Source organism: Mesorhizobium sp. M1342 (assembly GCF_040317955.1).
GTDB lineage: Bacteria > Pseudomonadota > Alphaproteobacteria > Rhizobiales > Rhizobiaceae > Mesorhizobium.
In genome coordinates, this window is the sequence record NZ_JAMYLI010000003.1 from 54,254 (window position 1) to 110,390 (window position 56,137).

Consider the following 56,137-nt stretch of genomic DNA (forward strand, 5'->3'; position numbering starts at 1 on the left):
TTATCGCGGTCCAATACCTGCTGATCCATCAAGTCACCGTTCATGCTCTGCTGATCTCAATCGATCAGGGCGCGGTGCCCAATGTCTCGCCGGGACTTCTGATCATGGGCAAGTTGATGAGCTGGGCGCGCGGGCGCGATTTCAATTATTTCGACCTGTCGGTAGGCAACCAGAGTTATAAGGAACATATGGGTGCCGCGGGTTCGGGCCTGCGCGAGCTTTGCCACGGGATTACGGTGCGAGGCAGCGCCGTGAGCGCAGCCATCGAGATCCGCAACCGGGCCGAGGTGTTCGTGCGCTCCAAACCTCGGCTGCTGAAGAGGCTCCAGGGACTGATGCGGGGTTTGCGGCGCCTGCGTGGGGGATCAGAATGACGGGAGAAGCATGTGGCAAGCTACGCGGCGGGAACGACTCCGATAAGGGATTTGCCCGGTGGGCCGTTTTCCCCGACTGTCGCCAACGTTGATGCAACCGCGCACTTCACGGCTCGGCTGCACACCAGCTTCGACACCGTAAGGCTGCTATGGCTGCTCCTTGAAGCTCACGGCGTCTGCACTGCCCACCAGCATTATGCCTGGGTCGAAGGAATCGCCGCACGGCTGATGCCCAAAGACGCGGATCTGGTCCTCGTCGAGGTCAGTGACGCCGTGACCGGCGCGCCGGCCATGCTGCTGCCGCTGATGCGGCGCCGGGCTCTCGGCCACCACGTGATCGAATGGCTGAGCTGCCGTGTGTGCGACTACGCGGTGCCGCTGCTGGCGGATGGGATAGAGTGGACCAGGCAGAGTGCCGACGCTATGTGGGCAGCGGTCCGTGCCGTGCTGCCACCGGCGGATCGCATCCATATCGCGGGAATTCCGCAGCAGGTCCACGGCGTGGCCAATCCGCTGGCATTGCTTTCGGTGGCGCGCGACTCAATCCAGGTCAGCTCCGGCCTCGTCCTGCATGGCGATCCGGAGACGCTCATCAAGCGAATCTGCAAGCCGTCCTTTGCCAAGGCCTTCCGCAAGCATTGCCGCGGCTTCGAACAGCTTGGTGGCCTCGCTTTGGTCGAGGCCGATACGCCTGACCTGACCGATGAGCTCCTGGATGCGCTGTTGGAATTGCGGCTCAAGCGTTTTCGTGAGCTCGGGCGTTTCGACCTCCTGACGCAGGCGCCGGTCGTCGATTTTTACCGCGCCGCGGCGCTGCAAGGCCTGTCCAATGGATCGGTGCGACTCTTCGGGCTACGCGTCGGTGAAGCCTGGCTCGCCTCCATCTATGTGCTGGTCAGAAAAGGCACACTTCACGCCCTCCTGCTCGGCATCGACCAAAATGCGGTCGCCAATGTCTCACCCGGCCTGACGACGATGGGTAAGCTGATGATGTGGGGATGCGAGCGGGGCTTCGACTATTTCGACCTGTCGGTCGGCGGCCAGGGCTACAAGCAACATATCGGCGCCTCGAGCTCGGTTCTGGCCGAGATCTGCGAACCGGTGACGGTGCGGGGCAGGGCTGCGAACGCAGCCATTCTGCTGCGCAGCCGGGTCGAAGGCATGACGCGGTCGCGTCCCCGGCTGCTCAAGGCCGTCCAGGGCCTGACGCGCCGCTTGCGGCGACTGAAGGACTGAGGACGAGCGTTTGCCGACGACCGATGTAAAGAGGCACCAAGGCCGGCAAGCTTGTTGACTGGGTTGGTTGGCTCTATATCTGAAAGCGCCGCTTGCCGTTCAGAAATGAGTGTCCTCGGCAGATTTTTTAAGTTGGCGTTTTCGGCAGATCATATCGATGGATGCAAGTTTAGGAGATGGGATTCGTTCCATCCTCATTATTCAAACGAAGTACATTGGAGATGTCGTTCTGACATCTGCTTTGGTTCGCAATCTGCGTCTTGCTTATCCACAAGCATCGGTAACCATGCTTTGTGCGCCGGGTCTCAAGGAGTTCATTGTCGCGCAAGGGATCGCCGATTCTGCTGTTGGCTTTGAATCCCGTGGCAGAGGAAGGACTCTGCTCAAGCGTTTGAGCGACTATCGTGGCGTCATCTCTGATCTTCGGCGTCGAAAATTCGATCTTAGCATCGACCTTACCGATTCGAAAACCTCGCGGATCATGCATCGCTTGATCGGCGCTCCACTTCGCGTCGGCTTCGATCCTTCCGAGCATCCGATGAAGTTCTGGGAAATCCAGCTTGCAAACGTTTTCGCCGCGACCTTCGGACATGGCGGACCGCATTATCTCTACAGGAACCTGTCTCCACTCAGCGCCCTCGGGTTGGATTATCAGGACCCAACGCCTCGGCTGCAACCGACCAGGACTGCCCAGGAAGAGTGTGCCAGGCTTCTTGCGGAAAACGCTTTGGCGAAGAAGTCCTATGTGGCCGTGCATGCCGGCGCGAGGTTTGAAGGCCGTTGCTGGCCGCCGCAACATTTTGCTGCGGTCATCGATGAGGTATACGCCAAAACCGGGCTGCGATCCCTCCTCGTTGGTGGGCCGGATGAAGGGCTTGCCGCGCAAAGGATCCTTGAAGTGGCAGCATCGCCGGTCGCAAGTGTCGTCGGAAAAGCCTCGCTTGAGGTCTTGACAGCATTGTTGGCCGAAGCGTCGATCTTTCTTGGCAATGAGAGCGGCCCGATGCACATCGCGGCCTCTGTCGGAACTCCAGCGGTGGGGCTGTACGGTCTGACGTCGCCTGAGCAATGGGGCCCATTCGGTGTCTCCAACCGGACGCTCCAGCCGCCCATGCCTTGCCCATGCATCGCTCCAGGTTTGTGTAAAGAAAACAACGCCGGTGGGGTCTATTGCGTCCAGCGGCTCCAGGTTGCCGATGTTGCGGCGGCGACACTCGATCTCATCGGCATGGAAGTTCAAAAATCTGCTCATTCGGGCACGCCGGCCGCGTAGCAGAGCGGCAGCGACGGACGCTAGTTTTGGCGGCGTGGTGGTGCACAGTTCATCTTCGTGTGCTTCACGTCTTGATTCAGGCCAAGGCCCAAGCATATTCAAAAGATTGGTAAATTTAACCGGGCCGCATCCTGCGCTGTCCGCGAAATTGACAGGACGGCGCGTCTCCGCCATCCTTGACCCCAGTCGTCAGGCTGCCGGTAGCGGCCGCGTTTTGTGTCTGGGGCGACCGAGGGCAGTGTCATGTTCAGTCCCGTCACAGGTCAGAATTCCAAGCGCGCCGCGGTGCGCAAGGCGCTCGATCGTCACAAGGTCTACATCACCGCGCAGCGTTTTTCGGCAGGCACCTACCAGGCCCGGGTTCTGGTCGATGGCGAGGCCTATTGGGTCGACGAATTTCGGCTGAGCCAGCTGCAGCAAGGACTGTCGCCGGCAGAGCTCGAGTTGACGCCGGCCGCTGACGATTGAGAGCGTGACTGGCTTGTTCCTGGCCGCCGTGCTTCGATCCTGGCGATGACGACTCCACCAAAGCTCAAAGCCTATCGCGCCAAACGCGAATTCGCCAAGACGCCGGAACCGGTTGGCGGGCTCGTCAGCAGCAACGGCAACCGCTTCGTCGTCCACAAGCACCACGCCACCGCTGACCATTATGATCTGCGCCTGCAGGTCGGCGATGTTTTGAAGAGCTGGGCGGTGCCGCGCGGGCCTTCGCTCAATCCGGCCGACAAGAGGCTGGCGGTCGAGACCGAGGATCATCCGCTCGAATATATCGACTTTGAGGGTGTCATTCCCGAGGGCGAGTATGGCGGCGGGCCGATGATCGTCTGGGATACCGGCACATGGGCGCCGATGGACGACGTCGAAAAGAGCTTGCGAACCGGCGCCTTCAAGTTCCGGCTGGCCGGCGACAAGCTCAATGGCGGCTGGATGCTGACCCGGCTGAAGCCGAAACCCGGCGAAGACGAAAACAAGAAGAACTGGCTGCTGTTCAAGGAGCGCGACCTCGCCGCCGACACCGCGCTTGACATCCTCACGGCCCGGCCGGAAAGCGTCAAATCCGGATTGCGCATCGAGGAGCTGGCGGCGCCGGCGAAGCCCGCCACCAAACCCGCGCCCAGACAGGGATCGCTGAAGCCCGGCACGCTGCCGGGCGTGTTCAAGGCTCCCATGCTTGCCCGTATCGAGCCGCAACTGGCGACGCAGGTGCCAAAACCACCCGATGGCGACGACACCCAACAAGTCTGGCTGCACGAGATCAAATTCGACGGCTACCGCACCATGGCGCATCTCACTGGCGGCGTCGTCAAGCTGATCACCCGTGGCGGCATCGACTGGACGAAGCGCTATGGCGACCTGCCGCATGCGTTCGCGAAGCTGCCCTGCCGCGATGCCATCATCGACGGCGAGATCGTGGTGCTCGACGCCCGGGGCATCAGCCGCTTCGCGCTGCTGCAGGATGCGCTGGCCGAGGGCGCCGGCAGCAAGCTCCATTTTTACGCCTTCGATCTTCTCCACCTCGACGGCTGGGACCTGACCAAGGCGCCGCTGGTCCGGCGCAAGGCGCTGCTGGCGCAGATGCTGTCGGGCCTCGGCGCCAATTCCGCCATCCAGTTCTCCGACCATGTCGAAGGTTCAGGGCAGGGGCTCTACGACCAGGTGTCGGAACTTGGGCTGGAGGGTGTCGTCTCAAAGCGCGCCACGGCCATCTATCAGAGCGGCCGAACCAAAAGCTGGACCAAGACCAAGGCACTGCTGTCGGACGACTTCGTCATCGCCGGCTTCACCATCTCCGATGCGGCCGAAGGGCTGGCGGCGCTCGGCATGGCAGAGTTCGAGGGTGGTGAATTGCATTATCGCGGCAAGGTCGGCACCGGTTTCGATGCCGCCACCGCCGGTGAGTTGCTCGCCAGGCTGGAGCCGCTGCGGGAAGGCGCCACCCCGCCCGAGGGTGTCCCGCGCGAAATCATGCGCGAGATGAACTGGGTGCGGCCGCTGCTGTCGGCGCGCATTCATTACGCCAACCGCACCTCAGACAATGCGCTGCGCCACGGCGTCTTCCGTGGTTTGAGGGATGTCGGCCTGTCGACGCCGGTCTCGTCCAAACGCAAGCGGCTGATCGCCGAGGCCGACCTTGCCACAATCTGGGTGACCAACCCGACGCGCCGGCTGTTCGGCAAGACCGGCCCGACCAAGCTCGACATCGCGGTCTATTACGCGCTGGTCGGCGACTTCATGCTGCCGCACATCCTCGGCCGGCCGGTGTCGCTGGTGCGCTGCCCGACCGGCCTGCCGAAGGATTGCTTCTTCCAGCGCCACGCCTTCACCGGCATGCCGCCCTCAGTGGTGACATTCGAGGCGACGAATTCCGAGGGCGAGACCAAATCCTATCTCTCGGTCGAAGGCGCGAAAGGGTATCTGGCGCTGGCGCAGTTCGGCGTCGTCGAGTTCCACACCTGGGGCACCCACCGCACCAGCCTCGACAGGCCCGACCAGATCGTCCTCGACCTCGATCCGGGAGAAGGGATTTCATGGCGCGAGGTGGTCGAGGCCGCCGTGCACATCAAGGGCGAATTGGAGCGCCTGGGGCTGGTACCGTTCGCCAAGACCTCCGGCGGCAGCGGCATCCACATCACCGTGCCGGTGACGGGCGCGCAGAACTGGAAGAAGCTGCACCAGGCGACCAGCGCGATCGCCACGCATCTGGCGGCAACGGCGCCTGACACCTTCACCACCACCATGGGCAAGGACAACCGCAAGAAGCGCATCTTCATCGATTATCACCGCAATGCGCGCGGCCACACCTCGGCAGCACCTTACTCGCTGCGCGCCCGCACCAATCTGCCGGCCTCGACGCCGGTCAGTTGGAGCGACCTCGAATCCATCGATGCGCCGCAGGATCTGAACTATTCCTCCCTGCCGGGGCTGCTGGCGACGTCGGGCGATCCGTGGGCCGAGATCGACGAGTTCGCGCGGGATTTGCCGACCTTGAAGAACTAGGTTCCTCGGCCCCCAGGAAATGGGGGAGAGCGTTGCGGGGCGAGGAACCCAACGCCATCGACGCTTCCGACAATTTGAATTATTCTCTCCGCCACGACCTCAAAGACGTGGCGGAAGATTTCGTCAGGGATTTGCCTGTATTGTGCGGGGTCGGTGTAGGATTTACGCAGCCTCGTTCGTCCTTCGGACGAAAGCGCTGCAGTCAATGTCAGTGCGTGGCCGCGTAGGAGTGTTTCATGGCGCCCAGGGCAAGTTGGAAAGGTTACCTCAAACTCAGCCTCGTCAGCTGTCCGGTGCGGTTGTATCCCGCCACCAGCGCCAGCGAGCGCATCAGCTTCAACCAGCTGCACAAGAAGACCCATAACCGCATCAACATGAAACCGGTCGACCCCGAATTGGGGCTCGTCGAGCGTGCTGATCTGGTCAAGGGCTACGAATACGAGGACAAGCAGTACATCATCATAGATGATGCCGACCTCGATGCGGTGCGCATCGAATCCAATCACACGATGAACATCGAGGCCTTCGTCGACGAGGACGAGGTCGACGTCATCTATCAAGACGCGCCCTACTACATGGCGCCTGACGGCGCGATGGCGGAAGAGACCTTCGCCGTGCTGCGCGAAGCCATGCGCAAATCCGGCAAGCTGGCGATCGCACGCCTGGTGCTGTCGAGCCGCGAGCGGGTGGTGACGATCGGCGCGCGCGAGAACGGCATGTTCGTGTGCACCTTGAGGAATCCGAACGAAGTGCGTGGCACGGCTGAATATTTCGGCAACATCCCAGCCGGCAAGCCCGATCCCGAAATGCTGCAGCTCGCCGAAGCACTGATCAAGCAGAAGGAAACCACCTTCGATCCGAAGAACTATGAGGACCGCTACGAGGCGGCACTCATGACGATGATCCGCGAGAAGCTGAAAGGCCACAAGCCGATCATCGCGGCGGCACCCGAGCGCGGTAATGTCATCAATCTGATGGATGCGCTCAAGGCGAGCCTGTCGCAATCGAAGCCGCCGGCCAAGTCGAAAAGCAAGGCCGACGAGGTTGCCAAGCCCGCCGCGAAGAAGGCGGCAGCGGGTGGTGCTGCTGAAAATCCGTTGAAGGCCAATCTGCTGAAGGCGGTCGGCAAGAGCAAGAGATGACGGCACCGACCGGCGCTGTTTTTGGCACGAGAGGCGCGCTGGCGGCTTTTCCGCTCAGGCTGGCTGCGCGGGAAGTGGAACGCCGACACGGCCAGCTGCGGCGCGGTATCACCAGGCGCACCACGCATGTCGTCTTCGGCCGGACACTGTTGGCCAAAGCCGGGCTCTCCAGGAACGGCGATGCCGAGATCGAACGCGGTGTCGCCGCCGAGCGCGAGGCCGGTCGAACGCTGATCAGCGAAAACGGATTCCTGCGCCTTCTCGGACTGATGAAGACACCGGAAGCGTCTTCGCTGTCGCGGCAATCGCTGATCGATCAGTCGCGGCTATCAGGCTCCGACCTCGACCTGCTCGGCCTGTTCGATGCGTTCGAGCATGACGTTGAACCCTATTCCTTCCGCGACCTGATCCTGGCGCGCAAATATGCCGGGCTCATCGCCGGCGGCGCGACATGGGGGGCGATCGCGCGCTCCGTCCACCGCTCCGGCCCGGTGGCGTCGCTGACCGCCAAGTCGCTCAATGTCGGCTCGCAGCATGGACGCGCCGATGCCATCTATCTCGAAGGCGGCCAGAGCGAACTCGATGGGCAGTTGCTGTTCGATCTCGGAACAGCCGGGGCAGAAGGTGACGACACGCTGGAAGAGCTGTTCATCGAGGCGGAAGCGGCGGAGGAGCAGGGCGACCATGATGGGGCCGCCGCGCTCTACCAGCGCTGCCTGGCCATCGATCCGAGCGATGCGATTGCCGCCTTCAACCGCGCCAACTGCCTGCGCGCCGGCGGCCACGCGGCGGACGCCGCGCACGACTATATCAATGCGATAAAACTCGACCCGGCCTTCGTCGAGGCGTGGTTCAACCTGGCCGGACTGATGAGCGAGCAAGGTCGCGAAGCCTCGGCGCGAAGGCACCTGCAGAAAGCGATCGCGCTCGACAAGACCTATGCCGATCCGGTGTTCAACCTCGCCCGACTGGAATTCGACGCCGGCAATCTGCCGGAGGCGCGGGGCCTGTGGGTGCGTTATCTCGAACTCGACGCGGAGTCCGAATGGGCACGGGTTGCAGCCAAGGGCGTGCAGTTCGTGGATTTGCAGTTGGCGCGGACGGCGGGGTGAGGGATGCTGGCGCTTGAACACCCCCCTCTGGCCTACCGGCCATCTCCCCCGCAAGGGGGGAGATCGGAAGCTTGGGCGTCCCGCTCCTTCTTGCAAAGTGGGAGATTGGCGAAAGCGGTTGAGCGCGCAATCTCCCCCCTTGCGGGGGAGATGTCCGGCAGGACAGAGGGGGGTGTGACGGAACTCGACCTCTCCAGCGAGACCGCCCCATGACCACCTTCCTCTTCGACGGCGACGATAATGCTCCCGTCACCATCCTGCTCGCGCATGGCGCGGGCGCGTCGATGGACTCGCCCTCGATGACCGCCACAGCCAAGGCGCTGGCCGCGGCCGGCTTACAGGTTGCGCGCTTTGAATTCCGCTATATGGCCGCGCGCCGCTACGGCCACCGCAAGCCACCGCCGCGGGCCGAGACAGTGAACCCGGAATACATCAAGGCGATAGCCGACCTCAGGGCTAGGGGCGTGACCGGCCCGCTTATCATCGGCGGCAAGTCGATGGGCGGGCGCGTCGCCTCCATGGTCGCCGACGAGATGTTTGCCAAGGGCGAGATTTCAGGCCTGCTGTGCCTCGGCTATCCCTTCCATCCGCCGGCCAAGCCCGAGCAATTGCGGACAAAACACCTCGCCGACCTTAAGACGCCAACGCTGATCTTCCAGGGTACGCGCGACGAGTTCGGCACCAGGGACGAGGTTGCGACTTATGGCCTTTCCGACCGCATCGAGGTGATCTGGCTGGAGGACGGCGACCACGATCTCAAGCCTCGCAAGAGTGTTTCGGGGTTTTCGACCGCCGACCATCTGAAGACGCTGGCCGAGACGGTGAAGGCGTGGTCGGGTCGGGTCGCTTCCTGAAGCGATGAAGATCGCCTCCTTCAACATCAACAACATCAACAGCCGGCTTGAAAACCTGCTGGGATGGCTGGCTGCGGCAAAACCCGATGTCGTCTGCCTGCAGGAGCTGAAGGCGCGCGACATGCAGTTTCCGCGCTCGGCATTGGCGGCGGCGGGCTATGGCGCGGTGTGGAAGGGCGAGCCGACGTGGAACGGTGTTGCCATCCTGGCGCGGGGTGCCGAGCCAGTGCTGACCCGCGATGCGTTGCCCAGCGACGATGCCGACAGGCAGAGCCGCTATATCGAGGCGGCGGTGAACGGCATCATCGTCGCTTGTCTTTATGCGCCGAACGGCAATCCTCAGCCCGGCCCGAAATTCGCCTACAAGCTCGCCTGGCACGCGCGGCTGGAGGTGCATGCCGAACAGTTGCTCGACACCGGCCTGCCGGTGGTGCTGGCCGGTGACTACAACATCGTGCCCGAGCCGCGCGATATCTACGCCACCCGCTCCTATGACGACAACGCGCTGGTGCAGCCGGAAAGCCGGGCGTCGTTCCAGCGCCTGCTCGACCAGGGTTGGCTTGATGCCCTGCGCAAGAAGCATCCGAAGGAAACGCTTTACACATTCTGGGACTATCGCCGCAACCGCTGGCCGCGCGATGCCGGCCTCCGGCTCGATCACATCCTGCTGTCGAAGAAACTGGCACGCCGCCTGACCGCTGCCGGCATCGACCGCGACGTGCGCGGCGAGGACGGCGCCAGCGACCATGCGCCGGTGTGGGTGGAATTGAAGTAAGGCGACTGCTTTCATGCGTCGCGCTTGAACGGATTCCTGCAACGCGCTTTAAGTCTTTTGTCTTGATGCATGTCGCTGTCCCAAATCCGGGTTCGCTTTTGGCCGACATGCAATAACCTGTCGGCAAAGTACTCCAACGCAGTCGGATCGCCCGTGAACGCAACCCCCCACGAGATTTATGTATCGAGGCTCCATGCCTGACTTGGGCGCTGTCCAGATACTGGCCGCCGCCATTGTGGTGCTTGCGGCTGCTGTCGCGTCCTGGCTGCTGTGGCGGAAGCGCAGCCGTCGCAAGGGACGGCGGCTAACCAATCCGGCTGCCGACTATGCCGTCCGTACCGATTGGAACGCCCGCGGGGGTATGCTCAATTACTCGTCCTTCGTCTATTTCGACGTCGATCGCGACGGCAAATACGGCGCCGGAGACCGGCCGATGGCCGGGATCATGGTGCGGCTGTATGACGAAGCCGGCAAGCTCGCCGCGTCCGCGCGCACCAACAATGCCGGTTTTGCCAATTTTCCAATGTCGGTGAAAAGCAGAAAGGCCGTGATCCGCAAGCCGGGCAACTGGCGCTTTGTGGTTTCGGTGCCGCCCGGCTGGCAGGCGAAAAGCGAAAATGACATTCAGTCCCGACACTTCGTGCCGCTGCCGGGTTCGCCGGCCGGGATGGTATCGCAGGAGATGCTGCTGCCGGTCGGTCTGGCACCGCCGCGCCGCGTCAGCGGGTGCGTCGCCGGCGATGGACCAGCGACCCTCTCCGTGTCGGGGAATGGGAACGTCCTGGAGACGCGGGCACTGGCGCCGGGTGCCGTCTTCAGCTTCGACCTGGCTGAAGAAGCCGACACGGTCAGCGTCAGCGGCGGTGGCTTGGAGCGGCGGCTGACGCTATCGCCCTACTCGGCGGATCTCGGCCTGCTGTCGCCGCAACGCGCCGGCATCGACACTGATGCCGCCCTCGAAACGATCGATTTCGACGATGTGACGTCGCGCAGCCTCAGGAAAATTCCGGCTGGCCATGCCGGATTGGCGTGGCGCAACCTGAATGCGATGGCCCGCGACTTCACCAAGGACAGCCAGGGCTATGTCAATGGCAATGTTTCCGGCGACCATGTGCTCTACACCAGCAGCGGGCTGCCGGCCGAATTCAGCTGCGAACGGCCGTTCGGCTTTCACTCGGTCATGCTGAGCGCCGCCTGGCTGGCGTCGGAAGGGGAGGTGGCGCTGATCGAAAGCTGGCTTGGCGAGCAGCTGATTGCAAGCGACGAGGTCACGCTGTCGGCGCTAACGCCGCTGCACTACGCTCCAATGCTCAAAGCTGTAACGCGTGTTCGCCTGTCGACGAAGCACTATTGGCAAATGGTGTTGGACGACCTGATCCTGGTGCGTTGAGGTTTGGACGCGCCAGGAGCAGGTGGCGCTGAAATTATTGCGGTGTCGGCAACGAGGAGCCGTTGGCCGCAGTGACCGCCGACAACCGGCCTTTTTTCAAGAACGATGGCTTCACATAGATTTTTTTCATATCAGACTCTCCTAAGATCCCGATCCGATGATGCCAGACTGCGGCCATCTGTCAACCATGCGGGCTGAAATCGGCAAACTGCAATAAATCCAAGGAGGCGCGGCAAGGCGCCCGCCCTCCAATAGCGGCAACCGGATCGCAATGTTGGACAGCCAGACCGGCCCGATTTATGCGGTGGCCTTCGCCGCCGACGGCGCGGTGCTGACCGGCGGCAACGACCGCACCATCCGCGACTGCCGGCCACCGGCGGCGACGGCGTGGTGCTGTTTGCCGGCGCGCCGGAATGAGCGAAATCTTGATCACCCTGTCCGCCGTCCTATGTAAAACCCATGCCAGCACCCAGCCTCCCAGACAATGCGCCGCTCATCGTCATCGATCTCCAGACCGGCATGTTCGACGGTGTGCACGAGCAGCCGATCCATGATGCGCCTGATATTGTCGAGCGCACCAAGGCGGTGATCGATTGGGCGCGGCGCGGCGGGCGCAAGGTCGCTTTTATCAGGCATGACGGACCCGATGGCGACCCGTTGGCACCGGATGAGCCGGGCTGGCCGGTTTGGCCCGCGCTCGGCCAAGCGGCGGACGAGCCGACCTTCGCCAAATCCGTGCGCAATGCTTTCAGCAATCCTGCCTTCGGCGACTGGCTTGCCGGTCAGGGTGCGAGTGCTGTCGTGCTCTTGGGCGCACAGACCGATTTTTGCGTGGCCGCGACGGTCAAGGGCGCCATCGCCAGAGGGCTCGGCGTGACCGTGGTCTCCGATGCGCACAGCACGCTGGACAATGCCAGCGAGAGTGCCGAGCAGGTCATCCTCAGGCACAATGGCGATTCGCCGAGGCCGGCGTCAATCTGGTGACCACAAAGGCGCTTGTCGGCGGCTGAAGCCCGACCGTCGCCGCAGCGCGCATTATCAGGCGGGCCGGCTTGAGGACTTCGCGAGAGAAGACAGGGGGCTGCCGTGGTCGACGCGGACGGGGGGGCGCATTGTTGGGATGGCTCGGGCGCCCGCGTCAACCAGGGCGGCTCGTACCGCCGCATTAGCAACATTGCACATTGCGCGCCGCTCGAAACTTCCGCGAAAGCGGAATAGGGTGGGGCAAAAGTGCGGATTCGGCTGACTTTCGGCGCGCTTTCCCGGTACGGGAGTCAAAAAGTCTACCTGGCTATTGGGGGATGCCCCTCAAGGCGTCTGCTGGTCCTGGACGGCATCGGCCAGGAACGACGCCGCAATCAGGTCGTCGCCATCGATCCGCCCATGACGATCTTCCATGATGGCCGCGACCTTTTGAAAGGTTTTCATTTCGGCATCCGTCACCCGCGCATCACGCATCCTGGCTTGGAGATCGGCCAGGCGAACACCCAAAGCAGGGGATGTCACAGCTTTGCTTATCATCTTCACTCGTCCTGATTGGAAGCTGGGCAACCCGCCGCCATGGCTGGCGGCGGGTTGGACAGTTCGAAATTCAGTCGTAGACCTTGATGATCTTGCGGGTGCCCGGATCCACCAGAACGGTGCGGTTGTCGACCACCACGTAGCGGTATTTGACATCGGGGATTTCATGAAGCTCGACCGTGTCAGGCAACGCGCTACCAATATTCAGTTCCACACCGGGAACCTTGACCGAAGCGAGAGGCTGCTTCTTCACATACTCGCGGATGACCGTGTCCTGTTCAGGCTGAATGACAACGTCCTGAGCGGCAACGGCGCCGACACCGGCCAACAGCAATAGCGCCGCTGCGGCGCCCGTTAGGTGCATTTTCATACCGTTTCTCCTTGCGAGTCAGCATGACAACGGCAACTGAACTTGAGCCAAATGAAAATGTTCCTCCGCTGGGGCTTCGGTCGGGTGAGACGTGCGACTTAAGTCTGGTCTGCGAGCGCATTGGTCTTACCGACGGGAACGGCTCTCTGTTCATGGCTGTTTGTCTCCCGGAATTCGGAGAGACAGATGGACAAAAGTGTTGGCCAAGCGCGCTGGTTGCTCGCACCGATTTTCGCGACAGCTGTCACCTTTCTGGTGATGGGGATAGTCCTTGGCTGACATGTCGTCGATCGGCGCAGCAACGTCCCTTCCTGCGCTGATAGGATTCGCAAGCCGCTTCGGCGGCTGGCGAATCCTCTATTTTCACCATGCGCCGGCCTGCTCATTCGGCAGCCGAGCGCCTCGTTCAGCTTATGCAACGTTGGGAGGTTACTATGGATCGGCGATCCTTCTTGACGGCGATGTTTGGCATTGCCGGGGCAGCGGCCCTTGCAGGGGCAATTCGCCCGATCGAGGCAGCGGCCGGTGTTCCAGGCGCCGGAAACGGCATTCTCGATGAAATTGAGGCAGAGGTCCTCGACGACGAAGGTGCACATGCGGAGGTGCAGCCGGTCGACCATCGACGCTGGGATCGAGGCTGGGATCGGGACTGGGATCGGGATCGGGGCTGGCGCCGGCGCCGGCACGGGCGGCGTTGGAGACGGGTCTGCCGCAGTTACTGGCGGCACGGTCGCCGTCGCGTCCGGTGCTATCGCAGACGTGGTCCTTCGGTCGTCCTTCGATTTTAGCAGCTAGCCTGCACGTCCTAGCGATTTGATCAGTGCGATGGGCTCGGCGTCCGCATCTTTCCTGCGGCTGCCGAGCCGGAGGCTGTTTGTCGAGGCTGAAGCTATACGTGGCGAAGCGGCGCGAAGATGAATCCGCGCCACACAAAGGCGACGACGGCAAGGCGAGGACAAGAAATGGCCCGGCAGCTAGGTGCAAAGGGAGGCCGCCGGGCCAGCCGACTTCTGGCGGTCGCCGGCCACCATTATATTAGGTAAATCTAATGTTAATGCAAGCAACCCAAAACTTCTCCGGTGGACAAAACACCGTCCGAAGCTGTCCGCTTCGCTGCCATGATCACCAGCACGGCCGCCGCACAGCAGGCAGCGGCAATGGCGGATCTTCCTGGCCTAAGTCTGGAGGACCTGCGCGGCGGCAATCTCGCTATCGCTCAGCAGTTGCTCGTTCAGTTTGCCGCTTTGCTATCGGCCGCGTGTATCGATCGAGCGGGCGGCGAAGACAGGGCACGTTGATCCGCAGGCTGCTCATTGAAATAGAGCGAACTGCCGAGTAGGAGGAACACGATGCCCACCGCCGTTAATCCAACCATGAGCACGGCGATCGCCGTTCCTGGGCCATGGCCCGTCTTGATGATGGTGGATCGGTGGGGCATCGCGCTGTTCTCCAGGCATGGCACCCGGCGGGGCCGCTTTCGACAAACGACGAACACGGCCCCGATGTTCCCTCGTTGGAAGCTTCAATCGGTCACGTCGGGCTTTTGCTTTTTCCTGTAGGACCAAGGTCTTATCCGTCGTGCGCAAAAGTCCAAGGGGCCTTGTTCAGTTCCGATAATGTCCCTTGGATGTTCCGCTATTTTAGGTAAATCTGATATAATGCCTAGGCGGAAAACTTAGCCGGCCAAGCACATTTTCCCGCGAACCGGGCATGGAAAATGTGGCTTTGGCAAGTTCAACAACAGGCAGTCATGTCTCGGGCGACGAATGGCTCACGTCTCGTCGAATCGGCCCTCGCGGGTCTGATCGCGCGTGATCGCGGCTTCTTCCTCATCATCGGGAAGGGCATCGTCGCTGTCCTGGTACGCGTTATCGTCGTCCTCGTCGGGCAGATCGCCGTCTTTTTCGACGCCGTAACGCATGTCGCCGTTTTCCGGCACGGACTCTGGCAGGATCTCGCCGCCCTTGATCGCATCCCAATCCTGCTGCTCGATGGTAGGCCCATCCGCCTGCGGTGCGTCATCTTCGATGTCGGCGCTTGGTTTGTTGCGCGGTGCCATGCCGGCCTCCTTTCCTTGAAAAAACTGGAGGCGAAACTCGGCGTGCCGGCATTTGTTCCCCTGCTCGAAGTGCAAAGAGCGGGCGTGCTTCTGGATTTTCGACGGCTGGCGCGTCAGCCAGCCCCGCCGGCACCGCCGCCGCGCGCCGGATCGCCATCGTTGCCAAGTCGCCGCGGAATGGAGAGCGCGTAGCGGCAACCGGCCGCTTACTTGCGAAATTGCTAAAATAATGAAATGTTGTCCGCGGGAAATGGGAATGAGGCAGGGACTGATCGGAACCGCCGCGGTTTCGACGGATTTGGGAAACCATGTATTTTGGACAGTTTCTCGTAGGAATGTCAGCCACGGCCATCATCGTCGCGGTCTGGACCTATACGGTTACCGGCTCTTTCTGGGAGGCATTTGCCTGGACGATAGCGACGCTGCTTGTCCTGCAGGTCGGCTACTTCGTGCTCATCGTGAGGCTGATCTTCAGGCGATCGCACGATATCGTGCCGAGCCAGGATCCGGTAGACGCCTTCCCGCCATTGCATCGCGACGGTGTCCAGCTTTAAGACCGGGTGGCCAGGATCACTCGCGCATGTGCGCCCGGGCAAATCGGGAACCTCGCCCCCAGCGCGATCACGGTGTTTGGTCACTGAGAGAGCGTTGTCTGGGCATATCCCTGCTGGAGGTTTCGGCACAGCGTTATCGTGGGAACATTTCGGTGTCGTCGTGGGAACATGATGCATGCGCGACCGGCTTCGCATGGCCGTCAGGTCGAACAAGTGATCATGCCTCGCGTCCTCTAGCAGTACCAGTGAGGTTGCCACCTCCATCGGCACTGCCATGGCTCGCTCTGCTCCGGGCGGGGCGAGTCTTTTTCGTGCTCCCATCGTCCAGATAGAGGGACGCGAGGCTGATTTGACGCAGCGACAACAGGTGCTTCGCCAATCCGGCTGCAGAAGGAATTTTCGTTTTCTAATGTCCGTACACATTTGTGCTAGTTTTCAAGCATTCCTGCGCTGTCTGCCGCATGTTTGATCAGCAACAATTAATATCCGAGCCGCAAACGTAACATCTTCAATTCTGAAGTTCGATGGAACCGCATGGCAACGGTGGAGTTTTCATGGAGGGCGGAATTCAATTGTCACTAGGAGACGGTCATGAAACTTTATCTTACAAGCGCGGCGGCTGCCATCGTCCTGATGGGCGGCATTGGTGCGGCGCTGGCGGAGAGCGTCGTCGTCGTCCAGCCGGAGCAGGAGACGGTCGTTCGCGAATACATCAAGAGGGAACCGCTTGCCTCGGTGAACCTTCTGGGGGTCGAACTCAAGCTCGGCTCGTCGGTACCGGACACTGTCGAACTGCGTGAGGTGCCCGACGTCAAATACCGCGTCGCGGTGATCAATGACCAGACGGTCCTCGTCGACCCGGAGACCCGCCAGATCGTTGAAGTGCTGCACTAAGGCGTTCCCGCAGCATTGGACCTTGGGAAAAACCCGCCCCGACGTCGCGTCGGTGGCGGGTTTCCTTTGTCGCGATCCGCGATGGCCTATTCGGCGGCCAGTCTATCCTGCGTCTTGGTCTCGAAATCGCCGGCGTCGTGGCGCTCATGCAGTTGCATGGCAGGCTCGCCGAAAGCGCGGTTGACCATGCGGCCGCGCTTGACCGCCGGTCGGGCGTCGATCGCCTTGGCCCAGCGTTGCACATGTGCGTATTCCTGCACGGATAGGAACTCGGCGGAATCATTGTACATGCGGCCGAGCGCCAGCCCGCCATACCAGGGCCACACGGCCATATCGGCGATGGAATAGTCCTTGCCGCCGAGATATTCAGTCTCGGCCAGCCGGCGGTCGAGCACATCCATCTGGCGTTTCACCTCCATCGAGAAGCGGTCGATGGCATATTCGAACTTTTCCGGCGCATAGGCGTAGAAATGGCCGAAGCCGCCGCCCAGATACGGCGCCGAGCCCATCTGCCAGAACAGCCAGGACAGCACCTCGGCGCGCGCCGGCTGTTCGGTAGGCAGGAATTCGCCGAACTTTTCGGCGAGATAGACCAGGATCGAACCGGATTCGAAGATGCGCACCGGCGTCTTGCCGCTGCGGTCCATCAGGGCCGGGATCTTGGAGTTTGGATTAACCTCGACGAAGCCGCTGCCGAACTGGTCGCCATCGTTGATCCGGATCAGCCAGGCGTCGTATTCGGCACCCTTGTGGCCGCGCGCCAGAAGCTCTTCCAGCATGACCGTGACCTTGACGCCGTTCGGCGTCGCCAGCGAATAGAGCTGCAACGGATGCTTGCCGACAGGCAGTTCCTTGTCATGCGTCGGCCCGGCGATCGGCCGGTTGATGCTGGCAAAGGCTCCGCCGCTCGGCTTGTTCCAGGTCCATACTTTCGGCGGTGTGTAGTCGGTCATTTCGTGGCCTCGTGTCGGGGAAGGATGGCAGGTCGCCATAAACTAGGGCTGCGGATGTGTAAGTTCAACTTGCGTTGAACTATTATCGATGCCCGCGGAGCCAAGATCGGCAATTGGGCACTTCCTCACCCTTGCGCCTTCTCCTGCGTGGCATACCTATAGAAGATGTCACCAAAGCCCATCCAGGACAAAAGCATGACCATCAATCCCAATCCGCGCTCGGTCGTTGCAGTGCGGGCCACTGTCCCCGAAGATGCCTTTACGGCCGGCGCGCTCGGCACGCTCAGGGAAGGCAGCGGCGTCGTCATTCGCAACGATGGGCTGGTGCTGACCATCGGCTATCTCATCACGGAGGCGGAAGAGGTCTGGCTGACCAGCCATGACGGCCGCGTCATCCCCGCGCATGCGCTGGCCTATGACCAGGAATCGGGTTTTGGGCTGGTGCAGGCGCTGGCGCCGCTCGGCCTGCCGGCGGTGGCGCTGGGCGATGCCGGCAAGGCCAGGATCGGTGACGCCGTCGTGCTGGCCGACGGTATCGGTCAGTCTGTGCAGGCCAGGATCGTGACCAAGCAGGAATTCGCCGGCTATTGGGAATATCTGCTCGACGAGGCGATCTTCATTGCACCGGCGCACCCGTCCTGGGGCGGTGCCGGGCTGTTCGGCGCTGACGGCTCGCTGCTCGGCATCGGTTCGCTGCGCCTGCAGATGAGCCGCAACGGCGAGGTCGCCGATATCAACATGGTGGTGCCGATCGATCTTTTGCCGCCCATTCTCGACGACCTCCTGACACGCGGCCAGGTGGCCAAGCCGCCGCGCCCGTGGCTCGGCGCCCTGTCGGCCGAAAGCGACGGCAGGGTGGTGGTGATGAGCGTGACCGAGGGCGGCCCGGCGGCCAAGGCCGGCCTGCGCCAGGGCGACATCATCTCCGACATCCGGGACGGCGCGGTCGACGGGCTGGCCGATTTCTACCGCAAGCTGTGGGAAAGCGGCTCGGCGGGGGCCGAGATTCCGATGCGGGTGTTGCGCGACGGCCGCGAAACCTGGCTGCGCGTCAAATCGGCCGACCGCGGCAGTTTTCTGAAAAAGCCGCAACTGCAGTAGACGCGTCGATGGCGTCGGCGATGTCGTCGGGTTGGCCGATCCGCCCGACCCGGCAGCCGCTCGGCCATCGCGGCCAGGGCCTCGGCGGGATTGCCAAGCGCCTGGCGCGCCTGCCGCAGCCGGTTCTCGCCGCGCCCGGCGATGATCACCTCGGCGCCGGCCTCGACGCAGCGCCGGGCCAGCGCCAGACCCATGCCAGAGCCGCCACCGACGATCAGGATTTTCTCATTTGAAATGCTCATTCGCTCTGCCTTTGCTTGGATGGAGAAGGGCAGGGAATTGGCAGTTCGGTACGGCAAGTGAAAACGGAAGAAACCGATAGCGCTATCGGAAGCGCCGATGATGCAGGGCGATCAGTTGCCGCAAGCGGTGAAGGCGGTGCCCGGGTTCCAGTCCTTGAAGGCGATGGTCTGGCCTTCGACCGAGACGGTCTTGTGCTTGGTGCTGCCGTCCGGCTGCTTTTCGCTGCCGGTGCCTTTGCCGGTCAGGACATTGTACTCGCAGGCGCTTTCGGCATTCTCCTTCAAATAGTCATCATGGTCATAGGCGAAGCCGGCGACGATGAAGGCAGCGTCGCGCCAGGCGATGGTCAGCGTCATGTCGGTCCGTTCGCTGCCGACCGGCATCGCCGGCAGGTAGAATTTGATCGAACCGTTGGGCAGCATCGTCAGTTCCGGCTCGGTGTCGGAGTTCTCGTAACCCGGCCGGTCGTAGCCGTTCCATTCCCCGTGGATCTGCTCGTGCACGGTTTCGACGGGCTTGAGGTAATTGTGCTCCTTGTCCCTGAGGAAGAAGTGGACATCCATCGGGTGGCCGGGCTCGGTCTCCACCACCATGGCGAGATCGACGGCGCCGTCGCCGTTGAAGTCCCCGGTCACCGCTGTGATGATCTTCCGGGTTTCGATTGGCTCGGCGAGGGCGGCCGTGGGGAGAGACAACACAAAGGCGAGCAACAGAGATTTCATGGCATATTCCCCCGGGAGCGAGATGGCGTGCCCGAGCACGAGCATGGCAGGTATTCCGAAATTTCATACAGCGGGGCCGGGAGAAAAATGTTCAGGTCGAGGGGCGCGAAGGAACGCCGTAGGCGCCCGCCAAGTTTGCTGCCGGAAACTGACAGCGACTCGTGCCATTCTGGTCGATGACGGGCAATGCCAGGGACGACAGAGAGGGAACTGATGGCGCGAGCGACACCGAAAGGACAGGCCGGCTAATGGCGCCGGTCAAGGTTGATCCCGACAAGGTCCATGAATTCCCGGATCCGGGCAGCTTCTACGCATGGCTCGGCAAGCACCACGCCACGGAAACCGAAGTGTGGATCAAGGTTCACAAGGTGGGGTCGGGACTGAAGTCGATCACCCCCAAGCAAGCCATCGACGTGGTGCTGTGCTTCGGCTGGATCGATGCGGTGCGCAAGGGGTTGGACGACAAGAGTTTCCTGCAGCGCTACACGCCGCGCAGCCGGAAGAGCATCTGGAGCCTGATCAACATCGACAATGTCGCGCGGCTGGTCGAGGAGGGCCGCATGACCGAGCATGGGCTCAAACAGGTCGAGGCGGCCAAGGCGGACGGGCGCTGGGCGCGCGCCTATGGCAGCGGCAAGGAGATGAAAATCCCCGACGACCTGCAGGCTGCCATAGACGCCGAACCCGCTGCGAAGGTGATGCTGGCAAAGCTCAGTGCCCAGAACCGTTTCGCGCTCGCCTTCCGCACCCACAACATGAAGACCGAGGCCGGGCGCAAGAAGAAGATCGAGACGTTTGTGGCAATGCTGAAGCGCGGCGAGACGATCTACCCGCAAGGCAGGAAGTAAGGTTTGGGGTGGGCTGGTTTGGGCGCGAGTTCGTCTTCGGCACGGCAAGCCTGTCCGCACGGGATCCGGCGTTGCGCGAAGCGCTTCAGGATCTGAATCGTGAAATTGTTCCAACTGCTTGTTTTTGCGCAATTCGATGGTCGGCGCGTCGCGCGGCTGCTTCAGCAACGACATCGCCGGTGGACGAAGGACGGCACGGCGGCTACCCTTCGAAAGCCGCGACGATCGAGCGGCGGACGCTGGGAGTCGTTGCCGTTGAGAAGAGTTGCTTCGTGGACGATGGCGCTGGGTCTCATTGTCATCGTCGCGTGTGTGGGAGCCGGCGCCACGCTTGCCCAGACCTCGCCCGACCAGACGTCTCCCGACCTGGCTTCTCCCTCGGCCTCGCCGGCAAAAGAGATCTCGGTCGGGATCAAGGAGGCGCCGCCTTTTGCGTTCAAGCTGCAGGACGGCAGCTGGTCGGGATTGAGCATCGACCTCTGGCAGAAAATAGCCGGGCGGCTCAACCTTCGCTTCCGCTATGTCGAAGTGCCTGCCGTGCAGGACCAGATCGATGGCGTCGTCAACGGCAGGTTCGATGCGGCGATGGCCGCGATCACGGTCACGGCCGACCGCGAAAAGGCCGTCGACTTCACGCAGCCCTTCTTCACGACCGGGCTCGGCATTGCGACCCCGCTCAACAACCAGCCGTCATGGCGGCCGGTGCTGCATGCCCTGACGTCGTTCGGCTTCCTGCAGGCGGTGCTGGGGCTGGTCATCATATCGGTGGTGGTCGGCGTCCTGATCTGGATGTTCGAACGTCGGCACAATGACGATTTCGGCGGCGGCGTCGCCAAGGGACTGTTTTCCAGCATGTGGTGGTCGACCATCGCCGCGACGCAAGCCAGCACCGGCGACTTCGGTCCGCGAACCGTGCCGGGGCGCGTGCTGGCCGCGCTCTGGATGATGGGATCGATCATTGCCATCGCGGTGTTCACCGCGGGCGTCACATCGGTGCTGACGGTGACGCAGATGGAAGGAATGGTGCAGGGCGAAAGCGATCTCGCCCAGGTCACGGTCGGCGCGGTGCAGAGCTCGTCGACGGCGTCCTATCTGGATTCGACCCAGATCCGTCATCAGGACTTTGCCTCGATCCAGCAGGGCCTCAACGCGCTTCGCGCCGGCAAGATCGATGCGCTGGTGCACGACAAGCCGCTGCTTGGCTGGCTGGTCGGGCAGAATTACGCGACGAGCCTGCAGGTTCTCGATGCGACCTTCGACCAGCAGCAATATGCCATTGCGCTGCCGCTCGGCAGCCCGTTGCGCAAGTCTCTCGATGTCGCCCTCCTGCAGACCATCGAAAGCGATTGGTGGAAACAGGCCGTCTTCCAGTATCTGGGCGAGAAGTAGTCGACAGGAACTTCCGCGGTGCGATGCGCTGGAAAAACCGCCCTCACTCTGCGAGAGAGGCGGCCCTTTCTTCAAGGATTGATGGTTGCTGTCACTGGTTCAGGTCGACCGGCGTCACGCCAAGAAGCTTCAGGGCGTTGGCGTAGGTCCTGATGCCTTGGGCCTGTTTGCGCTCGGCACAAAACCGGTTCGCCTTGTCCTGGAGCGCGGTTGCTTCGGCGATCTGGCTTGCGCTGGTGCCTGGGGTGGCCTTCGTTTGGATGGCCCCGTCGAGTTGAAGGCCGAGCTGGCTGCAATATTCGCTCCGGGTGACCGCAGCGTCCGCACCCGATTGTGCGACCGCCAGCATGGCGAGCGAAATGCCTGTCAGGGCACCGATCCATCCGGTCGAACGTCGTTGCATGTTTCGGGACCATTTCTTCGCGTTGTACAGCAGCCCGCTTGACCGCCGCGAAGGTGGTTATGACAGGCGATGTTTTCGCGAGTTTTCCCGGATGTTGAATGTTGTTTCCGAAGTGTGTCTGGTGGAGCGTCTTCACCCTCCCCCTTGTGGGGAGGGTCGCTCCGCGCAGCGGAGCGGGGTGGGGGTCTTTTGCAGCGCCGCGCCCCCACCCCGTCCCACCGACCTTGCTTCGCAACCCCGGTGCGCCGACCCTCCCCACAAGGGGAGGTGAAGCGCTGCGGCGCTTGCGCCTCTTCCTTTGCGGCCCTCCTTCGCGTAAGGCGCCGGGCAAATCCTTTCACGCAAGCATATAGCCCGGACACCGCATGATCAGACTTGAAAGCATCAGCAAGCAGAACGGCCGTCAGCTTGTCTTCATCGAAGCGTCGGCGTCGCTGCAGAAGGGCGAGAAGGTCGGCCTCGTCGGGCCGAACGGCGCCGGCAAGACGACGCTGTTTCGCATGATCACCGGCCAGGAGCAGCCCGACGAAGGCCAGGTGCAGGTCGATCGCGGCGTCACCATCGGCTATTTCAGCCAGGATGTCGGCGACATGGAAGGCCACAGCGCTGTGGCCGAAGTGATGAACGGCGCCGGGCCGGTGTCCGAAGTCGCGGCCGAGATGGCAGCCCTCGAGGCGGCCATGGCCGATCCCGAGCAGGCCGACCGGATGGACGAGATCATCGAAAAATATGGCGAGGCGCAGCACCGCTTCGAGGAACTCGACGGTTATGCGCTGGATGGCCGCGCCCGCGAAGTGCTGGACGGTCTCGGCTTTTCGCAGGAGATGATGGACGGCGATGTCGGAAAGCTGTCCGGCGGCTGGAAGATGCGCGTGGCGCTGGCCCGCATCCTGTTGATGCGGCCCGACGCCATGCTGCTCGATGAGCCAAGCAACCATCTCGATCTGGAGAGCCTGATCTGGCTGGAGTCCTTCCTGAAAAATTATGACGGCGCGCTGCTGATGACCTCGCACGACCGCGAGTTCATGAACCGCATCGTCAACAAGGTGGTCGAGATCGATGCCGGTTCGCTGACCGCCTATTCCGGAAACTACGAATTCTACCAGCAGCAGCGGGCGATCGCCGACAAGCAGCAGCAGGCACAGTTCGAGCGCCAGCAGGCGATGCTGGCCAAGGAGATCGCCTTCATCGAGCGCTTCAAGGCGCGCGCCTCGCATGCCGCACAGGTGCAGAGCCGGGTGAAGAAGCTGGACAAGATCGACCGCGTCGAGCCGCCCAAGCGCCGCCAGACCGTGTCTTTCGATTTCCTGCCGGCGCCGCGCTGCGGCGAGGATGTCGTGACGCTGAAGAACGTCCACAAGGGCTATGGCAGCCGCACCATCTATGAGGGGCTCGACTTCCAGGTCCGCCGCCGCGAGCGCTGGTGCATCATGGGGGTCAACGGCGCCGGCAAGTCGACGCTCCTGAAGCTGGTCGCCGGCGCTTCCGAGCCCGACACCGGCACGGTCGCGCGCGGGCCAAGTGTCAAAATGGGTTATTTCGCCCAGCACGCCATGGAAGTGCTGGAAGGCGAGCGCACCGTGTTTCAGACACTTGAGGACGCGTTTCCGCAAGCCGGCCAGGCGCCGCTCAGGGCACTTGCCGGCTGCTTCGGTTTTTCCGGCGACGAGATCGAGAAGAAATGCCGTGTGCTGTCAGGCGGCGAGAAGGCGCGGCTGGTGATGGCGCTGATGCTGTTCGACCCGCCCAACCTTTTGGTGCTGGACGAGCCGACCAACCATCTCGACATCGCCACCAAGGAGATGCTGATCACCGCGCTGTCGCAGTATGAAGGCACCATGCTTTTCGTCTCGCATGATCGGCATTTTCTGGCGGCGCTTTCCAACCGCGTGCTGGAATTGACGCCCGAAGGCATCCACACCTATGGCGGCGGCTATACGGAATATGTCGAGCGCACCGGGCAGGAAGCGCCGGGGTTGAGGAGCTAGCCCTTACCGCAGCGAGATGCTCATGCCGCTGAGGTCGGCGTTGACCTGCAGGCCGACCTGCCTGCCCGTCAATTCGAGCCGGGCGCCTTTGTCGTTGCTCATGACGATCACCTGAGCCCCTTTGCCAAGCGCGCCGCCACCCCCCGCCGCACCATAGACCCCGGTCACATCCCGTGCACGTTTGATGTGGCGCACGGTACCTTGGAAGTAGGTCTTGGAGACGCCGAAGGCGAGACCGCCCGAGACGCCGCCGACCGAGATGGGATAGCGGCGGCCATGGAAGGTCAGCGTTCCTTCGCCTCCGGAGCCACCGACAAAGAAGGCAGCCTTGTAGACGGCGAAGCGGATTGTGCCGCTGTCGGCATGCGCGGCGCTGGCAAAGCCCATGCTCGCGGTGACGATGGCGGCAACCGCGATGGAACGAAATCCGGATGAAATCTTCATGGTGAGAACTCCTCAATGTCGCCGCTTTGCCGGCCGCAGCGTGGGATCAAAGTTACAACTGAACAGTCTCGCCCGTGATTTGGTTCCAGGCCCCGCGATTTGGTTCCAGGCATGGGTTCGAATCCGGCGGCTGGAGGGCCGGGGAGAAGACGGCAGGTTGCGGAGGGTGGGGAAGGCGCCTGACCGCAGCTATCGCCTTGTGGGATGAAGAGGTCTATGCAGGCCCTTACAAGGCTTAGGAGAGGCTTCGGATGAGAATCGCAATCTGCCTCGCATTGACTGCGGCAGTGGCCGGATGCGCGACCTCCCCGGTCGACTATGAGGCGTCGCTTTCGCAGCAGGACCAGAAATGGGCTTCGCCGGCATGCCAGCAGGCGCGCAGGGCGGCTTCGGATTACGAGGCTCGCGAGAAAGAGCATCCGGGGTGGGGTTTCGGCGTCCTGCTTGGTCCATACTCGATGGGACTCGTCGCAGCCATCAAGGAGCATGAGCAGAAGCAACGAAAACTGTTCGCCCGCGAGGTGCACCTGCAATGCTCAAGCCTGCCGCTGCCGAAGGAACTGCAGGGCGATTTGAACCCTGGGGTGCCGGCGACGAAGTATCCGTAGCCCTGCGGCGCCTTCCGGGCCCCAAAGGCACCGGGGCTGCGAAGCGGCGCGAGTGGAGAGCCGCCGTTGGACCTAAGCAGTCATGGCGCAATCAACATCAGCCAGTAAGTGCCAAGCAAGTCACCACTTGACCCGCAAGCCCAGTGAACCGGTCAGCGCATGACTGTCACCGAAGTCTTTGAGGCCCGTCCGGGCGGCGGCTTCGCCGAACACCGAGAACCTGTCGTCGGCCCAGTTGATCGTGCCGCCAATACCGAGGCCGCCCCAGAGTTGCTCGTTGCGGTTCGAAAGGGTGCTGCCGGCGAGGTCGACAGATGAGCCATCTTCGAAGTCGTAATAGAGGTTGGCGATGCCGTAGAGATTCGTGTGGCCGGCGCGGCCCGTGCGGTCCTGCCACTGCGTCTGATGGTCGAGCGAGAGGCCGAGGCGGCCGAGCAGGCTGTCGTTGGTGCCTGGGGTGACCCTCGCGCCAAAGGCGTCGGTGAAGGCGTCGAGGTCGACGGATGACCAAGCCAACTGGGCTTGCGGCGTCAGCGACCAGCTCGGGTCGAGCATGATGCGCTTGCCGGCTTCGACACCGAGCGCGTAGCCGACACCGTTGTTGCCGTCGACGAGCCGCTGTCCGGCGGTCGCCGAATCGAGATTGCTGTCGTACCAGATCACCTGCGCCTGGCCGTCGAGGTAGAAACCTTCCGCGCCGTACCAGGTCAGCGAGCCGGAAATCCCGGTGCCGGTGCTGTCGATCGACCCGCTGCCGAAGACCGACGAGACGTCGGCGGACACGGTGCCATACTGGAAGGCGACGCCGCCGATGAGCTGGCCGGCCGCGCTATCGGACAAAAGCATGTCGGCGCCGGTCTGCAGCCTCCAGGTCGATGTGTCATACGTCGTTGCGGTGGTGGAGCTTTCCGGATCGTAGGAGCCGCTAGTGCCCTCGATCCTGCCCCACAGCCCGATACCGGCCTCGGCCTTCACATCGTCGGAGATCCCGTCGGCGCCTTGCGCTTCGATGGTCCAGGACCGGTTGCCGAGCCGCTGCTGCAGCGTGCCCAGCTGGTTGAAGGTCTGCAATACGCCCGCATAGGCCTCATAGAGCGGTGCGCCTGCCTGATAGAGCGGAGTTCCGGGTCCACCGCCATCGATCAAGGCAGAACGCAGATACCAGTCGCCGTCGCCGGTCGTGCTCGTGCCGTCCTGGTAGAGCCTGTAGGCATAGGCGCCGCCGACCACCGCCTGATCGCCTTCGAAAGTATAGTTGCCCTTTAGCGAGAAGCTGCCATTCGAGACGCCGCCGACATCGACGATCTTGATGCCTTCGACCGTCTGCGCCCCGCCGCCGCCGAGATTGACAACCTGGAGCGTACCCGTGCCTGACGTATCCCCGGCGATAACCAGCATGTTGGTCTGCGAGTTGTCTGCACCCAGGGCGGTGCCGATGAGAATATTGCCGCCATTACCGACATAGTCGCCGCTGACGGTCAGCTTGCTTCCAAGGCTGCCGGCAATGCCCACGGTCCCGGCATTGGTCAGGCCAGCAATGGTCTGCGAAGTGCCGGCGAGATCAAGCGTGGCGCCTGAGGCGACCGAGAACTGCGAGGAGGAACTGAATGCGTTTTCTGCGCCTGCGGCAAGCGTGCCGCCGCTGACCGATGTGGCGCCGGTAAAGCCTGAGTTGCCGGACGCGAGCACCAGGGTGCCCTGGCCGTCCTTGATGAACGTGCCGGCACCCGAGAGCACGCCGGCATAGCTGGAGTTGGCGACCTGGTCGAAGGTGAAGGAGTTGCCCGCGCCGATAGAGACGTCGCCGCCGAAGCGCTCGGCCGCCGAGACAAGGCTACCCTGATCAATGGCCCAATCGAGCAGCGAGGTGCCTGCAAGCGTCAGCGTGCCGGCGCCGTCCTTCACCATCGTGCCGGTGCCGGAGATATCGCCGGCAAAGCTGGCATCCGCCGCCTGGTCAAAAACGACAGTGCCGGCGTTGCCGATGTCGCCGCGAATCGAAGCCGCGTTGCCGACCAGCGTGCCGGCACTCACCAGCGTGTTGCCGCCATAGCTGTTCGTTCCGGTCAGCGTCAGGGTGCCGGCGCCGGTCTTGGCAAGATTGCCGGCACCCGAGATCGCGCCGGACAAAGCGAGGTCGGTCACCGTGTCGAAGGCACCGCCGGGCGCCGCAAGCGTGATGTCGCGCGCCGAGGAGAAGACGGCGGTGTTGCGCAGCGTACCGCCAGAGAGGGTCAGGTCGCCGGCGGCGTCGCCGAGATTGTTGTCGGCCGCAACCGAAAGCACGCCGCCCGAGACGGCCGTTCCGCCTGAGTAGGTGTTGGCGCCCGACAGCACCAGCGTGCCGGCATCGGTCTTGGTCAGGCTGCTCGCCCCGTTCAGCACGGAGGCGATGGTGGCGGTATAGCCTGCTCCGGCCAAGGTGCCGTCGCCGACCCGAATGATGCTCTCGCCGCCAGCGCCGGCAAGCGTGATGGCGTCTCCCTCGATGCGGTAGCCATCGGCGGCGAACTGCATGCCGGTAACCTCCAGCGCGCCGGCGCTGTCGTCGGCGGTGACGGTACCGCCAAGTGTCTGGAAGATGGCGAAACCGGGCTGCGGCTTCATCGCGCCTGTCACCAAGCCGGTGCTCGTCGTCCAGTTCGGGCTCGTCGCCGTCCAGGTGCCGTTGCCACCGTCGACCAGATTGTTGTTGGCATTCCCGACCGCGTCACCGTCCCAGAACAACAGGTCATTGCCGACGCTGCTGACCAGATTGACCTGGTTGGCGACAGAGGTCTGCACCGTCAAGTCGGCTGTCGTAACGCCGGCCGGCAGATTGCCGAATTCGAGACCATTGTCGGTCAGCGTGCCGCCATAATTGATCAGCCGGTAGACGCCGGGGCCGAAGCCGCCGACGTCGGTGATGTCGAGGCTGCCGTCCAGCGTCAAGTTTCCGGTCACCTCAATCAGGTCGTTGACGCCGCCGCCGACAATGCCGGCTTGGCCAAGCTCATAATCAAGGATCGAGCCGGAGCTCAGGCTGAGCGATCCGACCGTGAGGGTGCCAGGGCTGGACCCCGGCGCCAGCATGCCGCCATCGGCGATGATGACCGCGCCGCCGATCGAGCCGGAGCCGCCCAGCGTCGCACCGCTGTTGACCGTCGTCTGCGAGCTGCCGAGCGAACCCTCGACGACAAGCTTGCCGGCTTCGACCGTCGTCGGGCCGCTGAGAGTGCTGGTTCCCGTAAGGCTCAGATTGCCAAGACCCTGCTTGGTAAGGGAGCCGCTGCCATCCATGGAGCCGGCAAAGCTGGCGTCGGTCGGCTGGTCGAAGACGAGCGCTCCGTCGTTGAGGATTCCGCCGGTGCCGAGGCTCGAGGCTTGACCGGTCAACGTGCCGCCGGTGATCACCGTGCCGCCGCTGTAGCTGTTCAGGCCGGTCAGTGTCGTGCCGCCCGAGCCCTGCTGAACCACCGCGCCGCTGCCTGAGATCGCACCACCGACGATCAATGCATCTGAGGGGTTGAATGCCAGCGTGCTGTCGTTGAGGACATTGCCGACAATGCTGCCGCCCTCGCCGACTTGGAGCGTGCCGTTATTGATGACAGTGCCGCCGGTGTAAGTGTTGGCGCCCGACAAAACCATCGTCCCGCCGCCTGCTTTCGTGAGACCGCCTGCTCCGGAGATGACATTGCTGAGCGTGAGGATCGTGCCGACATCAGTCAGAAACGTTCCGCCTCCTGTCAGGGCGATTGTCCGGCCGCTGGTGATGTCGGCGGTCGTCTGCAGTGTGCCGCCACTGAAGGTCAACCCGCCGGAGGCGGCGCCCAGATTGTTGTCATTCGAAATTTGCAGGGCCCCGCTGCTCAAAGTCCACGGCGTAAGGGCGGTCGTCGTCCCCGTCAGTGTCCAGGTGCTGCTTCCTGTCTTTTCATACAATCCGAAGCCGTCGTATTTGGCGCCAGCGCCGATCTTGGACACATCAAAACTGGCGCTGCTGTCGCCGCCCAGCTTGAAAGTGTCGGCAGTGCTGAATGCAACCACATTGCCGCCGATTACCGAGCTCGCTTGAAGCTCCAGAGAATTAACTCCGCCTGTGAACTCGATAGCCTTGCCGGTGATCGGCGTTCCACCACCGGCGCCGACGGCGCCGCCGCTGATCGTGCCCGCATTGATAACCGCGATGTTGGCGCCCTTGATCCCCGCTGCGCCATCGCCGCCTGCCAAGGAGCCCTGGCCGCCACTGCCGCCAATAATCGTCGCACCTTGATTGTTGATGACGGTTCCACCTGAGAGCAGCAGAACAGCGGCGCCACCGTCCCCACCGCCGCCGAGAAGGGCTCTTCCGCCGGCGCCCCCCAGCAGATTCCCGCTGTTCTGGATTGTCCCGCCGCCGATCAGGACGATGGCAGCCGCGCCGCCGCCGCCGCCTGCTTGGGCCCCAACTGTAGAGCCACTAGTGCCACCGGTAACGCTGCCGCCCGCCTCTACAACGACATTTGCGGACGAGAATATGCCGACGCCGCCACCACCGCTGCCGCTGTTGCCACTGTTCCCACCTCGGCCACCAGTGCCACCAACCACCGATCCTGTGCCAGTAACCGTAACGTCGGCCGTGGCACTGACGCCCACACCGCCACCACCGCCGCCGCCGCTCCTGACGACGCTGTTTGTGCCAGGTGAGCCCGAAGCGCCGGCTCCGCCGCTGATGCTGGTTGCAATGGTCCCGTCTGTGGAGATGACCAGACCCGTAGCACCAGTCGCACCGGCAACGCCGTTTGGGTTGTTGGCTGTCGAGCTTCCCGATCCCGACCCTCCGGGCGCACCATTGCCCGTCGTGAGATCAACGCCGCCACCACCGCCGCCGGCGGTAGCGCCATTGGGGACATTCTGACCCGTGGCACCCGCTAGTGCACCGTCCACACCCCCTTGTCCGGCGCCTACGCCGCTTCCATTGCCGCCATCGGCCCAAGCGGGCGCGACATTCAGCGCGAGTGTGACAGCAAGGATCGCAAGGGCGGAAGCGCTGCAGCGAAGCGACACGTCCTGCTGCAAGCGCGCGAGGCGCAAAACCCAAATCCCGTCGCGCGCCAAAATCCGCTCCGCCATGCCTAAGCTCCCTGATTCCTGAGTGCGCCGAAGGCAGCATGAAAGCTATTCGCCCGCAAGACGTTTATAGTCACGAGAGCTACCAAGAAGCTAACAGTGACCAGTAAAATCAAGTCTGCGACGTTTGAGTGACAGATAATACGTCGATATTAGATCTAGCTTATCAAAGAGACCTTACGGAATCGCGAGAACAATCTCGCCGCATGGGTCTGCAGGGAAATTTTCGGAGCTCCTGGCCCTCAGCGATCCCATCGAGTGAGCTCGAAGGCTGCCCAGCGCAAGCCGGGTGGACAGAGCGTCATCACTGGACCGGGATTTCCCCCTCACGCCATACCCCTGTCGCCGCGGGGGCCTCAGCGATGTCAGCTACTGGGATGCGGCTACAGTCTGTTCGATGACCGACATGAGGCACGAAGCAGACTTCCTCCCGGTCGGACGCAATAGCGCTTCGTAGAATTACGGTGACAGTGTAAATTACGGCGGCAGTGCACTTTTTACCCTGTCAGTTGTCGCCTTACCCCCCGGCCAGCCTCGGCAGCAAAAAAATCTCCGCCCCCGCCGGCAGCTTCTTCGACCACGTATCGCGATAGATCGTCCCGTCGATCGCAACCGCGATGCCTTTCTCGATCCAGGGCTCGAGGCCGGGATACTGTTCAGCCAGCTTCCTGAACAGCTCCCTTATGTCCTTGGCCTCGATCTCGACCTTGCTGTTGCCTCCGGCGGTCGCGGCGAGCGAGCCCCAGAGCGTTACTTCGACCATTCGCGAGACCCCTATTCGGGATGGAGCATGATGTTATCCGAAAACCGCTTCGCACTTTTCGGCATCATGCTCTAGCCGCCTCGATCGCCGCCAGGATGCGCGGCGGCGACATCGGGATGTGCGTCATGCGCACGCCCGCGGCGTTCGACACCGCGTTGGCGATCGCCGCCAGCGGCGGCACGATCGACGTCTCGCCGACGCCGCGCACCCCGTAGGGGTGGTTGGGGTTGGGAATCTCGAGGATCTGCGTGTCGATCATCGGCAGGTCCGAGCAGACCGGGATGCGGTAGTCGAGGAAGCCGGCGTTCTGCAGCCGACCGTCCGTGCCGTAGATATACTCCTCGTTGAGCGCCCAGCCGATGCCTTGCGCGGCGCCGCCCTGGTACTGTCCCTCGACATAGGTCGGGTGCACCGCCTTGCCGGCGTCCTGCACGACCGTGTAGCGGATGACCCTGGTGGCGCCGGTATCGGGATCGACCTCGATATCGCAGATATGGGTGGCGAAGGAGACGCCGGCGCCGTCGGCGACGAGCTCGCTGTGGCCGGCGATCGGTCCGCCGGTCTTGCCCGACTCGACCGCGATCTCCTTCAGCGACAGCTTGCCGAGATTGCCGTGCTTCTCGCCCTTGGCGATCGCGTGGCCCTTTTCCCAGACCACGTCGTCGACGGCAATGTCCCACATCTGCGCGGCGCGTTCGCGCAGGATCCTGATCGCATTGCGGGCGGCCGAGATCGTCGCCATGGAAGACGAGAAGGTGCCGCGGCTGCCGTCCGTCATGTCGTTGTAGCCGAGGCTGGACGTGTCGGCGACGATCGCCTTGACTTGGCTGTAGTCGATGCCGAGTTCCTCCGCCGCCACCAGCGACAGCGAGGCGCGCGAACCACCGACATCGACCGTGCCGACGGCAAGCGAGACCGAGCCGTCCATGCCGATGTTGAGGTCGGTGCAGGTCTGGCCGCCGAAATTGAACCAGAAGCCGCAAGCCATGCCACGGCCCTGGTTCGGGCCGAGCGGCGCCTTCATGTGCGGATGGCTCTTCACCGCCTCGAGCGTCGGGCCGATGCCGATCGGGCCGTAGACCGGGCCGTAGGAGGATCTTGTGCCTTCCTGCGCGGCGTTTTTGATGCGGAAGTCGACCGGGTCCATGCCGATCTTCTTGGCCAGCTCGTCGACCGTGCTTTCCACCGCGAACGCCGCCATGGGTGCGGAGGGCGCGCGATAGGCCGCGGTCTTCGGCCGGTTGACCAGCACTTCGTAGCCGACCGTCTTGACGTTATCGAGCTTGTAGCAGGCAAACGCGGTCATGGCGCCGATCTCGGCCCAGGAGCCGGCATACGGGCCGCAGCTGTAGCGCAGCGTCGCTTCGGCGGCGGTGATCGTGCCGTCCTTGCGGGCGCCGATCTTGACGTCGATCGAGGTGGCGCTGGTCGGACCCGAGGCGCGGAACACCTCGTCGCGGGTCATCACCAGCTTCACCGGCCGGCCGGCCTTGCGCGACAGCGCCAGCGCCACCGGCTCGGCCCAGACATGGGTCTTGCCGCCAAAACCGCCGCCGATCTCCGAGGAGGTGACGCGCAGTTTCGAGGCTTCCATGCCAAGCAACTGGGCGCAGTGCTGGCGGTAGACGAAATGGCCCTGCGTGCAGACCCAGAGGTCGGCGGTGCCGTCTGAACTGAAATTCGCCACGCAGGCATGCGGCTCGATATAGCCCTGGTGCGTCTGCTCGGTCTTGAAGGAGCGCTCGACGATGAAGTCGGCGTGCCCGAAACCCTGATGGACATCGCCGTGGCCAAACTGGCTGCGCTTGGTGACGTTGGAGGGTTTTACCGGCTTTTCCTCAAGGCCCTCGGTGAAGATGGCATCATTGATCAAGGGCGCCGTGTGCTTCGCCGCCTCGTCGACATCGGTGACATGCGGCAAAAGCTCGTATTCAATCTCGATGAGCTTCAGCGCCTGCCTGGCGGTGCGGGCGTCGATCGCGGCGACCGCGGCCACCGCGTGGCCGTCATAGAGCGCTTTCGTGCGCGCCATGCAATTGTCGAGGACGTCGTACATGGCGGCATCGCCATCGGTGAGGTCCGGCAGGTCGGCCGCGGTGATCACCGCCTTGACGCCGGCGAGCCTTTCCGCCTTCGAAATGTCGATCTTCACGATCCTGGCGTGGGCGTGCGGGCTTCTCAGAACGCGCCCGACCAGCTGGCCGGCCATGTTGAAGTCGGCGCCATAGCGCGCGCGGCCCGTCACCTTGTCCACGCCGTCGGGACGGATCGGACGCGTGCCGACGGAGGTGAATTTACGTCCGGAAAAACGTGGATCGAAATTCATCTCAGGCTCCCTTCATCACGATGGCCGCGTCCTGGACGGCGCGCACGATCTTGTCGTAGCCGGTGCAGCGGCACAGGTTCCCGGCGAGGCCGAAGCGGATTTCCTCCTCGGTCGGGTCGGGGTTCTTGGCCAGGAGGTCCTTGGCCGCGATCAGGAAGCCCGGCGTGCAGATGCCGCATTGCAATGCGGCGTGCTCGAGGAATTTCTGCTGCAGCGGGTGCAGCGTGTCGCCATGGGCCATGCCCTCGATGGTCTCGACGCGGCGGCCTTCAGCCTCGGCGCCGAGCACCAGACATGAACACACCAGCCGGTCGTCGAGGATGATGCTGCAGGCGCCGCAGTCGCCGGTGCCGCAGCCTTCCTTGGCGCCCGTCAGCCCCAGCCGATCGCGCAGGACGTCGAGCAGCGTCTCGTCCGGCTGGCAAAGATACTCGACAGCGTCGCCGTTGATTGTCGTTGAAACTGCTATACCAGCCATCATTTGCCTCCTGCACGTGCATAGGCGGTCGTTGCGGCCCGCTTGGCCAGCACACCCGCAACTTTCCTCCGGAATTCAATAGTACCGCGCTTGTCGTCGATGGGACGACAGGCCCCTGCGCAGACCTTGGCGAGCCGCTCCAGCGTCGCTTCGTCCAGCCTGGAACCGATGAGCACCTCCGCGGCCTCTTCGACCAGAAGCACCGTCGCCGCCACGGCGCCCAGCGCCACGCGGGCCGATTTGACGACACCGTGCTCATCGAGCGTCAGGTTCACGCCGGCGCTGACCACCGCGATGTCCATTTCGGTGCGTGGAATGAAACGCAGATAGGCATCGCCCGAGCGCGGCGCTTGGCTGTCGAGCAGGATCGCCTCGATGATCTCGCCTTTGGCCAGCGACGTCTTGCCCGGCGCGGTCGGCACGCTCTGCACGGGGATCGTGCGCCGGCCCGCCGGCCCGACGACCACTGCCTTGGCGCCGGCGGCAACCAGCGCCGGCACGCTGTCGGCAGCCGGCGAGGCGTTGCAGAGATTGCCCACGATGGTGCAGCGTCCCTGCACCTGCTTCGAGCCGATCAGCTTGGCCGCCTCGACGACACCGGGCCATGCCTTTTTGAGGGCGGTGTTCTCTCCCAGGACGGCGCAGGGAACCGCGGCGCCGATGCTGAAGCCTTCAGCCGTTTCCCGGATTTCGCTCAATCCGTCGATTGCCTTGATGTCGACGATCAGCTCTGGTTCGGCAAAGCCGCCCTTCATTCTGACCAGGAGGTCGCTGCCTCCCGCAAGGATGGCGGCCGTACCAGCCGACCCGGCCAACTGGCCAACGGCATCTTCTATTGAAAGCGGACGTATGTAGCGCATCGTCTCCCCTTGGTCATCGCGATTTCAGCGACCGTTATAAACAGTCTCCTCATAATGGCCATCCGGTTCCTCATCTGCGGCGATTGGGCCAGGCGCCGCAATGTCCAGTCCAACAGACGGAAGGTGGCGCGCTGAATGGCAGCAACCGGCTTTGGGACGATTTTCGTGAAACTTCGGTTATGGATCAAGTGCGCTCATTCGCTTTTACGGCCTTTAAGCCGGGCAGAGCCGCTGCCTGGCCGCCCCGGCTGAAGCCCCCTGTGTTCGGCGGCCGCCCGAAACGCCTGCGGCGGCTGGCCAAGGGTACGCAGGAAGGCGCGCCGCATGCGTCCGGGATCGCCAAAACCGGCGGTTTCGGCGATCCGCTCAAGCGGGAGATGGCTGGTCTCGATCGCCGTGCGGGCCGTCTCAAGGCGCATGCGCTCTACGGCCTTTGCCGGCGTGACGCCGGTCTCGGCCGTGAAGGCGCGGGCGAAGTTGCGGGGACTCATGGCCGCGTGATCGGCCAGGCATTCGACGGTCAACGGTTCGGCCAGGTTTGCCCGTACCCATTCGATCAGCGCGGCGAAGCGGCCGGTTCGCCCGCCCAGCTCGACGAAGGCCGAGAATTGCGACTGGCCGCCCGGCCGGCGCTGGTGCACGACGATCTGCTGCGCGGTGCGGCGCGCCACCTCAGCGCCAAGGTCATCTTCGACGAGGGCGAGCGCCAGGTCTATTCCTGCCGAGATGCCGGCCGACGTCCAGATGTCGCCATCCCTGATGAAAATACGCTCGGCATCCAGCCTGACCTTCGGGTAGCGGCGGTGGAAGTCGTCGCTGCTGGCCCAGTGCGTGGTCGCGCGGCGGCCGTCGAGCAATCCCGCCTTTGCCAGCAGGTACGCGCCCGTGCAGACGCTGCTGATGCGCCGCGCCGAGGCGCGCCTCAACCAGGCGACGATCTCGTCCATCGCCTCCATGGAGCGGATGATTTCGCCGCCCGATACGATAACGGTGTCGAAAGGGCCGTCGCGCAGAGGCCTGGTGAGGAGCTTCAGACCCGAAGAGCTTTCAACGTCGCCGCCGCCGGGCGCCAGCAAAACCAGCTCATAGCTGTCCGGGCGGCAGCGCTCCGCAATCTCGAAGACTGTAGTCGGCCCGGCCGCATCCAGAAGCTGGAAACCGGGGTGAACGACGACGGCAACTTGCCTGCGCATGGCAGTATTCGCCCGATTTATGTCATTTCGGACGAAACGTAACGCCGATACCCTCGTCGTCAAGCCATCTGGAGATCGGACCCCATGAGCTGGCGACTTGCATTGTGGAGCAGTGTCGGTGCCGCCGGCCGTGTCGTGGCGGAGCACGGATTGCTACGCCAACTGGCCCACAGGGCGCTTGCTAGCGCCAGCCACGGTGCCCGCACGGCCGACTTCGTCGCCATGCAACTCGAATATCCCGGGGCGGTCGCATCGCGGTGACGATGCCGTGCTGAAGCGACGGCGGGTGTGTGGCCGTCCTGCGAGCACCGATTTTTCACAGCAAGGGAGTGACTGATGAAAGCATTGATCGCCGGGGCCGGCATCGGCGGCCTCACCACTGCTCTGTTCCTGCATGAGGCAGGCATCGAGGTCGAACTGTTCGAGCGGGCCGACGACATCCGCGAACTTGGCGTCGGCATCAACATGTTGCCGCACGCTGTCAAGGCGTTGGCCGGACTTGGGCTGATGCCGGCGCTCGACGCGGAGGGGGTGAGGACACGCGAGCTTGTCTACACCAACCGCTTCGGCCAGATCGTATGGCAGGAATTGCGCGGCATCGATGCCGGCTATGAGGTTCCGCAAATCAGCATTCATCGCGGCAGACTGCTGGGGCTGATCCACAGGGCCGTGGTGAGCAGGCTTGGCGGCGACATCATCAATACGGCAAGCCGTGTCGATGCCTTCGAGCAGAGCGGGGGCGAGGTCGTGGCGCATTTCCGCCGGCATGACGGCTCGCGAGGCGAGGCGCATGGCGACCTGCTCATAGGCGCTGACGGGATCCATTCCGCCGTCAGGGCCGTGCTCTATCCCGAAGAAGGGCCGCCGATCTGGAACGGCACGATGCTGTGGCGCGGCGCCACGCCATGGCCGGTCTGGCGCGACGGGCGCACCATGGCGGTTGCCGGCGGCAATTTCGCCAAGTTCGTGTATTATCCGATCGAGCCGGATCGCCAAGAGCCGGAGACCAGGCTGACGAACTGGGCGGTGATGGCCAATACCGGTGATAGCGGCACATCACCGCTGCGTCCCGGCGACTGGAGCCGCCCGGGCGTGATCGACGATGTGCTGCCCTTCGTGCGCGACCGGTTTCAGCTTGATTTTGTCGACCCTGCCTCGATCATCCAGGCAACGGATGGCTTCTACGAATATCCGAACTGCGACCGCGACCCGCTGCCGCGATGGTCGTTCGGGCGGGTGACGCTGCTCGGCGATGCGGCGCATCCCATGTATCCGGTCGGGTCGAACGGAGCCAGCCAGGCAATACTCGACGCCGGTTGCCTCGCGATGCATCTGGCCGCGGGACCAACCGTCGAAGCCGCGCTCGCGCGATATGATGGGGAGCGGCGGCCGGCCACATCGGCCATCGTGCTGGCCAATCGGCAAGGCGGGCCGGAAGCGGTCATAGACTTGGTCGAGGCCCGGGCGCCGCATGGCTTTGATGACATCGACGCCGTCGCTTCGCGCGAAGAACGCAAGAGCGTGGTACGCGGCTATGCGTCCCTGGCCGGGTTTGCAAAACCGAATTGACCGGGAGCGGGCGTTTTTGCGCCCTAGAGATCGGCCTCGGCGAAGATGCGCGAGGCCCAGTCGAGGAAGACGCGCAGGCGTGGCGAGAGCTGACGGTTCTGCGGGTAGAGCGCCGACAGCGGCGTTGGCGATGGCGGATAGTCGACCAGCACCTCGACGAGCGTCCCATCCGCCAGATCCTTTTCGAAGCGATAGCGCGGCGCCTGGATGAGGCCGAGGCCAAGCCGCGCCAGATCGGCGGCGGTGTCGGAATTGTTGGCGGCGACGCGGCCTGGCAGCCGCACCTCACGGATATTGCCGGCGACGGTGAATTCGAACGGAAGGGTCTCGCCAGTGCGCGACGAAACAAAGCCCACCGCCTGGTGACCGTCGAGCGCATCGGGGGAGGCGGGCGTGCCGTGGCGTTCGAGATAGCCAGGGCTGGCGCAGGTGATCTCGCGGATGACAGCCAGCCGCCGCATGATCATGCCGCTGTCGGGTAGCTCGCCGACGCGGATGACACAGTCGACGCCTTCACGCACGAGATCGACCAGCCGGTCGCTTTGGCCGATCTGCAGGTCGATTCTGGCATAGCGGTCGAGGAACTCCGGCAGGCGCGGCAACAGGAATGTGCGGGTGAGCAGCGTGCTGGCGTCGATGCGCAGCAGGCCGAAAGGCTCCGCATTGCGGAAGGCGGCCTCGGCATCCTCGATTTCGGCCAGGATCGACAGGCAGCGCCGATAGTAGGCTTCGCCGTCCTGCGTCGCGTTCACCTGCCGCGTCGTTCGTTCCAGCAGCCGCGCGCCGAGATGCACCTCCAGCCGCCGGATCGCCTCCGTTGCGGTTGAGCGCGGCAGGCCGAGATCGGCCGCGGCAGCGGCGAAGCTGCGCCGCTCCAGAACGCGAACGAAGAGCCGCATCGTGTCCAGTCGATCCATGGCTTTTGTTCGCAGTTTCCGAATAGTGATGTCAATAGGCGGCTGATTATCCGGAAAGCGGGCCGACCTATATCCGTGTTACCAACACACGGAGAGACTTCCATGACATCCAATCAAACAAGTATGGGTGGCCAAACCAGAAGCGCGATCGTGACCGGCGCCTCCAAAGGCATCGGCGCCGCCATCGCACAGCGGCTCGCCCGCGACGGCGTCGCCGTCGTCGTCAACTATGCACGGGGCCGCGCCGAGGCCGAAGAGCTTGTGCGCAGCATCGAAGCCGGCGGCGGCAAGGCGATCGCCGTTCAGGCCGATATCGCCGATCCGAATGGGATCCCGGCGCTGTTCGACGCCGGCGAGAAGGCGTTCGGCGGCATCGACATCCTCGTCAACAATGCCGGCGTCATGAAGACGTCGCCGATGGCGCAGACCGACGATGCTTCGTTCGACACGCAGATCGCGATCAATCTCGGCGGCGTGTTCCGCGGCATGCGGGAAGGCGCGCGCCGGCTTCGCGACGGCGGCCGCATCGTCAATTTTTCCAGCAGCGTCGTTGGCCTCTACCAGCCGGGCTATGGCGTCTATGCCGCCACCAAGGCCGGCGTCGAGGCGATGACCCACATCCTGGCCAAGGAGCTTGGCGCGCGCCGTGTCACCGTCAACGCGGTGGCGCCCGGGCCGATCGAGACCGCCCTGTTCACGGACGGCAAGAGCGAGGCGCAGATCGAGGCCATCGGCAAGATGATCCCGCTCGGCCGGCTTGGCCAGCCCGACGACATTGCCGGGCTGGTCTCGTTCCTCGCCGGACCGGACAGCTTCTGGGTCAACGGACAAATCATCCGCGCCAATGGCGGCGTCGTCTGAGGCGTCGCCGACCGCTCCACCCCGAACCTGAAACTCCACAGAAAGGAAAAGATCATGCCATTCGCCAACATCAAGTTACCGCAAGCGGCGCTCTCCAGGGCGCAGAAGGAAGACCTCATCCATCGAACGACAGCCATGTTCGTCGACTTTTTCGGCGAGGGTGCGCGCCCCTTCACGATGGTGCTGGTGGAGGAGGTCGCCGACGGCGGCTATGGCCGGGCCGACGAAGTGTTCGTCGTGCCGGAAGTTTTTCGTACGAAGGAGTAGCGCAAAGGCCAGCGACAGCTCTGGCAAAACGGGGACCTGAATCCAGATTCTTCAAGATTTGCGCCAGCACCCCCACCCGGACCTTCGGTCCGACCTCCCCACAAGGGGGAGGTAGGGAGCCCAGCTTTTCCGCATTTCCAAAAAGGCGCTGTTCGGCAGTCGGGCAGGGCGCCTTCCTCACCCTCCCCCTTGTGGGGAGGGTCGATGCGAAGCAGCGGGGTGGGGGGTCTGCGCGGCGCTGCAGCGCTTGGGTTTGCAAGCGTAGACCTCCGCTTCAATCGCCCTTCGTCGCACCAATCCAGTCAGCCGCCATTTCGGCAAACAGCCAGTCGCGGAACGCCCTGATCTTCTTCTGACGCAGCGCGCCGTCGCGGTAGACGACGTAGTAGCGCGAGGCGGATTTCAGCGCGCGGTCGAAGGGACGAACCAGCCGCCCGGCGGCGAGGTCGGCCGAGACCAGCGCGCTTCGGCCCAGCAGCACGCCTTCGCCATGCACCGCGGCCTCGACGGCGAAGGTGGCGGAATCGAAGCGCACGCCGCGCTTCGGATCGACATCTGCCACGCCGGCATGTTGCAGCCATGTCGCCCAGTCGATGCGAAAGGCATCATGGATCAATTTGTGATGCCTGAGATCCGCCGGCAAGCGCAGCGGATGTTCGCCTTGCAGCAGTTCCGGGCTGCAGACGGGGAAGACCTCTTCATCGGCGAGAAATTCCGCTGTCACTCCGGCATAGCCGCCCTTGCCGTAGCGGATGGCGATGTCGATGCCGTCGCTGACGAAATCGGAAAGCACGCCGGAGGTCGACAGCCGCACGTCGATATCGGCGTTGGCGCGGTGGAAACGATGCAGCCTCGGCACCAGCCAGCGGCCGGCAAAACCGTCCGAAGTGCTGACATTCAGGATGCCTGTCGTGCGGTCGGGCGTGGCGGCGATGGTGGCGGCGGCGATCTGGTCCAGCGCCGTCCTGACTTCCGATGCATAGGCGGCGCCCACCGGCGTCAGGCGAACGGACCGCGTTCCCCGATCGAAAAGCTGGATGCCCAGCCTGTCCTCGATGTTGCGGATTGCGCGGCTGACCGCGCCATGGGTGACGTTGAGTTCAGCCGCCGCCTTGGAGAAACTCAGATGCCTGGCGGCGGCCTCGAAGGCGGGCAGGGCAGTGAGGGGCGGTAGTCTGCGCGGCATGATCCACCTGTGAGCGTTGCTCACAAATCCTGCACAAAGAGTCGTTTGTCGTCCAGCCCAGAAATGTTCAATCTGTTGGTGTAGCAGCGCATGCAGATCGGATTCTCCATCTCACCGTTGCGCTGAACGACCAGAAACAGTGTGAGCAATCGTCATGCTCGTCCTCCGCGGACGGCGTCGGCACGCTTGCGCCTAGGCAAATACAGGAGACGGACAATGAACCCGACCTTCGAATCCATCGGCGCCGCGATGAGCGGTCTTGCACTCAGAACCGCTGCAGTCGTCGAGCGCCGCCGGGTGCTTCGCCGAGTTTCACGCTTCTCGAATCCTCGCTTGCACGACATCGGCTTCGAGCGCGACTGGGACGGTTCCATCCTGCGCAATGGGAGGGCGATATGACCAGCACCCTGATCATCGGCGCGACGGGGCTGCTGGGTGGCGAGATGGCGAAGGCCAGCGCAAGCAATGGCGATCGCCTGCACGTTCTGGTTCGTCCGGCAACAGCCGGTAATGAAGAACGGCTGCGTTCGCTGAAGGAGCTCGGCGCCAAAATCCATGTCGGCGATCTCGACGACTATGACAGCCTTGTCCGCGCCGCCGGTGCGGTGGATCGCGTCATCAGCTCGGTGCATGTGGATTCGGCCAGCGAGATGACGCTGGTGCGCGCGCTCAGAGATGCCGGCGTCTCCCGCTATGTACCTTCCGCCGGCTTCGGCCTCGACTTTGCCGCCGCTGCACCGGGCTCGGTTCCGCCGCTCGACCTCAAGCGAGCCGTGTTCGACGCGATCAGGCAAGCGGATCTGCCCTATACGGTGATCTACACCAACGGCTTCTTCTCGACCTGGGTGACGACGCTGGGCGACCTGATGCGCTTCGGCTCGTCGCCCTTGCCGTCCGAAGAGGTGACGCTTTATGGCGACGGCAATGTGCCGGCGACGTTTGTCAGCGAGAAGGACATCGCCGCCGTCACCTTGCGCGCGTTGAACGACCCCAGTGCCATCCGCAGCGAGATCCGCATCGCCCAGAACGAGATCACCCAGAACGAAATGATCGATCTGTGGCGCCGGGTGAGCGGCCGCTCGCCGCGCATCGTGCCCCAGAGTGCGGCGGAGCTTGAGGCGATGATCGCATCAGCCCCCTGGCTCGGACTGCTGCGGGCGTTTTGGATACGCGGTGAGACGGCGCTCGAAACGGCCACGCCGGAAGCCGGCGCGCTCTATCCGGAGCTGACGTTCGAGACCATCGAGAGCGCCTTTGTGGCGATGGCGGGCACCGCTGGGCGGTAGGAGCAGAAGCGCGGCGGCGCAACTGCCGATCTCCCCCACTTGTGGCAGGGCTATCGCATATGGAATTCCTGAGATGTCTGCCCGGCACGGACCCCCACCCCTAACCCCTCCCCAAAAGGGGAAGGGAGACTTCCGTTGGCGCTGACCCAGAAGCATCGCCTGTCTTTTCGGCGCCAACAAGAATTAAAGGCACGCGGCAGCATTCCCTCCCCCTTGTGGGGAGGGTTAGGGTGGGGGTTCTTCTTCGCAAGAATCCATATGCGATAGCCCTGCCACAAGTGGGGAGATCGGCCGTGTCACTCCTTCCGCTTCTCCACCTCGGCCTTCCTCAGCAGGAACCGCTGGATCTTGCCGCTCGGCGTCTTCGGCAACTCGCTGACGAACTCGACTTCGCGCGGATAGGCGTGGGCCGAGAGGCGCTTGCGGACATGCTGCGCCAGTTCCTCGGCCAGCGCCTCGCTGCCTCGAAAGGCGGGCGCCAGAACGACGAAGGCCTTGACGATTTCGGTGCGCTGCGGATCGGGCACGCCGACGACCGCTGCCTCGTTGACCGCCGGATGCTCGAGCAGCGCGCTTTCGACGTCGAACGGGCCGATGCGGTAGCCGGCCGAGGTGATGACGTCGTCGGCGCGGCCGATGAAGGAGATCGAACCGTCGGGCTCGAACTCGACCGTGTCGCCGGTGCGGTAATAGCCACCCGCAATGGCAGGGGTTTCGGCCTGATGATAGCCGCCGAACCAGCGCAGCGGCGAGTTGGCGATGTCGACGGCGAGAATGCCGGGCTGGTTGGGGCTAAGCTCGTTGCCGGCCTCGTCGAGCACGACGACGCGGTAGCCCGGCATGGCAAAGCCGGCCGAGCCGTGGCGTACGGGGTGCGACAGGCCGTGATGGTTGTTGACCATCATGCCGTTCTCCGTCTGGCCGTAATGGTCGTGGATGGGGGCGGCGAGATGAGCGTCGAACCAGCGGATCACCTCCGGGTTGAGCGGCTCGCCGGCGCTGCTCACCACACGCAGGCGGCCCTTGACGCGGGCGGCGGCCTCGGGTCCTTCGGCCAGCAGCAGGCGGAAGGCGGTGGGCGAGCCGGCAAGGCTGGTGACGCCGAGGCGCTCGATGATGTCGTAGGTGCTCCTGGCGGTGAAGGCGCCCTCGTTGAAGGTCGTGGCGATGCCAAGCAGCAGCGGGCCTGTTATGGCGTAATAGAGGCCGTAGGCCCAGCCGGGATCGGCGATGTTCCAGAAGACGTCGGCGGGCCGCAGCCCGATGGCATCGCGCATATAGGCGCCGAAGGCCAGCAGCGCGCTGAGCGGCACCGGAACGCCCTTGGGGAAACCTGTCGTGCCCGAGGTCGACATCATCATGAACAAATCGTCGCCCTTGCGCATCACCGGCTGGCAGTCAGGCGAGGCGGCGGCGAAGTCGGCGCGGAAATCGATGTCGCCGGCCGGCAGGGCTTCGCCTGGGGCAAGGATGGTTGCAACCCGAGGGCAATCCTCCACCTGGTCGAGTTTGCCGCGATTGGCAATGTTGGTGACGACGAGCTTCGCGCCGCTGGTCTTCAGCCGGTGGTCGATGGCCTTGGGGCCAAAGGCGGTGAACAGCGGCTGGTAGACCGCGCCGATGCGCCAGGTGCCGAGGATGAGCGCCACCAGTTCGGGAATGCGCGGCAGCATGCCGGCGACGATGTCGCCGGAGCCGACGCCAGCCGCTTTCAGCATGTTGCCGACGCGCGCCGACATCTCCTTGAGATCGTCGAAGCTGAACTCCCGCAGCTCGCCACCGGCGGAGATGGCGCGCAGCGCCAGCCGGTTCTGGCCGGTATGGCGATCGCAGCATTCGATGCAGGCGTTGATGCCCGTCGCGGGATCGCCGTGAAGTCTTGCGATCTCATCGTCGATGCGAAAGCGTGCAATGGCATCGGTATAGCGCGGCAGCGCCGGTGTATTGGTCATGGCAGTCCTCCCTGGCGGCGCCGCATCTCCCCATGCGGCGCTGTCGGGTGCGAGCTTGCCCGAAATTGTGGTTGTGGTCGATGCGGCGAAAGTTGGTGGGTGGGAAGGTTGGCGCTTGAACACCCCCCTCTGCCCTGCCGGGCATCTCCCCCGCAAGGGGGGAGATCGGCGCCTCAATCGCGGCGCTTGTCTTGCGACGTCGACGGTTGGCGAAAGCGATAACGACATCCAATCTCCCCCCTTGCGGGGGAGATGTCCGGCAGGACAGAGGGGGGTGTGAAGGATCACAGCGCTGACAATCTGCGTGGTTGACCTAATCAGTCATCCAGCGGATAGGTCCGGCCCAAATATACCCGCCCGAGAAACTCCGATGACCACAGACACCAAATTCCACCCCGACACCGCCTGGCAGGCCGAAATTCGCGCCGGCGTGCGCCACGTGCGCGACCTGGCGTCCCTGCCGTTGTCGCCAGCTGAGCGCGCGGCGGCGCAAGCGGCGGCGGTGAACCACAAGGTGCGTGCGCCCAAAGCCTATCTGGACCTGATCGACTGGAACGACCCGGCCGATCCGATCCGGGCGCAGGTCATCCCCTCTCCGCAGGAACTGGAGGAGGTGGAAGGCGAACTCGACGATCCGATCGCCGACCATGAATTCAGCCCGGTGCCGCGATTGACGCATCGCCATGCCGACCGGGTGCTGCTGTTCCCGACCTATCAATGCGCCGTCTATTGCCGGTTCTGCTTCCGCAAGGAATCGCTGACCGCGATCGGCCGCGGCTACACGCGCCAGGCGCTGGAACCGGCGCTGGCCTATATCGCGGATCACCCCGAAATCCGTGAGGTGATCCTGACCGGCGGCGATCCGCTGTCGCTGCCCGACAAGGCACTGGCCGAAATCTTGGCGCGCATCGAAGCGATCCCCCATGTGCGGCTGCTGCGCATCCATACGCGCGTGCCGGTGGTGCTGCCGTCGCGCATTACATCAGGGCTCGTCGCGGCGCTGCAGGGCCGGCTGATGGTCACTGTCGTCACCCATTTCAACCACGCGCGCGAGATCACCGACGCAACCGAGGCCGCCTGCCGCACGCTTCGGCAAGCCGGCTTCGTGCTGCTGAACCAGAGCGTTCTGCTCAAGGGCGTCAACGACAGCATCGAGGTGCTGGAAGAACTCTGCCGCGAGCTGATGTACCGCCTCGGCGTCAAACCCTACTACCTGCACCATGGCGACCTCGCGCGCGGCATGGCGCACCGACGCACGACGATCGCGCGGGGACAGGCGCTGACTGAAGCGCTGCGGGCGCGGCTGTCGGGCATCTGCAACCCCGTCTATGTGCTCGACCTGCCGGAAGGCGGCGGCAAGGTGCCGATCGGGCCTTGCCATGTCGAGGGACGGGACGGCGAGAACTGGCGGCTGCGCGGGCTCGATGGCGAGGTGAGGGCGTATACGGAGATCGTTGGCGAATAGGGCTGCGCGCTACCGCGCGTTTTTCTCGACAAATGCCAGCACCACCACGCGCGGGGCAACGCAATAGGCGAGGCTGGCCTTGCGGCGCGTCTTCGTCGTCGCGTGGCCTGCGTTCAGGTCGATGGTGATGTCCTCATAGCCCAGCACCTCGCGATCGAGCGGATAGACGGCCTTGTAGACGGCTTCCTTGGCGGCAAATAGGATGCGGCCGGCAAGATGCCGGTCGGCTGCGTCCGTGCGGTCCGCGGGTGTTGTCACGAGCGCCAAAATGTCATCCGGGAGAGGCTGCGCGGGCTCGACGTCGATGCCGAGCGAGGCGATATCGCCAATCGGTGCAATCGCCGCCACGGCCATGTCGTCGTCGTGCGCGAGCGAACCGGTTATCCCGTCGGGCCAGACCGGCGCGCCAGACGGCGTGCGCAGGATGGCGACGTCGCCGACGCCAAGCTCCGCCAGCAGCCCGTGCGCAATCCACCGGGCCGCGCCGCTGGCGCGCCGCATGCCAGGCTGACGCGCGGGGATGGAATGCGCTTCCCCGGGCAGCAGATGGGCGTCGTCGCCGTCGCGGATCATCCGGCATCCGATCCGGACTCCCGATGGTGCGATGGCGGCGATCGCTTCGGCCAAGGCGATTTCCTCGGGCAGCCGCATCACGACTCGTGCGTCCGGGGCCGGCAAAGCGAGATCGGCTATCATTTCTCCGTCCTCGTCGAGCCCTTCTTCGACGAAACCGGCGCTGCGATAGAGATTTCGCGCCGCATCGTTCTCCGGTTCGTAGCAGATCGAGACGTGGCTGATATGGCTGAGCCCCTGGATTTCGTCCAGCACCTTACGCAGCGCGGCCTTGCCGTAGCCTTTGCCCTGAGCGGCGCGGTCGATCATGAAGCGGTAGATGCGTGCCTCGTCGTCATCCGGAGGAGCCTCGTACATCAGGAAACCGACGACACGATCCCCGGCCATGACGACCCGTGGCCGGGCGTCTTCGTCAGTCCCGGCTTCTTCCAGCGAGTCCGCATTGCCGGCGACGAAATCCCTCTGCTCCGGGGCGAGTTCCAGGGCCGCGACCATGGCGCGGTTGGCCTCGGTCACGGCAACGAGACGGATGTCTGCGGTGTTCAAGCCGATGCCCTTCTTCAAGCCAATGCCGGGGCAGATGCCTTGGAGCCATCGTCGGTGATCGGCTCGACGAAGCGGTGCAGCTTGGCCGGGTTACCACGCCAGATGGAGTTGGGCTCCAGCTCTTCGCCCTTCATGACGAAGGAGTCGACATCGACCACCGAGCCTTCGCCCATCACGACGCCGTAATGGACAAAGGCGGAGGGTCCGAGCGTGCAGCCCTTGCCGATGCGGATGAAGTCGGACTTGAAGGCACCTTCCTCCAGCGAATGGGCCTGGATGACGCAGCCCTCGTTGAGAGTGGCGTCGTCGCCGATCTCCACCAGCGAGCGTTCGGTCAGATTGCTGCCGCCGTCATAGACACGGCTGCCGATCTTGACACCCAGCATACGCAGGATCATCGGGCGGAACGGCGTGCCGGCGAACAGGCGCACGATCGGCGAATCCGCCAGCTTCCAGTGGCGCTCGTGGCGCCAGAAGGCGACGTCGTAGATCGTCGTCATCTGCGGCTTCAGCCGGCCAAAACCAAGGCTCGCCCGCTCCACGAAGATGTAGAACGGAATGGTGATCGCCGAGGTCAGGAGCACGGCGACGAACAGCGCGACTTCAGCCCATTCGGTATAGTAGTTCAGCGCCCGGTCCCAGATCGCCAGCGTGGCGAACAGCATGATCCATTGCGTTGCCACGAACAGCAGGATCGTCACCAGATTGTGGCGGTTCTTGTGCGGGATGCGCCGGCGCCGGTCGTCTTCGTCGACGCCCGCGATCAGTTCCTTGTCGCGGTTCACCATGCGCGGGATTTCAAAGGCAGGCGAACCCAGAAGCCCGACATTCTCGCGCAGCGGCCCGTCGATGGGGATCATCACCTTGGTGCCGAGCAGGACGTTGTCGCCGGTGCGTCCGTCCGGCGGATAGTAGATGTTGTTGCCGAGATAGTTGCGCTCGCCGATCCTCGTCGGCTCGAGCCTGAAGGCGGCGGCGGATTTGTGCATGTTGATCATGAACAGCCCGTCCGACACCATGGTCTCGGTGCCGATCTCGCACAGAAGCGGGTTTTCGTGCTGCTGGTTGGAACCGAAATTGGAGCCGGTCTGCACCACCTTGTTGAGGTTCCAGCCGATGGCTCGCATGTAGTGCACGATGGCCGAGCTGTCGCCGGCCAGCAGGCCGAGCACGCGGGAGTTGCTGGAGAATTCGGCGACAGTCTGCAGCCAGTAGCGGAAGCCGTACAGCGTGTAGGTGCGGCCGGGCTTCAACAGCAGGCTGACCAGGCGCGGCACCAGCGTCGCCGCCAGGAAGGATGCGGCCATGTAGCCGAACAGCGTCACCGTGGTGCCGATCGCGACGACGCCGATGGTTTCCTGGTAGTCGTCGCCGACATTTTCCCAATAGCTGTGGAACAAGAGCGGCAAGGGGGTGACGATGGCAAACAGCCCGATCAGCTGAACCGCTTCGAACAGAAAGCGCCGGATGTTGGACGGATCGACATTGCGCACCTTGCAATAGTCGGCCGTGGTCGGCACGGCCGGCGAGCCATGCCAGCGTTCGCCGTCGGGGATGCTTTGGCCGCGGTGCAGCGAGGACGAATGGCCGAGCTGGGCGCCATCGCCGATGCGGGTGTCGATGTCGAGCGTCGAGCCGACGCCGACGAAGGCACCGCGGCCGATGGTCAGCGGCCCGGTGTGGATATAGCCGGACTGTGCCCGGAAGCCGAGAATCATCGATTCCTTGCGCAGGATGGTGTTGGCGCCGATCGAAATGAGATCCGTGCAGACGGGCACGGATTTCGATTCGATGACGGCGTTCTTGCCAAGCTTGGTGCCGAGAAGCTGCAGATAGATGCTGTAGAGCGGGCTGCCGCGGAACAGCACGACGGGCGCGGTGCGGATCAATGTCTTGACCACCCAGAAGCGGAAGTAACGCACGCCCCAGATGGGAAACGCCTCCGCCTTCCAGCGGCCGACCAGCACCCATTTGGCGATGACGGCAAAGCCCGACATGCCGAAGAACACGGCGGCCGAAAGTGCCACGCAGCGCAGATACAGCTGCAGCGGATCGTCGAGCGCGTCATACATCCAGTTGAGGCCGTCATTGACCGCCCACAGGGCGCCATAGCTGTAGAGCGCGTAGAACAGCAGCTGTGCGGCGCCGCAGGTCCAGTAGGCAAGATTCGAGGCCCGGCGGGTGAGGACGGGCTCGTTGGTGGCCGTCGTCATCTCGTCCGCCACGCCCAGGTGAAGCGCCAGGCGCGCCACGGTCGGGTGGAGATAGATGTCGCGCATCGACGCCGTCGCCCATTCCTTCCTGGTGCGCAGGCGCGCGCAGAAATGGGCCATCAGCAGCGAGTTGGCGCCGAGATCGTCGAAGAAATTGTCCTCGACGGACACTTCCTCGAATTTCAATACGGCGGCCAGTGCGTCGGCCAGGAAACGCTCGTCGTCATTGGCGGGCGCGACCATGGCGCGATCGCCCGAAAGCCGCACACTTGTCGGCTTCGGCAGCTGGCGCAAATCCACCTTGTTGGAAACCGTCATCGGGATGGCCGGCAGTTCCTCCAGATAGGAGGGCACCATGTAGTCGGGCAGCCGCCGCTTCATCGTCCTGGCGAGGTCCGCGCGCGAGATCGCCGGTTGGCCGGCCTTTGGAGCGTAATAGGCGACGAGTTCGACGCGGCCGGGCTCGATCTCCCAGGTGGTGACGGCGGCCTGGGCGATTTCGGGCTGGTCGAGCAGCACCGCCTCGATCTCGCCGAGCTCGATGCGGTAGCCGCGGATCTTCACCTGGGTGTCGATGCGGCCGGCATACTCGATCTCGCTTTGGTCGTTGATGCGGCCAAGGTCGCCCGTCCGGTAGATGCGCTTCGACGGGTTGTTCGGCAGGCCGACGAAATCGGCGATGAATTTCTGTTCGGTCAGGTCCGGCCTGTTGAGATAGCCGACCGCGAGCCCGATGCCGGCAATGCCGATCTCGCCCAGTTCGCCCGGCTCGGCGAGCTGCGGCAGCGAAGCGTCGAGGATGACGATGGAGTAGGTCGGCAGCGGCGCGCCGATGGTGACGGGACTGTCCGGCGTCAGCGCGCCCATTGTAGCGGTGACGGTCGCCTCGGTCGGCCCATAGGTGTTCAGGATCTGCCGCCCCGGCTTCGACCAGCGCACCACCAGATTGTGCGGGCAGGCCTCGCCGCCGACCAGCAGCGTGCGCAGGCTGGGCACATCTGACGTCATCGACGACAGCAGCGTCGGGCTGCAGGCGATGCAGGTGATGTCATGGAGCCGCAGGAAATCGGCCAGTTCCTCGCCCACCAGCGGCATCTGGCCCGGTGCCGGCACCACCGTAGCGCCGGCGACGAACGGCACCCAGATCTCTTCGGAGGAAAAGTCGAAGGCGATGGTCATGCCCTGGTAGACGCGATCGCCCGGCCGGTAGCCGTAGGAGGCGGCGGCGACGCGGATGAAATTGACGAAACTCTGGTGCTTGATGACGACGCCCTTGGGCTTGCCTGTGGTGCCCGAGGTGTAGAGGATGTAGCAGGTGTCGTCTGATGAAGCGGCCTTCGCATTCGGCTTCAGCGGCGCGCCGGACTCTTTGGAGATTTCGGCGGCAGTGCTGTCGATCAGCAGATGCGGGACCGGCAGCTGGCCGGCGCGCGACGCATAGGCGGCGATGGTGACGATCAGGCTGACGCCGGCGTCTTCGATGATGAGCGCCATCCGCTCCTCGGGAAAAGCGGTGGCCAGCGGCACGAAGGCAGCACCTGCCTTCATCACGGCGAGCAGCGCGACATAGGTCTCCGCCGAGCGGTCGAGAATGAGCCCGACGCGGTGGCCCGGTCGCACGCCGCGCTTGACCAGCAGGCGGGCGAACTGGTTGGCCCGGCTGTCCAGTTCACGATAGGTCCAGACACGCCCGTCGGAGATCACCGCCGGCAGCGCTGCAAACATTTCGGCGAGCTGTTCGAAGACGGTGTCGAGCCGCTCGCCGGGGAGGCCGTGCCGGGCAAAGTCGGCGCCCGTCAGGATCTGCCCGCGCCTGGCTGTCGCGGGGGCCGTTCTTACCAGCGCATCGACATCTGCCGGGCCGCTTTCCAGCCCCGATCGTTCCGCGTCCAGTTCGGCGATGTCGACACCGTGATCCATTTCCATACTTTCCCGTCCAGGCCGGGCATCGCCCGGCACGGCCATTTTTCCAGTTGTTGTGGGATGCTTATGCCATCCGATCTTTTCGCCAGTTTTTCCGAACTGTTGAATATTGTTTCTGAACTGTGTCTGGGCGCTCTTTTGAGCCTCCCTTGGCGGCTCTCGCCGGGCGCGCTCGGCGGCACGCGAGGGCGTGCACCCGGCGTTTTTCTGGAACCAGCCTTGAGGCCCCGCATTCTATGAGCAGGGACTTAAGGAGCGTGTGGTGAAAGCGGTTTTGGGACTGGTCTGCGGCTTCGTGCTGACCCTTGCGGTCTTCGGCAGCGGACTGGGCTTCGCCGCTTGGCTGCTTGCCGCGAAGCCGCCGCGCCAGGCAACGGCTACTGTCAGCGTGGCGGAGCTGTGGACCAAGAAGGCGCGGCCGGTGAACAAAGCCGGGCAGGGCCTCGAACGCCTGCCGGCCAAACAGTCCGCGCCGCCCGACATCCCCGCCAAACCGCAGGAAACACCGCCCGACCCCACCGTCACCGGCGCCATCGCGCCCAAGACGACCGGATTGCCGCCTCCGCATCTCGCCTGGTGCGCCAGCCGCTATCGCTCCTACCACCCGGACGACAACAACTATCTCTCCTACAGCGGGCAGCTGCGCCCCTGCATCTCGCCCTATCTCGAAGCCGCCGGCCAGCTCGTCCAGCCCACTGCCGCCGATGGCGACGAAAACGGCGCCGGCCTGGGGGTCTACGCTGCCGACGATGGCGGCGAAGCACTTTCGGCCGACCATGTCGATTACTGCTTCAGCCGCTACCGCTCCTATCGCCCGGAAGACAACTCCTACCAGCCATACTCCGGCGGGCCGAGACGGCAATGCCAGTAGAGCCCGCGCGCCGCAGGCAGGCGATCCGATCGCGCGGATTTTCCGGAGCGTTCGCATTGGCGCGACGTTCAACCCTGACCTAAGGAGGACTGACCATGAGCGACGACCGGGACGACAGAATTCGTGAGCGCGCCTACCAGATCTGGGAACGGGAAGGCCGCATGCAGGGCGACCCCGAACGGCACTGGCACCAGGCCGAGGCGGAGATCGACCGCGAGGCGGCCCTGCCGCTGACGGCGGACGATGCGCTGCCTGAGACTGGCGAGGTCGCCAGCACCGACGTGCTGGAGGTCGAGGCGCTGGCGGTGCGCACCGGCATATCGGGCGACGAGGCACAGGAACTGCTCGACCGCTTGGGCAACGACCGCGCCGCGGTGGAGCAAGCCGCCCGCAGCCTCAAGGCCAAAAGGCGGCGAAACCCCGATGAGGGACTGGCCAAATGATCGAAAGCTGAAGGACGGAAATACCGGCTCCATTCACTCAAGAAGGGCGAAAACGGCGACGCCTCATCATCTTCGGCTCTGTCGCCAATCTTTTTCGCCATGGCCAGAGCCTTGGACTGGTCGTGAGCACGGCCCGCCAACGCGGCTTCTCGAAACGCTCAGGTTGCGACGGGCTGGTCGGTCATCACTTGCGCTGGACCGCGAAAGCGAAAGCCCGCGCCTCTGGCGGAGGACGCGGGCCGATCGGACGGCCGATCTTCGGCAGGCGGTGGAGGGCACCACCTGCCGCACACATCAACAATTAGTTATGACTAATGTTCCGTCAAGCTGGATCTACTTTCGTTCGAATGTCGGCCTTGACTGCGATTGCGCCGCTGGCCTGGGAATGCATGCGTCCGGCGGGCAGCTTGCGTCAGTGGCGATAGGAATTTATTCTTGACCCGTGAGGGCAGTTATGCTACATTTCTATCTATGGTGCTGATTTGCGCCAGTGCCCCGCCGCACAGGCGGGTTTTTTGCGTGTTGGCTGGCGCTGCGCCAATTTTCAACGTTGCCAGCGCGAGGTGATCGTAGTTGCGCAACATCGCGAGCATAGAATACCCGGCACTAGCGTAGGGCGTTACGGCGACCCAGCAGCAGAGCGATGCCCAACGCCGGAAGCGTCGCCATCGCGACGGCGAAGAAGACGAATTGCAGCCCGGCCGACGCGGCGACCAAGCCGAGCGCTGGACTGCCGAAGCCGAGCGCCACGTCGAGGAAGACGGTGTAGAGTCCCATGGCCAGGCCGCGGCTGCGCGACGGAAGATGGCTTACTGCCTCGGCACCGAGACCGGGATAGACCAGCGAGTAGCCAAGGCCAGTGAGACCCGCCCCAATTGCGGCGACAACAGGCCCGGTCGCAAGCCAGATCAGCATCAGCCCTGCGGCCTCGACGGCGACGAAGATCACAGCGACGCGTGCGCCCCCAAGCCTGTCGGGCAGGTGGCCGAAGCATAGCCTTGCCACGATCAGCGCCGCGGCATAGGCCGTGAAGGGAAGCCAGATCGGCTGCCATCCCCGTTCGGCAAAGAGCAACGCGGCAAAGGCCAGGATTGCGCCATAGCCGAGGCTGCTGAAAGCTGCTCCCACTCCGGGAAGCCAGACCGCTTGAGCCACGCTCGTCCATGACTGCGGCACGCTGCTCGCGGCGGTGCTGGTGCCACGCATCGGCAGGATGGCAAGCAGCGTCGCAAGCGGCAGGACGATGGTCGCGAGTGCGATCGCAGTGAAACCGCTCGCCGCATAAAGCGCAGATCCGACCGGCGCTCCAAGCGCGAGCGCCGCAAACATCGCCGTGCCCACCCAGGCTATGACTTTTCCGGAGTTCTGTCCGCCCACAAGGGAGAGGCCCCAGGCGACGCCGCCGGTGATGATGAAGCTCTCCGACGCGCCCAATACCGCCCGGCCGGCGAAGAGCGCCGATGCGGACGCTACCGGCCGGTCGAGCAATGCCAGTGAGCCGAGGTAAAATAATCCCGCCAGGGCAGCGGCAATGAGGCCGACGACGACGGCCCGCTTGCCGCCGCGCCCATCGGCATAGTTTCCGGCCCAATGCGCGACAACATCGAGGCGACGAACTGGCTGCCCGTCACCAGTCCGACCGCGAAGGGGCCGAAGCCGAGTTGCTGATGAAGATGCAGCGGCAGGACGGGTAGCGCCAAGCCGATCAGAAGGAAGCCGGCGAAGACAGCCGCCATGATTGGCACCAGTTCCGCCATCGCTCCATTTCGGTCTGAAGTCCCCGCCACTTTGGCCATCGGCAACACCTTGAACCCAACAGTTCAGATCAGTAGCGTTCGTAGGTCACACGCCAGCCTTCGGCCGGATTGTCCGGCGTGAGGACCAGTTTGTTGTCCGAGACTTCGAATTTGCGTTTCATGCTCTTCCCGACAAGGTTGCGGACTAGGGAGGACTCGATCGTGATGACGAAGGTCTTGTCCTGGTCGTTGATGGCGACGGGCCCGTAATAGGCTTCGTAGCCATTCGCTGTGTAAGGCGTGTCCGGCGCCTTGGCGTCGGGGTTCTGGGCCTGCACCGAGAGGGAGCCGGCCTCGGTGAAGATGACCTGGCCGGAATACGGCACTGGCTTGAGGTTTCCCTCGGCACCGGCCTCGAGCGACCTCATGCGCCATGCGCCAATGATCGGGGACTCTTGCGAGAACGCCGGCGTGGCGACGGAAAGCGCAAGCGCAAGGGCAGCGATCTTCAATCTCATAGTCATATGTCGTTGTTCCTTTTCTGATTGCGGGTGCGGACAGGCCGTCCGCCTAATCTTCGCTCACACGGAAAGCATGACCTTGATGGCACGCCGCTCGTCCATGGCGCGGTAGCCTTCAGCGACCTCTGCCAACGGCAGCTTGAGGTCGAAGACCTTGCCGGGCTTGATCCTGCCTCGCAGTACACGGTCCATCAGGTCGGGCAGGAAGCGGCGCACTGGCGCTGGGCCGCCCATCATGCGCTTTTGGCCGAAGAATAGTTTTTGGCCGTCGAAGCTCACGCCATGCGGCACGCCGACATAGCCGATGGTGCCGCCGGGACGAGAGCAGGCCAGCGCCTGGTCGAAGGATTCTCCCGTGCCGACGCATTCCAGCACGGAGTCCGCGCCGACGCCCTTGGTGAGTTCCTTGATGCGCGTGACGCCTTCCTCGCCACGCTCGGCCACAATGTCGGTGGCGCCAAACTCGCGGGCGAGCTTTTGGCGGCTGGCGTGCCGGCTCATGGCGATGATGCGCTCGGCGCCCATCTCCTTGGCCGCAAGCACGCCCATCAGGCCGACCGCACCGTCGCCGACCACCACCACCGTCGATCCTTCTCGGACCTCGGCCGCGTCGGCCGCATACCAGCCGGTGCCGAGCACATCGGACACAGCCAGCAAGTCAGGGATGAGTTCGGCCGGCGGCACCTCGGCGGTGGCGACCAGTGTGCCATCCGCCAACGGCACGCGAGCGTAAGGCGCCTGCGCGCCCGACATGAATTCGCGCTGCACACAAGACGACTGGAAGCCGAAGCGGCAATGCGGGCAGGTATTGTCGGAAAGGCAGAACGACCCGACGACGAACTGGCCGGGACGGACCGTGCGCACCTCTGCGCCGACCTCGACGACGATACCACAATATTCGTGGCCCATGTGCATCGGGCCGTCGACCGGCTGCAGCCCGCGATAGGGCCACAGGTCCGAGCCGCAGATGCAGCTTGCCGAGAGCTTGATGATTGCGTCCGTCGGCCGCATGATTTTCGGATCGGCGATTTCCTCGCAGCGGATGTCGCCCGGTTTGTGAAGAATGGTTGCGATCATTTTGGTTCCTTTCGAGTGGAGAGAATCAAGCGCCGTAGTCGGCGTCGCTGACATGTTCCAGCCAGTCCACGACCTTGCCGTCCTTGACCTCCTGGAGGGCAATGTGGGTCATGGCGGTCAGAGGCGACGCGCCGTGCCAGTGCTTCTCGCCGGGCGCGAACCAGACGACGTCGCCGGCACGGATTTCCTCGACCGGACCCCCCTCGCGCTGCACGCGGCCAAGGCCGGAGACGACGATCAGCGTCTGGCCGAGCGGATGCGTGTGCCAGGCGGTGCGGGCGCCAGGCTCGAAGGTCACCTGTGCGCCTTGGACTCGCCCGGCATCGAAGGGATTGAAGAGTGGATCGATCCGCACCGTTCCGGTGAACCAGTCAGGTGGTCCCTTGCCGGAAGGCCTCGTGCCAGCGCGAAGAATGTCCATGGTGATCTCCTTTGCGTCCTCAAATGCGTTCGATGCGAAGCGGGAACTCGCCGCGAATGTGCAGGGCCTGCTCGCCCTCATCGAAGCGGCCGATCCTGATCAGCCCGGGATGGCGATAGTCGGCGTGGAACATGGCCAGATTGCCCCAGGGCATGAAATAGCACAGGTCGTAGGGCTGCTCGTTGGCGAACGGGCCACTTCCCTCCTCAGTCAGCTTGCGCGGCAGATAGGCGATCTTCTCGTTATGCGCGTAGTCCTCGATCTTGAGGTCGAGCGGCAGCATGGAGAAGAAGTCGCGCGCTGAGGGATTGTCGTAGAGCGTGGCGGTCATGATGCGGCCGTTGAAGGCCAT

General features: G+C 63.9%; 53 protein-coding genes and 1 pseudogene (2 of these 54 cut by a window edge). 29 read left to right on the plus strand and 25 right to left on the minus strand.

Annotation, left to right across the window (positions count from 1 at the left end):
* The 12 genes from NKH06_RS03525 to NKH06_RS03580 form a co-directional block, all read left to right on the plus strand.
* Positions 1-374 carry the 3' end of a GNAT family N-acetyltransferase gene (locus NKH06_RS03525; RefSeq protein ID WP_352721055.1) on the plus strand. Its footprint begins 856 nt before the window's first position, so only the last 374 of its 1,230 coding nucleotides appear in the window; the start codon falls outside the window, past its left edge; the stop codon is at positions 372-374.
* Positions 375-386: 12 nt separating this feature from the next.
* Complete coding sequence (locus NKH06_RS03530) at positions 387-1,610, plus strand: GNAT family N-acetyltransferase (RefSeq protein WP_352721053.1); 1,224 nt, start codon at positions 387-389, stop codon at positions 1,608-1,610.
* Between the two features lie 109 nt (positions 1,611-1,719).
* Positions 1,720-2,883, plus strand: coding sequence for a glycosyltransferase family 9 protein (locus NKH06_RS03535; protein ID WP_352892231.1), 1,164 nt, complete (start codon positions 1,720-1,722; stop codon positions 2,881-2,883).
* Between the two features lie 243 nt (positions 2,884-3,126).
* Entirely contained in the window at positions 3,127-3,351 is a 225-nt protein-coding gene (locus NKH06_RS03540; protein WP_023813316.1) for a hypothetical protein, read from the plus strand.
* Positions 3,352-3,396: 45 nt separating this feature from the next.
* Positions 3,397-5,880, plus strand: coding sequence for a DNA ligase D (ligD, locus tag NKH06_RS03545; RefSeq protein ID WP_352776248.1), 2,484 nt, complete (start codon positions 3,397-3,399; stop codon positions 5,878-5,880).
* A gap of 236 nt (positions 5,881-6,116) precedes the next feature.
* A complete protein-coding gene (gene ku / locus NKH06_RS03550; RefSeq protein WP_352632194.1) occupies positions 6,117-7,022 on the plus strand; it encodes a non-homologous end joining protein Ku in 906 nt (301 codons plus the stop codon).
* The gene (locus tag NKH06_RS03555) at positions 7,019-8,134 is read left to right on the plus strand and encodes a tetratricopeptide repeat protein (protein ID WP_352892235.1); all 1,116 of its coding nucleotides are present in this window, start codon (positions 7,019-7,021) and stop codon (positions 8,132-8,134) included. The genes ku and NKH06_RS03555 overlap by 4 nt, the downstream gene beginning before the upstream one ends.
* A 209-nt stretch (positions 8,135-8,343) precedes the next feature.
* Positions 8,344-8,988 carry an alpha/beta hydrolase family protein gene (locus NKH06_RS03560; RefSeq protein ID WP_352892238.1) on the plus strand — a complete coding sequence of 215 codons (645 nt, stop codon included), beginning with the start codon at positions 8,344-8,346 and terminating at the stop codon, positions 8,986-8,988.
* Between the two features lie 4 nt (positions 8,989-8,992).
* Complete coding sequence (locus NKH06_RS03565; RefSeq protein ID WP_352677619.1) at positions 8,993-9,763, plus strand: exodeoxyribonuclease III; 771 nt, start codon at positions 8,993-8,995, stop codon at positions 9,761-9,763.
* A gap of 193 nt (positions 9,764-9,956) precedes the next feature.
* Entirely contained in the window at positions 9,957-11,153 is a 1,197-nt protein-coding gene (locus NKH06_RS03570) for a hypothetical protein (RefSeq protein WP_352892240.1), read from the plus strand.
* 274 nt (positions 11,154-11,427) lie between these two features.
* Complete coding sequence (locus NKH06_RS03575) at positions 11,428-11,607, plus strand: WD40 repeat domain-containing protein (RefSeq protein WP_352892243.1); 180 nt, start codon at positions 11,428-11,430, stop codon at positions 11,605-11,607.
* Between the two features lie 5 nt (positions 11,608-11,612).
* Entirely contained in the window at positions 11,613-12,137 is a 525-nt protein-coding gene (locus NKH06_RS03580; RefSeq protein ID WP_352892245.1) for an isochorismatase family protein, read from the plus strand.
* A 324-nt stretch (positions 12,138-12,461) separates the two neighbouring features.
* On the opposite strand, the gene NKH06_RS03585 is transcribed toward NKH06_RS03580, so the two are convergent.
* Positions 12,462-12,674 (minus strand): hypothetical protein, encoded by a 213-nt coding sequence (locus tag NKH06_RS03585; RefSeq protein WP_352632203.1) that lies wholly within the window; start codon positions 12,672-12,674, stop codon positions 12,462-12,464.
* A 70-nt stretch (positions 12,675-12,744) separates the two neighbouring features.
* The gene (locus tag NKH06_RS03590) at positions 12,745-13,044 is read right to left on the minus strand and encodes a DUF1236 domain-containing protein (RefSeq protein ID WP_031213630.1); all 300 of its coding nucleotides are present in this window, start codon (positions 13,042-13,044) and stop codon (positions 12,745-12,747) included.
* A 1,118-nt stretch (positions 13,045-14,162) separates the two neighbouring features.
* Between NKH06_RS03590 and NKH06_RS03595 the strand changes: the two genes are divergently transcribed.
* Positions 14,163-14,342: a hypothetical protein gene (locus NKH06_RS03595; RefSeq protein ID WP_352551358.1), complete on the plus strand. Its 180-nt coding sequence runs from the start codon at positions 14,163-14,165 to the stop codon at positions 14,340-14,342.
* A gap of 473 nt (positions 14,343-14,815) precedes the next feature.
* Here the strand turns inward: NKH06_RS03595 and NKH06_RS03600 are convergent, their stop codons facing one another.
* On the minus strand, positions 14,816-15,103 hold the full coding sequence (locus NKH06_RS03600) for a hypothetical protein (protein WP_023813332.1): 288 nt from the start codon (positions 15,101-15,103) through the stop codon (positions 14,816-14,818).
* 335 nt (positions 15,104-15,438) lie between these two features.
* Between NKH06_RS03600 and NKH06_RS03605 the strand changes: the two genes are divergently transcribed.
* A complete protein-coding gene (locus NKH06_RS03605; protein ID WP_352551354.1) occupies positions 15,439-15,657 on the plus strand; it encodes an exopolysaccharide production repressor protein in 219 nt (72 codons plus the stop codon).
* 591 nt (positions 15,658-16,248) lie between these two features.
* Complete coding sequence (locus NKH06_RS03610; protein WP_127296253.1) at positions 16,249-16,551, plus strand: DUF1236 domain-containing protein; 303 nt, start codon at positions 16,249-16,251, stop codon at positions 16,549-16,551.
* A gap of 86 nt (positions 16,552-16,637) precedes the next feature.
* On the opposite strand, the gene yghU is transcribed toward NKH06_RS03610, so the two are convergent.
* The gene (gene yghU / locus NKH06_RS03615) at positions 16,638-17,504 is read right to left on the minus strand and encodes a glutathione-dependent disulfide-bond oxidoreductase (RefSeq protein ID WP_352734405.1); all 867 of its coding nucleotides are present in this window, start codon (positions 17,502-17,504) and stop codon (positions 16,638-16,640) included.
* Between the two features lie 195 nt (positions 17,505-17,699).
* On the opposite strand from yghU, the gene NKH06_RS03620 reads away from it, so the two are divergent.
* On the plus strand, positions 17,700-18,605 hold the full coding sequence (locus NKH06_RS03620; RefSeq protein ID WP_013530631.1) for a S1C family serine protease: 906 nt from the start codon (positions 17,700-17,702) through the stop codon (positions 18,603-18,605).
* 137 nt (positions 18,606-18,742) lie between these two features.
* On the opposite strand, the pseudogene NKH06_RS03625 reads toward NKH06_RS03620, so the two are convergent.
* Together NKH06_RS03625 and NKH06_RS03630 are read right to left on the minus strand one after the other, a co-directional pair.
* A pseudogene (locus NKH06_RS03625) lies at positions 18,743-18,847 on the minus strand (SDR family oxidoreductase); the annotation flags it as partial.
* Positions 18,848-18,958: 111 nt separating this feature from the next.
* Entirely contained in the window at positions 18,959-19,570 is a 612-nt protein-coding gene (locus NKH06_RS03630; protein WP_164893069.1) for a hypothetical protein, read from the minus strand.
* 248 nt (positions 19,571-19,818) lie between these two features.
* Here NKH06_RS03630 and NKH06_RS03635 point away from each other — a divergent pair, with 248 nt between their 5' ends.
* Both NKH06_RS03635 and NKH06_RS03640 read left to right on the plus strand, forming a co-directional pair.
* Complete coding sequence (locus tag NKH06_RS03635; protein ID WP_128305569.1) at positions 19,819-20,418, plus strand: YdeI/OmpD-associated family protein; 600 nt, start codon at positions 19,819-19,821, stop codon at positions 20,416-20,418.
* Positions 20,419-20,673: 255 nt separating this feature from the next.
* A complete protein-coding gene (locus tag NKH06_RS03640) occupies positions 20,674-21,807 on the plus strand; it encodes a transporter substrate-binding domain-containing protein (RefSeq protein WP_245273287.1) in 1,134 nt (377 codons plus the stop codon).
* A gap of 91 nt (positions 21,808-21,898) precedes the next feature.
* Here the strand turns inward: NKH06_RS03640 and NKH06_RS03645 are convergent, their stop codons facing one another.
* Positions 21,899-22,210 carry a hypothetical protein gene (locus tag NKH06_RS03645; RefSeq protein ID WP_023813340.1) on the minus strand — a complete coding sequence of 104 codons (312 nt, stop codon included), beginning with the start codon at positions 22,208-22,210 and terminating at the stop codon, positions 21,899-21,901.
* 365 nt (positions 22,211-22,575) lie between these two features.
* Here NKH06_RS03645 and abc-f point away from each other — a divergent pair, with 365 nt between their 5' ends.
* On the plus strand, positions 22,576-24,198 hold the full coding sequence (gene abc-f, locus NKH06_RS03650) for a ribosomal protection-like ABC-F family protein (RefSeq protein WP_352892249.1): 1,623 nt from the start codon (positions 22,576-22,578) through the stop codon (positions 24,196-24,198).
* Positions 24,199-24,201: 3 nt separating this feature from the next.
* Here abc-f and NKH06_RS03655 read toward each other — a convergent pair whose 3' ends face one another.
* A complete protein-coding gene (locus tag NKH06_RS03655; protein WP_352892251.1) occupies positions 24,202-24,642 on the minus strand; it encodes a lipid-binding SYLF domain-containing protein in 441 nt (146 codons plus the stop codon).
* A 251-nt stretch (positions 24,643-24,893) separates the two neighbouring features.
* Here NKH06_RS03655 and NKH06_RS03660 point away from each other — a divergent pair, with 251 nt between their 5' ends.
* Positions 24,894-25,250, plus strand: coding sequence for a hypothetical protein (locus NKH06_RS03660; RefSeq protein ID WP_352551341.1), 357 nt, complete (start codon positions 24,894-24,896; stop codon positions 25,248-25,250).
* Positions 25,251-25,370: 120 nt separating this feature from the next.
* On the opposite strand, the gene NKH06_RS03665 is transcribed toward NKH06_RS03660, so the two are convergent.
* From NKH06_RS03665 to NKH06_RS03690, 6 genes are all read right to left on the minus strand, one after another.
* Positions 25,371-30,155: an autotransporter outer membrane beta-barrel domain-containing protein gene (locus NKH06_RS03665; RefSeq protein WP_352892252.1), complete on the minus strand. Its 4,785-nt coding sequence runs from the start codon at positions 30,153-30,155 to the stop codon at positions 25,371-25,373.
* Positions 30,156-30,855: 700 nt separating this feature from the next.
* Positions 30,856-31,101, minus strand: a complete 246-nt coding sequence (locus tag NKH06_RS03670; RefSeq protein WP_352441834.1) for a MoaD/ThiS family protein — start codon at positions 31,099-31,101, stop codon at positions 30,856-30,858.
* Positions 31,102-31,165: 64 nt separating this feature from the next.
* Positions 31,166-33,427 carry a xanthine dehydrogenase family protein molybdopterin-binding subunit gene (locus NKH06_RS03675; protein WP_352892255.1) on the minus strand — a complete coding sequence of 754 codons (2,262 nt, stop codon included), beginning with the start codon at positions 33,425-33,427 and terminating at the stop codon, positions 31,166-31,168.
* Position 33,428: 1 nt separating this feature from the next.
* Positions 33,429-33,905, minus strand: a complete 477-nt coding sequence (locus tag NKH06_RS03680; protein WP_013530647.1) for a (2Fe-2S)-binding protein — start codon at positions 33,903-33,905, stop codon at positions 33,429-33,431.
* On the minus strand, positions 33,905-34,765 hold the full coding sequence (locus NKH06_RS03685; protein WP_352892257.1) for an FAD binding domain-containing protein: 861 nt from the start codon (positions 34,763-34,765) through the stop codon (positions 33,905-33,907). Before NKH06_RS03685 ends, NKH06_RS03680 begins: the two co-directional genes overlap by 1 nt.
* 194 nt (positions 34,766-34,959) lie before the next feature.
* Positions 34,960-35,958: a GlxA family transcriptional regulator gene (locus NKH06_RS03690; protein ID WP_352774001.1), complete on the minus strand. Its 999-nt coding sequence runs from the start codon at positions 35,956-35,958 to the stop codon at positions 34,960-34,962.
* Between the two features lie 84 nt (positions 35,959-36,042).
* Here NKH06_RS03690 and NKH06_RS03695 point away from each other — a divergent pair, with 84 nt between their 5' ends.
* Together NKH06_RS03695 and NKH06_RS03700 are read left to right on the plus strand one after the other, a co-directional pair.
* Positions 36,043-36,219, plus strand: coding sequence for a hypothetical protein (locus NKH06_RS03695; RefSeq protein ID WP_352892259.1), 177 nt, complete (start codon positions 36,043-36,045; stop codon positions 36,217-36,219).
* Between the two features lie 75 nt (positions 36,220-36,294).
* Positions 36,295-37,527 (plus strand): flavin-dependent oxidoreductase, encoded by a 1,233-nt coding sequence (locus NKH06_RS03700; RefSeq protein WP_352774003.1) that lies wholly within the window; start codon positions 36,295-36,297, stop codon positions 37,525-37,527.
* 23 nt (positions 37,528-37,550) lie between these two features.
* Here NKH06_RS03700 and NKH06_RS03705 read toward each other — a convergent pair whose 3' ends face one another.
* Positions 37,551-38,444, minus strand: a complete 894-nt coding sequence (locus NKH06_RS03705) for a LysR family transcriptional regulator (RefSeq protein WP_352774005.1) — start codon at positions 38,442-38,444, stop codon at positions 37,551-37,553.
* A 102-nt stretch (positions 38,445-38,546) separates the two neighbouring features.
* Here NKH06_RS03705 and NKH06_RS03710 point away from each other — a divergent pair, with 102 nt between their 5' ends.
* Together NKH06_RS03710 and NKH06_RS03715 are read left to right on the plus strand one after the other, a co-directional pair.
* Positions 38,547-39,305, plus strand: a complete 759-nt coding sequence (locus NKH06_RS03710) for an SDR family oxidoreductase (protein ID WP_352892262.1) — start codon at positions 38,547-38,549, stop codon at positions 39,303-39,305.
* Between the two features lie 54 nt (positions 39,306-39,359).
* Positions 39,360-39,572, plus strand: a complete 213-nt coding sequence (locus NKH06_RS03715; RefSeq protein WP_352774009.1) for a tautomerase family protein — start codon at positions 39,360-39,362, stop codon at positions 39,570-39,572.
* 274 nt (positions 39,573-39,846) lie between these two features.
* Here the strand turns inward: NKH06_RS03715 and NKH06_RS03720 are convergent, their stop codons facing one another.
* Positions 39,847-40,758 carry a transcriptional regulator GcvA gene (locus NKH06_RS03720; protein WP_352774011.1) on the minus strand — a complete coding sequence of 304 codons (912 nt, stop codon included), beginning with the start codon at positions 40,756-40,758 and terminating at the stop codon, positions 39,847-39,849.
* A 216-nt stretch (positions 40,759-40,974) separates the two neighbouring features.
* On the opposite strand from NKH06_RS03720, the gene NKH06_RS03725 reads away from it, so the two are divergent.
* Both NKH06_RS03725 and NKH06_RS03730 read left to right on the plus strand, forming a co-directional pair.
* Positions 40,975-41,157, plus strand: coding sequence for a DUF1127 domain-containing protein (locus NKH06_RS03725; protein ID WP_128304585.1), 183 nt, complete (start codon positions 40,975-40,977; stop codon positions 41,155-41,157).
* A complete protein-coding gene (locus tag NKH06_RS03730) occupies positions 41,154-42,044 on the plus strand; it encodes an NmrA family NAD(P)-binding protein (RefSeq protein WP_352892265.1) in 891 nt (296 codons plus the stop codon). The genes NKH06_RS03725 and NKH06_RS03730 overlap by 4 nt, the downstream gene beginning before the upstream one ends.
* Before the next feature lie 296 nt (positions 42,045-42,340).
* Here NKH06_RS03730 and NKH06_RS03735 read toward each other — a convergent pair whose 3' ends face one another.
* Positions 42,341-43,996, minus strand: coding sequence for an acyl-CoA synthetase (locus tag NKH06_RS03735; protein ID WP_352798423.1), 1,656 nt, complete (start codon positions 43,994-43,996; stop codon positions 42,341-42,343).
* A gap of 370 nt (positions 43,997-44,366) precedes the next feature.
* On the opposite strand from NKH06_RS03735, the gene NKH06_RS03740 reads away from it, so the two are divergent.
* On the plus strand, positions 44,367-45,461 hold the full coding sequence (locus NKH06_RS03740; protein ID WP_352892268.1) for a KamA family radical SAM protein: 1,095 nt from the start codon (positions 44,367-44,369) through the stop codon (positions 45,459-45,461).
* 9 nt (positions 45,462-45,470) lie between these two features.
* On the opposite strand, the gene NKH06_RS03745 is transcribed toward NKH06_RS03740, so the two are convergent.
* Together NKH06_RS03745 and NKH06_RS03750 are read right to left on the minus strand one after the other, a co-directional pair.
* Positions 45,471-46,598 carry a GNAT family N-acetyltransferase gene (locus NKH06_RS03745; RefSeq protein ID WP_352892270.1) on the minus strand — a complete coding sequence of 376 codons (1,128 nt, stop codon included), beginning with the start codon at positions 46,596-46,598 and terminating at the stop codon, positions 45,471-45,473.
* On the minus strand, positions 46,595-50,719 hold the full coding sequence (locus NKH06_RS03750) for a Pls/PosA family non-ribosomal peptide synthetase (RefSeq protein WP_352892272.1): 4,125 nt from the start codon (positions 50,717-50,719) through the stop codon (positions 46,595-46,597). Before NKH06_RS03750 ends, NKH06_RS03745 begins: the two co-directional genes overlap by 4 nt.
* 259 nt (positions 50,720-50,978) lie before the next feature.
* Between NKH06_RS03750 and NKH06_RS03755 the strand changes: the two genes are divergently transcribed.
* Both NKH06_RS03755 and NKH06_RS03760 read left to right on the plus strand, forming a co-directional pair.
* Positions 50,979-51,587 carry a BA14K family protein gene (locus NKH06_RS03755; RefSeq protein WP_352611118.1) on the plus strand — a complete coding sequence of 203 codons (609 nt, stop codon included), beginning with the start codon at positions 50,979-50,981 and terminating at the stop codon, positions 51,585-51,587.
* Positions 51,588-51,682: 95 nt separating this feature from the next.
* Positions 51,683-52,030, plus strand: a complete 348-nt coding sequence (locus NKH06_RS03760; RefSeq protein ID WP_352611119.1) for a DUF2934 domain-containing protein — start codon at positions 51,683-51,685, stop codon at positions 52,028-52,030.
* 606 nt (positions 52,031-52,636) lie between these two features.
* Here NKH06_RS03760 and NKH06_RS03765 read toward each other — a convergent pair.
* The 6 genes from NKH06_RS03765 to NKH06_RS03790 all read right to left on the minus strand — a co-directional run.
* Entirely contained in the window at positions 52,637-53,518 is an 882-nt protein-coding gene (locus NKH06_RS03765; protein WP_352892274.1) for an MFS transporter, read from the minus strand.
* The gene (locus tag NKH06_RS03770; protein ID WP_352892276.1) at positions 53,500-53,766 is read right to left on the minus strand and encodes a hypothetical protein; all 267 of its coding nucleotides are present in this window, start codon (positions 53,764-53,766) and stop codon (positions 53,500-53,502) included. Before NKH06_RS03770 ends, NKH06_RS03765 begins: the two co-directional genes overlap by 19 nt.
* Before the next feature lie 89 nt (positions 53,767-53,855).
* Complete coding sequence (locus NKH06_RS03775; protein WP_352892277.1) at positions 53,856-54,290, minus strand: lipocalin-like domain-containing protein; 435 nt, start codon at positions 54,288-54,290, stop codon at positions 53,856-53,858.
* Between the two features lie 57 nt (positions 54,291-54,347).
* Complete coding sequence (locus NKH06_RS03780) at positions 54,348-55,364, minus strand: zinc-dependent alcohol dehydrogenase family protein (protein ID WP_127296952.1); 1,017 nt, start codon at positions 55,362-55,364, stop codon at positions 54,348-54,350.
* Between the two features lie 25 nt (positions 55,365-55,389).
* The gene (locus tag NKH06_RS03785) at positions 55,390-55,785 is read right to left on the minus strand and encodes a (R)-mandelonitrile lyase (RefSeq protein ID WP_127296953.1); all 396 of its coding nucleotides are present in this window, start codon (positions 55,783-55,785) and stop codon (positions 55,390-55,392) included.
* Positions 55,786-55,804: 19 nt separating this feature from the next.
* Positions 55,805-56,137 carry the 3' portion of a cyclophilin-like fold protein gene (locus NKH06_RS03790; RefSeq protein WP_352722087.1) on the minus strand. It continues 138 nt past the right edge of the window, so only the last 333 of its 471 coding nucleotides appear in the window; its start codon lies beyond the right edge, outside the window; it ends in the stop codon at positions 55,805-55,807.

Bases quoted from the DNA above. Each gene is read 5' to 3' on its own strand.
- NKH06_RS03540 (WP_023813316.1), top strand. From the start codon at position 3,127: ATGTTCAGTCCCGTCACAGGTCAGAATTCCAAGCGCGCCGCGGTGCGC.
- ligD (WP_352776248.1), top strand. From the start codon at position 3,397: ATGACGACTCCACCAAAGCTCAAAGCCTATCGCGCCAAACGCGAATTC.
- ku (WP_352632194.1), top strand. From the start codon at position 6,117: ATGGCGCCCAGGGCAAGTTGGAAAGGTTACCTCAAACTCAGCCTCGTC.
- NKH06_RS03555 (WP_352892235.1), top strand. From the start codon at position 7,019: ATGACGGCACCGACCGGCGCTGTTTTTGGCACGAGAGGCGCGCTGGCG.
- NKH06_RS03560 (WP_352892238.1), top strand. From the start codon at position 8,344: ATGACCACCTTCCTCTTCGACGGCGACGATAATGCTCCCGTCACCATC.
- NKH06_RS03565 (WP_352677619.1), top strand. From the start codon at position 8,993: ATGAAGATCGCCTCCTTCAACATCAACAACATCAACAGCCGGCTTGAA.
- NKH06_RS03570 (WP_352892240.1), top strand. From the start codon at position 9,957: ATGCCTGACTTGGGCGCTGTCCAGATACTGGCCGCCGCCATTGTGGTG.
- NKH06_RS03580 (WP_352892245.1), top strand. From the start codon at position 11,613: ATGCCAGCACCCAGCCTCCCAGACAATGCGCCGCTCATCGTCATCGAT.
- NKH06_RS03585 (WP_352632203.1), bottom strand. From the start codon at position 12,674: ATGATAAGCAAAGCTGTGACATCCCCTGCTTTGGGTGTTCGCCTGGCC.
- NKH06_RS03590 (WP_031213630.1), bottom strand. From the start codon at position 13,044: ATGAAAATGCACCTAACGGGCGCCGCAGCGGCGCTATTGCTGTTGGCC.
- NKH06_RS03595 (WP_352551358.1), top strand. From the start codon at position 14,163: ATGATCACCAGCACGGCCGCCGCACAGCAGGCAGCGGCAATGGCGGAT.
- NKH06_RS03600 (WP_023813332.1), bottom strand. From the start codon at position 15,103: ATGGCACCGCGCAACAAACCAAGCGCCGACATCGAAGATGACGCACCG.
- NKH06_RS03605 (WP_352551354.1), top strand. From the start codon at position 15,439: ATGTCAGCCACGGCCATCATCGTCGCGGTCTGGACCTATACGGTTACC.
- NKH06_RS03610 (WP_127296253.1), top strand. From the start codon at position 16,249: ATGAAACTTTATCTTACAAGCGCGGCGGCTGCCATCGTCCTGATGGGC.
- yghU (WP_352734405.1), bottom strand. From the start codon at position 17,504: ATGACCGACTACACACCGCCGAAAGTATGGACCTGGAACAAGCCGAGC.
- NKH06_RS03620 (WP_013530631.1), top strand. From the start codon at position 17,700: ATGACCATCAATCCCAATCCGCGCTCGGTCGTTGCAGTGCGGGCCACT.
- NKH06_RS03630 (WP_164893069.1), bottom strand. From the start codon at position 19,570: ATGAAATCTCTGTTGCTCGCCTTTGTGTTGTCTCTCCCCACGGCCGCC.
- NKH06_RS03635 (WP_128305569.1), top strand. From the start codon at position 19,819: ATGGCGCCGGTCAAGGTTGATCCCGACAAGGTCCATGAATTCCCGGAT.
- NKH06_RS03645 (WP_023813340.1), bottom strand. From the start codon at position 22,210: ATGCAACGACGTTCGACCGGATGGATCGGTGCCCTGACAGGCATTTCG.
- abc-f (WP_352892249.1), top strand. From the start codon at position 22,576: ATGATCAGACTTGAAAGCATCAGCAAGCAGAACGGCCGTCAGCTTGTC.
- NKH06_RS03655 (WP_352892251.1), bottom strand. From the start codon at position 24,642: ATGAAGATTTCATCCGGATTTCGTTCCATCGCGGTTGCCGCCATCGTC.
- NKH06_RS03660 (WP_352551341.1), top strand. From the start codon at position 24,894: ATGAGAATCGCAATCTGCCTCGCATTGACTGCGGCAGTGGCCGGATGC.
- NKH06_RS03670 (WP_352441834.1), bottom strand. From the start codon at position 31,101: ATGGTCGAAGTAACGCTCTGGGGCTCGCTCGCCGCGACCGCCGGAGGC.
- NKH06_RS03675 (WP_352892255.1), bottom strand. From the start codon at position 33,427: ATGAATTTCGATCCACGTTTTTCCGGACGTAAATTCACCTCCGTCGGC.
- NKH06_RS03680 (WP_013530647.1), bottom strand. From the start codon at position 33,905: ATGGCTGGTATAGCAGTTTCAACGACAATCAACGGCGACGCTGTCGAG.
- NKH06_RS03685 (WP_352892257.1), bottom strand. From the start codon at position 34,765: ATGCGCTACATACGTCCGCTTTCAATAGAAGATGCCGTTGGCCAGTTG.
- NKH06_RS03690 (WP_352774001.1), bottom strand. From the start codon at position 35,958: ATGCGCAGGCAAGTTGCCGTCGTCGTTCACCCCGGTTTCCAGCTTCTG.
- NKH06_RS03695 (WP_352892259.1), top strand. From the start codon at position 36,043: ATGAGCTGGCGACTTGCATTGTGGAGCAGTGTCGGTGCCGCCGGCCGT.
- NKH06_RS03700 (WP_352774003.1), top strand. From the start codon at position 36,295: ATGAAAGCATTGATCGCCGGGGCCGGCATCGGCGGCCTCACCACTGCT.
- NKH06_RS03705 (WP_352774005.1), bottom strand. From the start codon at position 38,444: ATGGATCGACTGGACACGATGCGGCTCTTCGTTCGCGTTCTGGAGCGG.
- NKH06_RS03710 (WP_352892262.1), top strand. From the start codon at position 38,547: ATGACATCCAATCAAACAAGTATGGGTGGCCAAACCAGAAGCGCGATC.
- NKH06_RS03715 (WP_352774009.1), top strand. From the start codon at position 39,360: ATGCCATTCGCCAACATCAAGTTACCGCAAGCGGCGCTCTCCAGGGCG.
- NKH06_RS03720 (WP_352774011.1), bottom strand. From the start codon at position 40,758: ATGCCGCGCAGACTACCGCCCCTCACTGCCCTGCCCGCCTTCGAGGCC.
- NKH06_RS03725 (WP_128304585.1), top strand. From the start codon at position 40,975: ATGAACCCGACCTTCGAATCCATCGGCGCCGCGATGAGCGGTCTTGCA.
- NKH06_RS03730 (WP_352892265.1), top strand. From the start codon at position 41,154: ATGACCAGCACCCTGATCATCGGCGCGACGGGGCTGCTGGGTGGCGAG.
- NKH06_RS03735 (WP_352798423.1), bottom strand. From the start codon at position 43,996: ATGACCAATACACCGGCGCTGCCGCGCTATACCGATGCCATTGCACGC.
- NKH06_RS03740 (WP_352892268.1), top strand. From the start codon at position 44,367: ATGACCACAGACACCAAATTCCACCCCGACACCGCCTGGCAGGCCGAA.
- NKH06_RS03750 (WP_352892272.1), bottom strand. From the start codon at position 50,719: ATGGAAATGGATCACGGTGTCGACATCGCCGAACTGGACGCGGAACGA.
- NKH06_RS03760 (WP_352611119.1), top strand. From the start codon at position 51,683: ATGAGCGACGACCGGGACGACAGAATTCGTGAGCGCGCCTACCAGATC.
- NKH06_RS03770 (WP_352892276.1), bottom strand. From the start codon at position 53,766: ATGGCGGCTGTCTTCGCCGGCTTCCTTCTGATCGGCTTGGCGCTACCC.
- NKH06_RS03775 (WP_352892277.1), bottom strand. From the start codon at position 54,290: ATGACTATGAGATTGAAGATCGCTGCCCTTGCGCTTGCGCTTTCCGTC.
- NKH06_RS03780 (WP_127296952.1), bottom strand. From the start codon at position 55,364: ATGATCGCAACCATTCTTCACAAACCGGGCGACATCCGCTGCGAGGAA.
- NKH06_RS03785 (WP_127296953.1), bottom strand. From the start codon at position 55,785: ATGGACATTCTTCGCGCTGGCACGAGGCCTTCCGGCAAGGGACCACCT.